Source organism: Pantoea phytobeneficialis (assembly GCF_009728735.1).
In the GTDB taxonomy this organism is placed as follows: Bacteria; Pseudomonadota; Gammaproteobacteria; order Enterobacterales; family Enterobacteriaceae; genus Pantoea; species Pantoea phytobeneficialis.
The window spans coordinates 4,134,854-4,182,553 of the sequence record NZ_CP024636.1 but is presented as its reverse complement, the minus strand read 5'-3'; the positions used below and the strand labels follow the sequence as shown (position 1 = coordinate 4,182,553).

Here is a 47,700-nt window from a genome sequence, read left to right as displayed (position 1 = left end):
GGCCGGATGTGTAAGTGCAGCGATGCATTGAGCTAACCGGTACTAATGACCCGTGAGGCTTAACCTTACAACGCCAGAGGCGTTTTGAGTTGAGAGACGCGAGAATTTTCAGCATTGTTCGAACGGATTGATTCGTATGGCCTGCGAGGGCGGTGCGGATAAACAGAATTTGCCTGGCGGCTGTAGCGCGGTGGTCCCACCTGACCCCATGCCGAACTCAGAAGTGAAACGCCGTAGCGCCGATGGTAGTGTGGGGTCTCCCCATGCGAGAGTAGGGAACTGCCAGGCATCAATTTAAGGTATTTACCTGAAAAGGTAACACCGGTTATCAGCGAGACCCCGCTGGTAATGCAGTATTCGGTGGTGCGGTAGTTCAGTCGGTTAGAATACCGGCCTGTCACGCCGGGGGTCGCGGGTTCGAGTCCCGTCCGCACCGCCACCCTCATTTAGGGGCGTAGTTCAATTGGTAGAGCACCGGTCTCCAAAACCGGGTGTTGGGGGTTCGAGTCCCTCCGCCCCTGCCAGAAAACAATCCTTTGCTTAGGCAAAGGATTTTTTTTGCCTAAAATAACCTGCATATTTTCACTACCCTCTCCTGGATACTTTTCTCCAGCACAAAATGCTCAGATCGTTTAGTGATGGAGGGAATTGAGCTTCACCAATATCCACTCAAATCCTTCTGATTTTATTACATCAATGTGTCAATACCGGATATTTGAGCAACTGGCGAATATGCGCCTGCTGATCACTATTTTGTAGCCAGACCGCATATAGTGGTCTGACAGCGACAGGCGTATCAGGAATAACCATCAGATCGCTGTAAATGCTATGCCAAAAATCAGGCAAAAACGCGCAAGCACCAGTCGTATGCAGCAATTCTCGGGTAACATGCGCCGATGTTGTCGTTAATACCGGAACGTCATCACTGGACAGATAGTTTTCATGTTGGTGAAAATCTGCTCCCCATTCCAGTTTGATGTAATCATATTTTTCACGCTTCTCAGTTTTACGCGCACGAAATAATGCGAGTGAAATGTGGCCAATTTGCTGGCTGGTCAATTCATCCATCTTTGGCGCTTCGGTGGTGATTAAAAGATCAAGCTGCCGCTCATGTAACTGCTTCACCAGCAAATGCCGTTGCGCGATACGCGCTTCAAGATGAAGGCTTTCTCTGTTCTCATAAAGCGATTGTAACCAGGGGGTTAGATAAGCCTCCCACAGCGATGCGCTGGCCCCGATAGAAAGCTCATGATGCTGCTGTGTATGGGAGACTTCCTTTTTTGCCATCAGCCAGGTACTCATCAGGCTTTCTGCGTAAGGTAATAAGCGCTCGCCCGCAGAAGTCAGCCGAATGTTATTACGATGGCGCGTAAAAAGGTTAACGCCCAGCTGGTTTTCCAGTTGGCGAATGCGAAAACTAACGGCAGATTGCGTGAGGTAAAGCGCTTCAGCAGCACGCCCGAAATGGCGAGTTCTGCTCACTTCGAGGAAAGTTTTCAGTAATTCCGTATCCACAGCATTCTCCCAAAAAATGTTTGTCGTATTGATTTAAATGTTTTGTTTTACACTCTGTCAAGCCTATCTAATACTCCGCGCCATAAATAGCACGGCCATATGAGAATCAGGAGCGTGTAAAATGGCGGATAGCTTCGCAACAACGAATCGTTTCTTTGATAACAAGCATTACCCTCGTGGTTTTTCGCGTCATGGTGATTTCACCATTAAAGAAGCTACGCTTCTTGAGCGCCACGGTTTTGCCTTTAATGAACTGGACCTGGCAAAGCGTGAGCCAGTGACGGAAGAAGAACGTTTATTTATTGAAGTATGTCGTGGTATTCGTGAGCCGCAAACGGAAGCGGAGCGTGTATGGTCGAAATATACCGCACGTATCAAGCGTCCTAAGCGTTTTCACACGCTCTCCGGCGGTAAGCCGCAAATGGACAGCGTCGAAGATTACAGCGACAGCGAAGACTAAGAAACGGGGCATTGGCCCCGTTTTTTTACTCCAGACTTTTGTGTAGAAAAATCATCAAGCGATCAATACTGCGATACCCTACCGCTTCCTGAATATGATGCCGGGTAATTCGCGCCTCTCCTGCCAAATCGGCTATCGTTCTCGCCACCTTCAGAATACGTTGCCAGGCACGCACTGACAGGCCAAGTGAATTCAGCACCTCTTCAAGCCACTTTGCATCTTCTTCAACCAGCTCACACCAGCGCTGTATTTCTGCATTCGAAAGATATGCGTTCACTTTCCCACTGCGGTTGATTTGACGTTGCCGTGCCGCAACCACACGTTGTAGCACCTCTGCGCTACTCTCACTGCGCTGCTGTTTCTGGCTAAGTGTACCGCTGGGTAACAGCGGCACTTCGAGGGAGAGATCAAAACGGTCAAGAAAAGGGCCGGAAAGACGGCTCAGATAGCGCAATACCTGCTGTGGAGTACATCGGTTATGGTTTCCCTGATAATGGCCAGTTGGGCTGGGGTTCATTGCGCCAATTAACTGAAAACGCGCTGGATAGGTAACTTTGGCGCGGGTGCGAGAGATGGCAATCTCACCGGACTCAATCGGCTCGCGTAGCGCATCCAGTACCCGACGTTCGAACTCAGGTAACTCATCCAGAAAAAGGACACCATTGTGCGCCAGCGAAATTTCACCCGGACGGGGTAAGGAACCGCCGCCAATCAATGCATACAGCGAAGCGCTATGATGTGGTGCGCGGAAGGGGCGTTTACGCCATTGTTGTTGAAGGTTGCCGCTACTGACCAGGCTGGCGATAGCCGCACACTCCAGTGCCTCCTGGTCATTCAACGGGGGCATAATGCCGGGCAAGCGTGTGGCCAGCATGGTTTTCCCGGTTCCCGGCGGACCCAGCAGCAGCAAATTGTGACCGCCTGCGGCGGTAATCTCCAATGCCCGTCGTCCTTGTTCCTGCCCAATAATATCGCTCAGATCCTGGCTGTCGTTGTCGATGCTGTCAGGCTGATAACGAGCAATGGGTAACTCCGTCTGATTATGCAGAAAGGCGCAAATCTCCAGCAGATGTTTACCAATCAGGGTTGTGCCTTGCTGAATTAAACCTACATCCTGTTGATTCTGTTCAGAGAGTACCATTTGTCTACCCGCCTGGAGGGCGGCCATAGCCGCAGGAATGGCAGCCTGAACGCCACACAGCGCCCCGTTCAGTGCTAATTCACCCAGGAATTCATATTGCCCGAGTTTCGCGTCAGGAAGCTGCTCTGAGGCGGCGAGAATCGCAATGGCGATCGGCAGGTCGTAGCGCCCACCTTCTTTAGGGAGATCTGCAGGGGCGAGATTGATGGTGATGCGCTTTGCCGGAAAGGTAAATCCGCTGTTGATGATAGCGCTGCGCACCCGCTCACGCGCTTCTTTTACCGTGGTTTCCGGTAAACCCACCAGCGTTAAGGCAGGCAGGCCGTTGCTAATATGCACTTCCACCGTTACCAGCGGTGCCTGCACACCCAGCGCCGCGCGTGTCAAAACCCTTGATAAAGACATAACCACTCCTTGTTGGTTCTATCTTGCAGGGCTTTATAAGGAAGGCCTAATCGGGATGATCAGAATTACGCGCAGGGTTCCATCATTTCGCTGCGAATTTCTGCCTGTTCACGTATTTTGGATGCTGGTTCTCAGAACGAAATTGAATGTTACGACGCGGTCGTAATGAATATTTATCACAAATACAAATAACCGTTTACTTACAAGGTGATAACCACTTTCGTGCCGTTGCGTCATAAAAATTTCTGATGAAAATTATTGTCAATGCCCGGATAACTATGGTAACTCTGTAGGTATTACTTCGAACAATCGAAAAAACGAACAACACATGAAAGCCCTTCTACAAGTGATTAGCCTAGTCGTGATTAGCGTGGTGGTGATTATTATCCCACCGTGCGGGGCTACGCTTGGAGAAAGAAAGGCTTAAAAATCAAGCCTGGAATTCGAAAAACCCCCGCACCGCAAGGTCCGGGGGTTTTTTTTCGACCAGGTAAAATATCAGCGAATCATCGAGGAACAGATAATGAACAGTAGCATAAAATTCTGTTGTTCCCGCAGGGATACAGGAGAATAACCATGACAGGTGCACAGTGGGTAGTTCAGGCTTTACGCGCGCAGGGTGTTGATACAGTGTTTGGTTATCCTGGCGGTGCCATCATGCCAGTGTACGATGCGCTCTACGATGGCGGCGTGGAACACCTACTGTGTCGGCATGAGCAAGGTGCAGTGATGGCGGCGATTGGTTATGCTCGCTCTACTGGCAAGACCGGCGTCTGTATTGCCACCTCTGGCCCTGGCGCAACTAATCTGATCACCGGCTTAGCCGATGCAATGATGGACTCCATCCCGGTGGTTGCCATTACCGGCCAGGTTGCTTCTCCGTTTATCGGCACCGATGCGTTCCAGGAAATTGACGTTCTCGGCTTGTCACTGGCCTGCACCAAGCATAGCTTCCTCGTTGAATCCCTTGATGATTTACCTTCAGTCATGGCTGAAGCCTTCGCCATCGCCCAGTCTGGCCGCCCAGGTCCGGTACTGGTTGATATCCCGAAAGACATCCAAATCGCTCATGGCGATCTCACGCCGCACCTGCTGCCGGTTGAAGAGGCGTTGAGCCATTCACCGCAGCATATCGCGGAAGCGCGCGCCCTGATGGCGCAGGCGAAAAAACCGATGCTTTATATCGGTGGTGGCGTGGGTATGGCGCAGGCAGTCCCTGCGTTACGTGCGATGGCGATCGATACCGGCATCCCGATGGTCGCCACGCTGAAAGGTTTGGGTAGCGCGGATGCCAACAGCGATCTTTATCTCGGCATGCTGGGGATGCACGGCACCAAAGCGGCTAACCTGGCGGTCCAGGAGTGCGATTTGCTGATCGCGGTTGGTGCGCGTTTTGACGACCGCGTTACCGGTAAGCTGGACACCTTCGCGCCACACGCCAGCGTTATCCATATTGATATCGACCCCGCCGAACTGAACAAGCTGCGCCGTGCGCACGTTTCGTTGCAGGGTGATTTGAATCAGGTGCTGCCCGCGCTGAGCATGCCGCTGCAAATCGATGCATGGCGCACCGAAGTTAAAGCGCTGAAGGCCGAATTCAACTGGCGTTACGATCATCCAGGCGAAGCAATCTATGCCCCGCTGCTGCTGAAGCAGTTGTCCGATCGTAAAGCCGACAGCGCAGTGGTGACCACTGACGTGGGTCAGCATCAGATGTGGGCAGCGCAGCATATGTCATTCAGCGCGCCGGAAAACTTTATTACCTCCAGCGGCCTTGGCACTATGGGCTTTGGCCTGCCGGCTGCGGTAGGTGCCCAGGTGGCCCGTCCGAACGATACCGTCATCTGCGTATCCGGTGATGGCTCAATCATGATGAACATTCAGGAGCTGGGTACCATTAAACGCGGCAAACTGCCGGTTAAAATCCTGCTGCTGGATAACCAGCGCCTCGGCATGGTACGCCAGTGGCAGCAGCTGTTCTTTGATGGTCGCTACAGCGAAACCATCCTTACTGATAACCCCGATTTCCTCACGCTGGCCAGCGCTTTTGATATCCCCGGCCAGCGCATTAGCCGTAAAGATCAGGTCGACGCCGCCCTTGATGCTCTGCTGAACAGTGAAGGTCCATACTTCCTGCATGTTGCGATTGATGAGCATGAAAACGTCTGGCCTTTGGTACCGCCTGGTGCCAGCAACGCAAACATGATGGAGAAAACCGTATGAACCAGCATCAATTGTCTATCGAAGCGCGCTTCCGCCCTGAAATATTGGAGCGCATTTTGCGCGTCGTGCGCCACCGTGGTTTCCAGGTGTGCACCATGAACATGGCATCAGCCGCGAATGCCGAAAATATTAATATCGAAATGACCGTTGCCAGCCAGCGCTCTGTCGATTTACTGTCTTCGCAGTTAAGCAAACTGATGGATGTCGCTTGCGTCCAGATCCAACAACAGACAACACAACAAATCCGTGCCTAGTCGCGAAAGGAAATAACAATGAGTACGAAGAAAGCAGACTTTATTTGGTTCAATGGGGAGATGGTTAAGTGGGAAGACGCCAAGGTCAGCGTCATGTCTCACGCGTTGCATTACGGTACTTCAGTGTTTGAAGGCGTGCGTTGCTACGACTCACACAAAGGCCCGGTGGTGTTCCGTCATCGTGAACACATGCAGCGTCTGCACGACTCCGCCAAAATCTACCGCTTCCCGATCAAAGCCAGCGTAGATGAGCTGATGGAAGCCTGCCGTGAAGTGCTGCGCGTCAACAAACTGAAAAGCGCTTACATCCGTCCTCTGGCCTTCGTAGGCGACGTGGGCCTGGGTGTGAACCCGCCAGATGGCTACACCACCGATGTGATCATCGCTGCGTTCCCTTGGGGTGCTTACCTGGGTGCTGAAGCGCTGGAGCAGGGCATCGACGCGATGGTTTCTTCATGGAACCGCGTAGCCCCGAACACCCTGCCGACCGCAGCGAAAGCCGGTGGTAACTACCTTTCTTCTCTGCTGGTGGGTAGCGAAGCTCGTCGCCACGGCTATCAGGAAGGTATCGCTCTCGACACCAACGGCTATATTTCAGAAGGTGCTGGTGAAAACTTGTTCGAAGTGAAAGATGGCATTCTGTTCACGCCGCCGTTCACTTCTTCTGCGTTGCCGGGCATCACCCGTGACGCCATCATCAAACTGGCAAAAGACATGGGTATCGAAGTTCGCGAGCAGGTGCTGTCACGCGAATCACTGTACCTGGCTGACGAAGTGTTCATGTCTGGTACTGCGGCGGAAATCACTCCGGTTCGCAGCGTTGACGGAATCCAGGTGGGCGCAGGCAAATGTGGTCCGGTGACCAAACGCATTCAGCAGGCATTCTTTGGCCTGTTCACTGGCGAAACTGAAGACAAATGGGGCTGGCTGGACCAGGTTAACCCATAACACGTTTTTTCGCGGACGCAGTAGCGTCCGCGACATTATCCTTACTGGAGTAAATAGAGCATGCCTAAGTACCGTTCCGCCACCACCACCCATGGCCGTAACATGGCGGGTGCCCGTGCCTTGTGGCGCGCGACAGGAATGACCGACGCCGATTTCGGTAAGCCGATTATCGCCGTGGTCAACTCATTCACCCAATTCGTGCCTGGCCACGTCCACCTGCGCGATCTCGGCAAACTGGTCGCTGAACAAATCGAAGCGGCTGGCGGTGTGGCTAAAGAGTTCAACACCATTGCGGTGGATGACGGTATCGCCATGGGTCATGGCGGCATGCTGTATTCACTGCCTTCGCGCGAGTTGATCGCTGACTCCGTCGAGTACATGGTCAACGCCCACTGTGCCGATGCGATGGTCTGCATCTCCAACTGCGACAAGATCACCCCGGGAATGCTGATGGCCTCGCTGCGCCTCAACATTCCGGTGATCTTCGTTTCCGGTGGCCCGATGGAAGCGGGTAAAACCAAGCTGTCTGACAAAATCATCAAGCTGGATCTGGTGGATGCGATGATTCAGGGTGCGAACCCGAACGTCAGCGATGCCGATAGCGAGCAGATTGAACGTTCCGCCTGCCCGACCTGTGGTTCCTGTTCTGGTATGTTCACCGCCAACTCGATGAACTGCCTGACCGAAGCGCTGGGTCTGTCACAGCCAGGTAACGGTTCGCTGTTGGCGACCCATGCTGATCGTAAGGACCTGTTTATCAATGCCGGTAAGCGCATCGTTAACCTGACCAAACAATATTACGAGCAGGATGATGCCCGCGTACTGCCGCGTAATATCGCGAGCAAAGCCGCGTTTGAGAACGCCATGACGCTGGATATCGCGATGGGCGGCTCCACCAACACCGTACTGCACCTGCTGGCCGCCGCGCAGGAAGGCGAAATCGACTTCAACATTTCTGATATCGACCGTCTGTCACGCAAAGTGCCGCATCTGTGTAAGGTGGCCCCGAGCACCCAGAAATATCATATGGAAGATGTGCACCGCGCGGGTGGCGTAATCGGCATCCTCGGTGAACTGGATCGCGCTGGCCTGTTGCACACTGACGTGCGCAACGTGCTGGGTCTGAACTTGCGTGAAACCCTGGATCAGTACGACATCATGCTGACCAAAGACGAAGCGGTGAAAAAGATGTTCCGCGCCGGTCCGGCCGGTATTCGCACCACTCAGGCGTTCTCGCAGGATTGCCGTTGGGACACGCTGGATGACGACCGTCAGGAAGGTTGTATCCGCACCCGTGAATTCGCTTTCTCGCAAGACGGTGGTCTGGCGGTGCTGTACGGCAACCTGGCGGAAGATGGCTGTATCGTGAAAACCGCTGGTGTGGACAAAGAGATCCTCACCTTCAAAGGCCCGGCCAAAGTTTACGAAAGCCAGGACGATGCGGTTGAAGCGATTCTCGGCGGTAAAGTGGTCGCGGGCGATGTCGTGGTGATTCGCTACGAAGGGCCGAAAGGTGGACCGGGCATGCAGGAAATGCTCTATCCGACCACCTACCTGAAATCGATGGGCCTCGGCAAAAGCTGTGCGCTGATCACCGATGGTCGTTTCTCAGGCGGTACCTCCGGTCTGTCTATCGGCCACGCTTCACCGGAAGCGGCCAACGGCGGCACCATCGCGCTGGTGAAAGACGGCGACATCATCGAAATCGACATCCCGAACCGTGGCATCAAGCTGGCGGTGCCGGAAAACGAACTGCACGCACGTCGTGAAGAGGAAGAAGCCCGTGGTGATGCAGCGTATACGCCGCATGGCCGTGAGCGTCAGGTTTCCTTCGCCCTGCGTGCTTATGCATCACTCGCGACCAGCGCTGACAAAGGCGCGGTGCGCGATAAGTCTAAGCTGGGAGGCTAACAGATGGCTGAGTCTCAACCGCTACCCGCGGCGCCTTGCGGCGCGGAGTATTTGCGCGCGGTATTGCGTTCACCGGTGTACGAAATTGCACAGGTCACGCCGTTACAGAAAATGGAAAAAATTTCATCGCGTCTTGGCAACACCATTCTGGTGAAGCGTGAAGATCGTCAGCCGGTGCACAGCTTCAAGCTGCGCGGGGCTTACGCGATGATTGCCGGGCTGACTGAGGAGCAGAAAGCGCGCGGCGTGGTGACGGCATCCGCTGGCAACCACGCGCAGGGCGTGGCCCTCTCAGCCAGTACCTTAGGCATCAAATCACTGATTGTGATGCCGCTGGCCACGGCAGATATCAAGGTTGATGCGGTGCGCGCATTTGGCGGTGAGGCTTACCTGTTTGGTGCCAACTTCGACGAGGCAAAAGCCAAGGCGATTGAGCTGGCGGAGCAGCAAGGTTACACCTTCGTTCACCCGTTTGATCATCCGGCGGTGATCGCCGGGCAGGGCACGCTGGCGATGGAACTGTTGCAGCAGGATGCGCATCTCGATCGCGTTTTCGTACCGGTCGGTGGCGGTGGTCTGGCGGCGGGTGTGGCGGTGCTGATCAAGCAACTGATGCCGCAGATTAAAGTGATTGCCGTTGAGTCAGAAGATTCAGCCTGCCTGAAAGCGGCGCTGGATGCCGGTCATCCGGTTGATCTGGCGCGTGTCGGTTTGTTTGCTGAAGGTGTGGCGGTGAAGCGTATCGGCGACGAAACCTTCCGCCTGTGCCAGGAGTATCTGGACGACATCATCACCGTGGACAGCGATGCTATTTGCGCCGCGATGAAAGATCTGTTCGAGGATGTGCGTGCGGTGGCGGAGCCTTCCGGGGCGCTGGCGCTGGCCGGGATGAAAAAATACATCCAGCAGCACAACATCAAGGGCGAACGTCTGGCGCATGTGCTGTCGGGGGCCAACGTCAACTTCCACGGTCTGCGCTACGTCTCCGAGCGCTGCGAACTGGGCGAGCAGCGTGAAGCGTTGCTGGCGGTCACCATCCCTGAGCAACAAGGCAGCTTCCTGAAGTTCTGCCAGACGCTGGGCGGTCGTTCCGTCACTGAGTTCAACTATCGTTACGCCGATGCCGACAACGCCTGCATCTTCGTTGGCGTGCGCTTGACGCGCGGGCTGGAGGAACGTAGCGAAATCATCAGCCAGCTCACGCAGGGTGGTTATAACGTGGTGGACCTCTCCGACGATGAGATGGCCAAGCTGCACGTCCGTTACATGGTCGGTGGTCGTCCATCCAAACCGTTGCGTGAGCGCCTGTTCAGCTTCGAGTTCCCGGAAGCACCCGGTGCGTTGCTGAAGTTCCTGCAAACGCTCGGTACGCACTGGAATATCTCGTTGTTCCACTATCGCAGCCACGGCACCGATTACGGTCGTGTGCTGGCGGCGTTTGAACTGGGTGATGATGAGCCGCGCTTTGAGGAGCATCTCACGGCGCTGGGTTATGACTTCCACGACGAAGCCAATAACCCGGCGTTCCGCTTCTTCCTCGCCGGTCAGTAACTACAGCAGGTTCCAGAAGGCATTGATAAGCGGCTCTCCGAGCCGCTTTTTTTGTACGCAAACGCCCAGCTCGAGCGGCGCGACCGACTCGACGTTCTCCAGCACCAACACGCGATTACGTACCGGTTCCGGGCTGTTTTCCAGTACCACGTCCGGCAGCAGCGCGATGCCACATCCCAGCGCCACCATCGACACAATCGCCTCATGGCCCGACACCGTGGCATAAATCAGCGGATTGGGAATGCGGCGGCGGCGAAACCACAGGTCGATCCCCCGGCGTGCAGGCCCTTGTTCCGGCAGGATAAACGGAATCAGCGACCAGTCAGGCTCGTCCTGGGTCGCCTGATTCCGCACCGGGCAGGGCAACGCCGGGGCGATCAGGACCAGCGGAATCAGCCCAAGTGGCGTAAAATCTATGCTGGCGGGCAGCGATTCAGGGCGACCGGCAATCGCCAGGTCGGCCTCACCAGACTGCACCATCTCAATCGCATCGGCGGCATCGCCGGTGGTGAGCTTGATCTCCACCTGCGGATGTTCGGCGCGAAAGCGGTCGAGAATCGGTGGCAAATGGCTATAGGCTGCCGTGACCGAACAAAACAGACGTAACTCGCCACTGAGCGAGGGGCCGTTCAGGTCCATCACATGACGCAGTTGTTGATATTGCAGCAGGGTTTGCTGGGCAAACTGACGCAACCGTTCACCGGCCTCGGTGAGTGTCACGGTCCGGTTATCACGCAGAAACAGCGCGTGGCCGACATCCTCCTCAAGGCGCTGGATTTGGCGCGACAGGGTAGATGGGCTGACATGCATGGCGCGTGCTGTGCGGCCAAAGTGGCAGCTCTCGGCCAGATGGAGGAAGAGTTTCAGGTCTCGTAAATCCATGCGCGGGTAACCTCAAAGTAATATTGCAAATCCTGCAATGTGACCTTGTAAATATATCAATTTAAGCAACAGATTTCCTGTCATATGATGGGGTCATTCGCGACACTGATAACAGCGTCGTTACTGAACAAAGCAAACACAACATCAAACCGGAGTACCCATGGCTAACTACTTCAACACTTTGAACCTGCGCAACCAGTTAGCGCAGTTAGGCAAATGTCGTTTCATGGCGCGCGATGAATTCGCGGATGGCGCCAGCTTCCTGAAAGGGAAAAAAGTCGTCATCGTTGGCTGTGGTGCTCAGGGCCTGAACCAGGGTCTGAACATGCGTGATTCCGGTCTGGATATTGCTTACGCCCTGCGTGCCGAAGCGATCGCTGAGAAGCGTGCTTCTTTCCGCAAAGCGACCGATAACGGCTTCAAAGTGGGTACTTACGAAGAGCTGATCCCGCAGGCTGACCTGGTGGTTAACCTGACGCCAGACAAGCAGCACTCTGCTGTAGTTCAGGCGGTACAGCCGCTGATGAAAGACGGCGCAGCGCTGGGCTACTCACACGGTTTCAACATCGTTGAAGTGGGCGAAACCATCCGTAAAGACATCACCGTGGTCATGGTGGCGCCGAAGTGCCCGGGTACTGAAGTGCGCGAAGAGTACAAGCGTGGCTTCGGTGTGCCGACCCTGATCGCAGTTCACCCGGAAAACGATCCGAAAGGCGAAGGCCTGGCGATTGCTAAAGCCTGGGCCTCTGCGACCGGTGGTGACCGTGCGGGCGTGCTGGAATCCTCTTTCGTTGCGGAAGTGAAATCTGACCTGATGGGTGAGCAGACCATCCTGTGCGGTATGTTGCAGGCCGGTTCTCTGCTGTGCTTCGACAAGCTGGTGGCAGAAGGCCACGATGCGGCTTACGTTGAAAAACTGATTCAGTTCGGCTGGGAAACCATCACCGAATCCCTGAAGTTCGGCGGCATCACCCTGATGATGGATCGTCTGTCTAACCCGGCTAAACTGCGTGCTTACGCGCTGTCTGAGCAGCTGAAAGGCATCATGGCTCCGCTGTTCCAGAAGCACATGGATGACATCATCTCTGGTGAATTCTCCTCCGGCATGATGGCTGACTGGGCCAACGACGACAAAAACCTGCTGACCTGGCGTGAAGAGACCGGTAAAACCGCGTTCGAAACCGCACCGCAGTTCGAAGGTAAAATCGAAGAGCAGGAATACTACGACAAAGGCGTTCTGATGGTTGCAATGGTGAAAGCGGGCGTTGAGCTGGCATTCGAAACCATGATCGACGCGGGCATCATTGAAGAGTCTGCTTACTATGAATCACTGCACGAGCTGCCGCTGATCGCTAACACCATTGCACGTAAGCGCCTGTATGAAATGAACGTGGTTATCTCGGATACCGCAGAATACGGTAACTACCTGTTCTCCTTCGCGGCTGTACCGCTGCTGAAAGAGTTCATGACCACCCTGCAACCGGGCGACCTGGGCAAAGCAGTGGAAGGCACTCAGGTAGACAACGCGCAGCTGCGTGACGTGAACGAAGCGATTCGTCAGCACCCGATCGAAGCGGTTGGCCGCAAACTGCGTGGCTACATGACCGACATGAAACGTATCGCCGTAGCGGGTTAATCCGTTCGCGACACAGTTTTCAGCAACGAAAAACCCCGGCTTGCCGGGGTTTTTTTTGGGTTAAGCTGCGCGTTGTTACCCTCACCCTCACCCTAACCCTCTCCCGCAAGCGGGAGAGGGAACTGATCGAGCATATGGCACACCTCCCTCTCCCTCATGGGAGAGGGCCGGGGTGAGGGTAACAGCACGCACCTAACCCCACCCAATAAAAAACCCGGCCTGAGCCGGGTTTCGCATTTAACACTTCAACGCATCACACTGCTTCATACAGCGTCTGATTACGTGTCTCTTTGCAGGCAATCAACGCAATCAAGGTCAATGCCGCCATCGAAGCCAGATAAAAACCCACCGCCTGCAAACCGTAGTTCGCGTTCAGCCAGGTCGCGATATAAGGTGCAACGGATGCCCCCAGAATCGACGACAGGTTATAGGAAAACGAAGCACCGGTATAACGCACTTCAGTCGGGAACAGCTCTGGCAGCAACGCACCCATCGGGCCAAACGTCAGGCCCATAATGCTCAGGCCGAGCAGCAGGAAGCCCATCACCAGCACCTGCGAACCCGAACCAAGCAGCGCCGGGAACATAAAGGCGAACGCGATAATCATCAGGGTAATGGTGATCATGGTTTTACGGCGACCGAAACGGTCAGCCAGCAGGCCAGCAATCGGCACCATCACACCAAAACCAATCACCGCCACCATCAGCATCCACAGGAAGCTGTTACGTGAATAACCCAGGCCGACCGGCGCTGGCGCCGTGCCGTAGCTCATGGAATAGACGGTCATGATGTAGAACAGCGTATAGGTGGCGAGCATGATAAAGGTGCCGAGAATGGTCGCCACAAGATGTTTGCTCAGCAGGGTGCCAATCGGTACGCGTACCTGCTTCTTCTCTTTCTGCACTTTTGCGAATACCGGGCTTTCATGCAGCGATACGCGAACATACAAACCGATAATCACCAGTACGGCGGAGAGGATAAAAGGTACACGCCAGCCCCATTGCATAAACTGCTCGTCAGTCAGCAGCCAGGAGAGCAGCAGGAAGGTACCGTTAGCGAAGAAGAAGCCAATCGGTGCGCCAAGCTGCGGGAACGATCCGTACAGCGCACGCTTTTTCGCCGGGGCATTTTCGGTTGCCAGCAACGCAGCACCTCCCCATTCGCCCCCGAGGCCCAGACCCTGACCAAAACGTGCCAGCGCCAGCAGCAGCGGTGCAGCCACACCAATGGTTTGATAACCAGGCAGCAGGCCGATCAGTACGGTCGATACCCCCATGGTCAACAGGGAAGCCACCAGGGTGGCTTTACGGCCCACGCGGTCACCAAAGTGACCAAACACCGCTGAACCAATTGGACGCGCGACGAAGGCGATGGCAAACGTCGCCAGCGACTGTAGCGTCGCGACTGTGGCATCACCCTGTGGGAAGAAGATATGCGGGAAAACAATCACCGCCGCAGTGGCGTAAATATAGAAATCGAAGAATTCAATCGCGGTGCCGACAAGAGACGCTACGACCACTTTGCCGCGTGAATTGACTGGCGCATCGTCGTGTTTTTTGTCGAGTGGTTCTGTGATGGAGGCTTGCATAACTGTTTCTTAATTGTAAATTGAAACAAAGAATCTTACGCACCTGTTTTGCGTCATTCAATGGCGAAAAACCGCGTCACAACAGGCTTTTTCGGCGAAAAAGAGGATAATTTCTGAGTTCATGCAATCGGCGGCGGATGGGAAGGGGAACGGCGGCTTTTTTGGCGGGAATCTCTGCAAAAGGGCCAAATAAAAGTGACCCTTTAGCGATTCCTGCTGGGTTTTGCCGCAAAAACAGCCAATGGGGAACATTTTTGGCTGTTGCGGCAAATGTAACTAATGTTGCTGGTGGGGTTGTGGCATCTCTTTATCATCTTTATATCTGGCGGTGGCGATCCAGGCGGCGCAGAACAGCGTGAGACGCGCAAAGAAGTAGAAAAATGCCATCAGACCTAATACCGAACCAAATGCCGCACCGGAGGGGGAGGTCGCCAGTTTCGGCAAGGTAATGGTCATGACAAACTTAATCACCTCAAAGCCAACAGCCGCCAGCAGCGTACCGCGAAACAGCGCTTTCTTACGCGGCTTGTGGCGCGGCAAAATCCAGAAAATCCACAGGAAGAGTAAATAGTTAGCAAAGATAGAGATACTCAGGGTAATGATGGTCATCGCCGGGCGTAACCACTCAATATGATCCAGCCCCAGCGCCTGCACAATCGCGGCCTGTGCCGCCCCGGCCACCGAGGTCAGCGACAAGGTGATGACCAGCGCCAGCATCAGACCGGTGAGTGAGATAAAATCACGAATGTATCGCTTCCAGAATTTTTCCTGATCATCAGGTTTCCGTTCCCACACATCACGCGATTGCGCGCGAATCGCTTCGCGCAGGTTACCCATCCAGTTAATGCCTGAATACAGCGCCAGCAGCAGGCCGGTCAGGCCGACGGTAGCACGCTGTTGAATCGCCGTATTGACGGTGTTTTTCAGGGTATTGGCAAGGTTAGGATCGCTGATACTGTTGACGATTTTGTTGATCAACTCCGTGAGTAAATCCTGATTCGACGCCAGCACAAAACCGACCGCCGCAAAGGAGACCATCAAAATCGGTATCAATGAGAGAAACGAGAAGTAGGTAATGGCGGCACCAAACTGGCTGCCGAGACGATCATTGAACCGCTCCAGCGCGCGCAAAAAATGGGCTACCGCCGGGATGGCCTGAAACCAGGTCGCGAAGCGTGAGACATGCACAATCGAGCGGTCCACATGCTGATTACCGGTTTTCAGATCAATGAGCGGCTTTTGCCCGGCCGCTTTTTCCTGATTTTTTTCGTCCGTCATAGACATTCATCATCCTGTTCACAGCGAAATTAAAATTATAGCCTGCTAAGTGACGTACTCCTGCAAGACCTGGCTTAACCACTCCATAAACACCCGCACCCGGCGTGCAACATTGCGTCGATGCGGATAGAGCAGCGAAATCGGCATCGGTTTAGCCGGAAAATGATGCAGCACTTCCACCAGTTGCCCGGACTCCAGCAATGGCTGCACGCCAATCGCCGGCACCTGAATAATCCCCAGCCCGGCAATACACGCCGCACGATAGGTTTCGGTGCTGTTGACGGTTACCACGCCGCCGGTTTGCACGAAATGCGTCTGCTTGCCATCAAAATATTCAAAGCCAGGCGATGGCTGGCCCAACTGCTGGGTATAGTGCACCATCGCATGTTGCGATAAATCTTCCAGGCGCACCGGCATACCGAAGCGGGAAAGGTAATCGGGGCTGGCGCAGTTAATCAAGGCATGGGTTCCGATTTTACGCGCGATCAGGCCGGAATCTTTCAGCTCCCCCACGCGTATCACGCAGTCAAATCCCTCACGGATCACATCCACCTGGCGATCGCTGCTGCTAAGCTCAATCTCAATGCCGGGATAGTGCTGCAAAAACTCCGGCAACCGCGGCAGGATAAAACCGGTCGCCATCGCTACCGACATATCCACGCGCAATTTGCCGCTCAGCGTCGCCGGATCGTGTTGAAACAGGCTGTCCATATCATCCAGCATCGACAACAAATCGAGGCAGCGATCGTAATAAACCAGCCCATCCTGGGTGAGATGGACACGGCGCGTAGTGCGATGCAGCAGCCGTGTACCCATTTGATTTTCCAGCGCCTGTAACTGGCGCGATACGCTGCCTTTTGGCAAACCAAGGCTCTCTGCCGCGCGGGTAAAACTGCCCATTTCTGCCACCCGCACAAAAACCTGCATTGCGTGAATTTTATCCATGTTGTTCACCGATTGTTGTTGTTAGTGAAACAGTGCAGCGCATTACAACGAGTTTATAGATCAAACCTCAGAGAATATCCTTGAAACGTGTTCAATTTTGCAACAGGAGCGAATCATGAGTCACAAAATTGCGTTGATTACTGGCGGCAATCGCGGTTTAGGCAAGAATGCCGCGCTAAAACTGGCCGCAAAAGGCACCGATATTATTTTTACTTACCGCAGCCATGCAGAAGAAGCTGAGGCGGTGGTGAAGGAAATTGAAGCGCTGGGTGCGCGTGCTGCCGCGCTGTTGCTGGATGTCGGCGATACGCGTCAGTTTGATGGCTTTGTCAGTCAGGTTAAAGAGACGCTGCAAAAGGTGTGGCAGCGAGACAACTTTGACTATTTAGTGAACAACGCCGGTCACGGTCACTACAAGCTGTTCAGCGAAACCACCGAGGACGAGTTTGATGCACTGGTCAACGTGCATTTCAAAGGGCCGTACTTCCTTACCCAGAAGCTGCTGCCGGTGATTATTGATGGTGGTCGTATCCTCAATATCTCCAGCGGCCTGACGCGTATCACTTATCCAGGGTCCAGCACCTATGCCTCCATGAAAGGGGCGATGGAAGTGTTGACGCGCTACCAGGCGAAGGAATTGGGCGAACGGCGTATCCGCGTCAACATCCTGGCACCAGGGGCGATTGAGACGGATTTTGGCGGTGGCCGCGTACGCGACACCAAAGAAATCAATGACACCATTGCCTCGCTGACGGCACTGGGCCGCGTGGGACTGCCGGATGATATCGGCGACGCGGTCAGCGCAATTCTGAGCGATGAAACTGGCTGGATCACCGCCCAGCGTATCGAAGCGTCCGGCGGGCAAGCACTGTAATCAATCGCGCAATAAATTGCGCCGCTACAAATATGTGCAGATACCGTAGCGGCGCGATTTATCGCGCAATGTGCATCGGTGCCTTATCGTTCGATGGTGCCGTCGATCACCGTCACTGTCTGGCCGCCAATCCAGATGGCCTCTGGCGTGAAACTGACCTGAATGCGTCCGTCACGCTGAACCACGCTGCCCTGACGGGCGCGGTAGTCGCGGGTATCGCCCTGTGACGCCAAATAGCGCGCCAGGCAGGCATTGGCGCTGCCGGTCACCGGATCTTCCACCAGGCTGCCGTTCTCTATAAACAGCGCGCGCAATTCATATTGTTCGCTTTCACCTTGTGGTAGCGGGCCAAATGGGGCGATGCCATTCACCTTGGCGTGTTTCTGCAAGCGCAGCAGATCACTGGCGTTGGCCTTAATCTCCCGCACTGCTGCGGCGCTGGTCATCGGTAACAGCAGCCAGCGGATCCCCATATCCACCACCGTAGGCGACTGGCTTTCATCCAGGGCGTCGCTATTAATGGCGCTGCCGATCAGCGCATCGCTGAAGGGAGTCAGGGTGGCTGCCGGGGCGGCGAAAGCCAGCGCTCCGTCAGTGCTGATCCTGACGTCCACCAGGCCAACGCCACACTCCTGCACGATTTTGCCCGGCATCTTCAGCGGCCAGCCCGCCTCAAGCAGCGCATGCGCGGTGCCAAGCGTCGGATGCCCGGCAAACGGCAGCTCACCACCGGGGGTAAAGATGCGCACCCGATAATCCGCTGCTGCATCCTCCGGTGGCAGCACAAAGGTGGTTTCCGACAAATTGGTCCAGCGCGCAATCGCAGCCAATTGCGCATCGCTCAATCCCTGTGCATCCATAATCACCGCCAGCGGATTGCCGCGAAAGGCTGATGAGGTAAAGACATCCACTTGTTTAAACGCGACCTTCATTGTCACTCCTTCCTCGTTGAGGTGGTCTGAAATCCTGATTTACATGATGTTGATTGCTAAAGGTAATCATTAGGGCTATGAATAGATTAACAATTATGCAACCGGAGTTCGCTATGTTAAAAATTCTTGGCCGCACATCATCAATTAACGTGCGCAAAGTTTTGTGGCTATGTGCCGAGCTGGATATTCCTTACGAGCACGAAGTCTGGGGCGATGAAAACAAATCCCTGCACTCTCCCGAATTTTTGGCGCTTAACCCCAATGCCATGATCCCGGTGATTATCGAAGACGATTTCGTCATGTGGGAGTCCAATGCCATTCTGCGCTATCTTGCCACCAGTTACGGCGGCGAGTGGCTCTACCCGGAAAACCCGCGCGCCCGTGCGCCGATCGATCAATGGACTGACTGGCAAGCCACTGAACTTAACACCTCATGGCGCTACGCGTTTATGTCGCTGGTGCGCAATTCACCCGCCCACCAGGATGAACGTCTGCTGGCGGCAGCCTGCAAAGGCTGGAATCACACTATGGGTATTCTCAACCAGCAGTTGGAAAAAACCGGGCGCTACGTAGCAGGTCGTAACTTCACTCTGGCGGATATCCCGGTCGGTCTGGCGGTGAACCGCTGGTTTGAAACTCCGCTGGAACATGCCGACCTGCCAGCGGTACGCACCTATTACGAACGCCTGACCGAGCGCGAGGGTTACACCACCTGGGGCCGTAACGGCACGCCTTGATCCTGTCCTGGCGGCAGGCCGCTTAATTCGCAGGCCAGTGCGCCAGTGCGCTCCAGTGCCCAGGTATAACGCGCATCGAACGGATAGCAGCAGGAGAGGCGCAGCGCATGGGTGTAGCGCTCACTCAGTGAGTACAGCGCACCCGGCGTGACGCAAATTTGCTCCTGCAACAACCGATGAAACATCTCCACGGTATCCACTTTTCCCGGCAGTTCGACCCAAAACACAAAGCCACCGCGCGGCAGGGTAGCGCGCGTTCCCTGCGGGAAATGGCGGGCGATAATGCCACGCGCTGCATCAAGATTGGCAGCATAGCGGCGACGCAGGGTGCGCAGGTGGTGATCGTAGCCACCGCTGGCGAGAAACTCCGCCAGCACTTCGCTCAGCAGGCGGGACTCCGACATCGACGACACCGCCTTCAGCCGCGCAATTTTTTCGTGAAAACGCCCGGCGGCGGTCCAGCCGATGCGAAAATCGGGTGCGACGGTTTTGGTAAAGCTGGTGCAGTAAATCACCCAGCCATCGTTGTCGAAGGCTTTAACCGGCGGTGACAACGGCCAGTCAAACTGCAATTCGTCGTACAGACCGTCTTCAATCAATGGAAGATGGTAAGTATTTACTAACTTCGCCAGACGTTTCTTATTCGCCAGCGGCATCACGTAGCCGAGTGGGTTCTGCGCGCCGGGCATGGCGATCAGCGCCTGAATACGCTGTTCCTGGAGCAGCATCTCCAGGGCATCCAGCGATAATCCCTGCTGTGGATCGGTGGGAATCTCCAGCGCTTTCAGCCCCAGTGAAGCCAGCAGTGGGAAGAGAAAGAAGTAGGTGGGGGATTCCAGCCCGACACAGTCTCCGGGTTTGGTGACCGCGCGCAGCGCCAGTTGTAGTGCTTCCATGCAGCCGTGAGTGAGGGTGATGTCCTGCGCGGTAAGGTTTATCCCGGTATGCAGACTGCGGCGTGCAATCTCCTCCCGTAAGCGCTCACTACCCGGCGGAAGCGCGTAACGACCAACTATTTGCGGGTTACGGCGTAAAACGCTGGCGGTTATCCGGCTCAGACGGGCTGACGGATACAATTCAGCATCTTGTGGGCAGGCCAGCGAGATATTGGTGTAGTCCGGGTTATTCTGCGCGGCAAACACCTGCTCAATCAGCTCCAGCTTTTGTGTACTCGGGTCATCCACCTTCGCGCGCATTTTCTGTACCGGACGTGTCAGCGCAGGTAACACGCTGCGTACATAATACCCGGACTGAGGACGTGCTTCGATCAGGCCGCGATCTTCCAGAATTTGCCAGGCATTGAGTACCGTATTGATACTCACCTGATGGGATTGCGCTACCCGACGTATGGCGGGCAGGCGTTTACCGGGCTTCAGTGTTCCCTGGTGGATAGATTCCGCAAAGCTGTCGGCGAGCTGCTGATATAGCGTCTGGCCGGATGAAAGAGGAAGGGACACAAAAGCCTCCGCATTTGATGGGTACAATTATCAATTTGGCAAACTGTAACCATAACAATAGTCATTTTGTGTCTCTGTTTCCATTGCGTTGTGACGATTAGCATGAAGTCATGTTGATCAATCAGGAACTGCATCATGCTCGATCCCTCTTTCTTCAGTTATGTCACCGTTATGTCGATCACCCCCGGCCCGAACAACCTGCTGCTTGCCACTTCCGGGGTGAATTTTGGCTTTAAGCGTACGTTGCCGATGGTGTTCGGCATTATGCTGGGCTGTGCGATGCAGGTGGTACTGGCGGGGGTAGCGCTGGAGGTGCTGCTGCACTGGATGAGCGCGATTCGCCTGCCGTTAACGCTGGTGGGATGTGGCTACCTGCTTTGGCTGTCGTGGAAGATTTTTCGTGCGGGAGCGCCCGAGGCACGAGACAGCGTTCAGCCGATGACCATCCTGAGTGGTGCCTTGTTTCAGGCGGTCAATCCCAAAGCCTGGTTAATGGCGAGTAACGTGGCGTTGATGTATGCCAACAGCAATGGGGTGGCGGCGATCGTGGTGGGATTTGCGCTGCTGAACCTGCCGTGCATTTTGATCTGGGCGGCGCTGGGAGATCGCTTGCGCAACCACCTGCAAATTGCGTGGAAGCGCCAGGCCTTCAACAGCCTGATGGCGTTGTCGCTGGTGGTGACGACCGGGTGGATGTTGTACGACGCGTTGCAGTTGGTGTAAGAATACGAAACGGCGCGATCAACCGCGCCGTTACAGGTATTTACTTGCCGACGACGTGCGCGGTTTCGCGGCCTTCGTCGTTCGCGGCCATCGGTGTCACCGGTGCGTAATCGAGTTGCAGCACGCGACTGGTTTCTGCCAATACTTTCTCGGTCAGTGCCACGTCACCGTTGAGTTTACGGCCCCAGGATGGAATAACCGTGCGGATTTTGGTCTGCCACTCAGGCGAACGCATCTGCTCCGGGAAGGCCTTCGCCATCAGCTCCAGCATAATCGGTGCGGCAGTCGATGCCCCCGGTGATGCGCCCAGCAGCGCCGAAATCGTGCCATCTTGTGAGGTGACCACTTCGGTGCCAAGACGCAACACGCCGCCGTCTTTCTCATCATTCTTGATGATCTGCACGCGTTGACCTGCCGTCACCAGACGCCAGTCTTCCTGCTTCGCCTGCGGTACATAGGCGCGCAGGGCGTCCATACGATCGCTGTCGCTTTGCAGCACCTGATCAACCAGATATTTCACCAGATCGAAGTTTTTCAGCCCAACCTGCATCATTGGCATCAGGTTGCTGCCATTCATCGCGCCGAACATATCCAGCAGCGAACCTTGCTTGAGGAATTTGGTGGAGAAGGTGGCGAAGGGACCAAACAGCAGCACCTGCTTGCCATCCAGCACGCGGGTATCAACGTGCGGCACGGACATCGGTGGTGCGCCGACAGAGGCTTTGCCATACACCTTCGCCATATGCTGCTGCACCACGTCCGGGTTCTCTGTCACCAGGAACGAGCCGCCCACCGGGAAACCGGCATAGCCTTTCACCTCCGGGATGCCCGATTTTTGCAGCAGCGGCAGTGCCGCGCCGCCTGCGCCGATAAACAGCTGACGGGCGTTGAGCACACGGCTTTCGCCACTGTCGGGATTAAACAGGCTAACCTGCCAGCGACCATCACTCAGGCGCTTGATATCACGCACTTCCTGGCGCATCCGCAGGCGGAAATTGGCTTTCTTCTCCAGGGCGGCGATCAGCTGGCGCGTCACTTCACCGAAGTTCACGTCGGTGCCCATTTCGGTCCAGGTGGCAGCCACTTTCTGTTTTTTGTCGCGACCATTCATCACCAGCGGAATCCACTGCGTGATTTGATCGCGTTCTTCTGAGTATTCCATGCCACGGAACAGGGTGCTTTTTTGCAGCGCCTGGAAACGTTTGCGCAGGAATTCGACGTTGTCGTCGCCCCAGACGAAGCTCATGTGCGGCGTACTGTGGATAAAGCTTTTCGGATTGCGCAGATTGCCTTTCTGAACGTGATACGCCCAGAACTGACGGGAAATCTGGAACGATTCGTTAATCGCCACCGCTTTAGAAATATCGATGCCGCCATCCGCCTTCTGCGGCGTGTAGTTCAGCTCCGCCAGCGCAGCGTGACCGGTACCGGCATTGTTCCAGCCATTGGATGACTCTTCCGCTACCGTTGCCAGGCGTTCGACCATCTCAATAGACCAATCCGGCTCCAGGTCTTGCAACCAGGTTCCTAAAGTAGCGCTCATGACGCCAGCGCCAATTAACAGCACATCAACGTCTTTTCGTTCCTGAAGGTTTGCGCTTTCCATGCCAGCGGCGCTTACTGCCAGCGCCAGATTTACCGCAGTTTTGCTCATGAGGCGACATCTCCTCTTCTGTTGACCTGAAGTTCAACAGGTTCGCAGGCGAAACAGCCACGCTTCTTTCGAGCGCGTCGCGCCGTTTCTCAAAGGTTAAGACTCAGGTTAAGTCGTGGGGGTGCTAACGGTTAACTGCACGTTATGCATAGTCATTCGAATATAACATTCTCGTATCGGAATTAAACGTTTGTTTATTTTTTAAAGGCAGAAATGATTCAGCATAAGAATTAATCGGCGGAACCCGCTTGTCATAAGGGATTTTTATCCCTTAATCAGACGGTTACGGCAATGTCTATGTTGCGACATTGTGATGCTTTTGTGCGGATTTTTACGGGGTTAACACCAAAGGGTTAATGTTAACATTATGATAATATTGAATTTAAAGAAAATTGATTTTTTATGCGATTTTTATGTTGCGCGATATTTCGCCTGGTTGTGTAAAAATAATGTTACATTTGTGTGATGACTTATTCAGGCGCGAGCTACCGCGCCCGTCAGAAGAAATTTCAATCACGCGGTGCACTATCAGGTAACTTTTTCAGACTGATCGCCAGCCGGTTATAGGTATTCATCAAACCGATTGCCACGTTGAGATCCACAATCTCCTTATCGCTGAACACTGCTTTCACTTGCGCAAACAACGCCTCGGGCGCACCCTGGCTGGCAATCAGCGTCAGGCTCTCGGCCCATGCCAGCGCTGCCTGTTCGCGGGCATCAAACAGCGTGCCTGATTCATGCCATACCTGGGTTAACACAATTTTGTGCCACGGCATGTCGGCTTTGTGCAGTGCCTGGGTGTGCATATCGATGCAGTAAGCACAGCCGTTAATCTGCGAAACGCGCAGAAATACCAGCTCCAGCAGGCTGTGCGACAGGTCGGTTTGTGTCAGATAGCTATAAACGCCACCCAGGGCTTTCATCGCACCGGGCGCGGCGCTGTAAAAATCGATACGTTGGCTCATCTTTCGTTCCTCAATCAGTTAAGGTTTTCATCTGCATTGTTCACTGCCGTATGGAGCAACAAAAGTGCCAAAAAATGACAAAAGCAGTGGCCCATTCGCCCTGACATTGGATCGCAGCGATACGCGGGGGTTGAGTGAACAGCTGCATCAGCAACTCAGCATGGCGATTGCCGAAGGGCAACTGGTGGCCGGTGCGCGCTTGCCATCATGCCGTGATCTGGCAGTGCAGCTGGGCGTGGCGCGCGGCACGGTGCGTCGCGCTTATGACATGTTGGTGGATAGCCAATTGTTGGTGGCAAAAGGGGCGGCAGGCACCTTTGTGGCGGCAGCGGCGTTAAGCCAGCCGCCGCGCGCGGCGGTGGCTGCGACAGGGTCCGCTCTGCTTGACATGGTGTATGACTTCGACACGGCGCCGCTGACTTTCCAAATGGGCGTCCCCGCCAGCGACGCTTTTCCGGCCAAAGTCTGGACGCGCGTAGTACAACGGCAGGCGCGCCAGCAGGCCAGCCAGTCACGCGGTTATCCCGATCCGCGCGGCAGCCTTGCGCTGCGCCAGGCGCTGGTGGGCTATCTGGCGGTGGCGCGCGGGATTCATTGCCAGGCAAGTCAGATCCTGGTAACCAATGGCTACGCGGGCGCGCTGGGTTTGATTGCGCTGGCGCTCGGTTTACACGGTCAACAGGCATGGATGGAAGAACCCGGTTTTATGCTGGCACGCGCGGCATTGCAGCACATGCATGTCACGCCAGTTGGCATTCCAGTCGATGTCGAGGGATTGCAGGTGGAGGAGGGGATTGCGCGCGCGCCTGATGCTGCATTTGCCCTGGTCACGGCCGGACAGCAGGCACCGCTTGGGGTAACGCTCTCGCTGGCGCGCCGCCAGGCGTTGCTGGCCTGGGCCAGCTCCCAACAGCGCTGGATCGTGGAAGATGACTATCTCGGCGAACTGCAACTCGGCAGCCGTGCCGCCCCGGCGCTGGCGGCGATGGATAACGACGGGCGAGTGATCCACGTCGGCACCTTCAGTAAAACCCTCAGCCCAAGCCTGCGGCTGGGATTTGTCGTGGTGCCGCCCGGTCTGGCGGCGCGCTTTGCCGACACCAGCGCACTGCTGGCACCCGCCTCCTCTGCGCTGCTGCATGACGCGGTAGCGGAATTCCTGCGTGAGGGCCATTTCCTGCGCCATTTGCGGCGTATGAAGCGGGTCTATCATGAGCGGCTGGAGGGGATTGTTGCGGCATTACGCCCGCATTTTACTGATGTTCAACGCGCCGGTCTGGCAGTGATTGTCCGTTTGCCCGCAGGCACGCCAGACCAGCAAATTGCCCGTGAGGCGCTGGCCTATGGCCTGGCACCTTCACCGCTCTCCATCTGGTTTCAACACGAAACCGGGCGACAATATGGTTTCCTGCTGGGGGTGACCCAGTTACCGCGCGAAGGGTTTGCGCGCTGTGCCGAACGGCTGAAATGGCTGGTGGATGCGCATCAACCACGCATGGACCAGTAAAAAACCGCATTCTTGTGCCTTTTACTGGTCCAATGGGAGGATTAAGGTACGCCTCATTGCAACGAATGAGGAATCTGAGTGATGAAACTGTTACATGTTGATGTCAGCCCAAAAGGTGCCAAATCCAACTCTCGCGCGTTAAGTCGTTATTTTGTTGAGCGTTTGCAGGCGCAGCTGCCTGCGTTGCAGGTGGAGTATCTCGATCTGGACCAGCATCCGGTGAGCCATGTCAGCGGGGAGTTTGCCCAGGCGACTTACACACCGGAGGACCAACGCACGCCACGTATGAAAGCGGTGCTGGCAGATTCCGATCGCCTGTGTGCGCAACTGCTCGATGCCGATGCCTTGCTGTTCGCTATGCCGATGTACAACTGGAGTATGCCATCGGCCTTCAAAGCCTATATTGATGCCATTATTCGCACCAATCTGACGTATCACTTTGATGAACAACAAAATGTGATTGGAAATCTGACGCGCCAGAAAGCGCTGTTTCTGACCACGCGTGGGGCAAGCCTGCAACCGGGTTCGCCCTATGCTGACATGGACGCCTTAACGCCCGCCCTGCGTGCTGCCTTTGGCTTTATCGGCATCCAGGCGCCGCAGTTTGTCAACGCAGAACCGCTGGCATTTGCGGACCAGGCCGCACGGGAAGCGGGCCTGGCGCAGGCGTATCGCGATCTGGATGCGGTGGTGACGCTATGGGCCGATGCTGCGGTTACTGCCTGAACCAGCGTCGCCAGACGAAGCGAATAACGAAAAATTCAATCGCGCCCAGCAGTAAAAACCACAGACAAAACACAATGGTGTAAAGCTGATTCAGATCCTGCAAATGAAAGCGGGTTTGCAGGCTCTTTGCCATCGCCAGGCTAAAGGCTGGCGCAGGCAGCAGCAGCGCGGAGAGAAAGCCCAGCAGTAAAATGCCGCCAGGGATAATCAGGGTTTCTAACGGGTTTTTCATCGCAAAATTCCACAACAAGTCGCGCATATAGCGTAGCGGCGCGATTTATCGCGCGGGTTTTAAATAACCGTGAAAATAGCGCGATAAATCGCGCCGCTACCCGAATTCGTGCAATAGCATCAAATCGAGCGGGCATTAGCGCACAAAGCCCCACACGGCGCAATCCCTGGGACGACAGGCTGAATAATTTTCTTCTATTCCATCGACTTAGCAGCAGAAATAGCGAGAGTTAAGAGTTATAGCCTTTGCTATACTTAAAGCCCTGATTTTACTGTCTTTTTTTTAGTGAGTTTGCGTGCTAGACTGCGCGCACTTTTTCATTACTGAACAATAGATGCGGACAAACTCCAGGCTTATACGCCTTTTGCTCCGCGTCGACTGAAAAATCATGACATTTATCGCAACCCTGATTCTGGCCTTAGGTATGTCAATGGACGCTTTCGCCGCAGCACTTGGCAAAGGCGCGTCCCTGCATCGTCCAGATTTTAAAGAGGCACTGCGCACCGGTCTGATTTTCGGTGTGATTGAAATGCTCACCCCGCTGATTGGTTGGGCAATTGGCCTGGCGGCCAGTCGTTATGTAATGGCATGGGATCACTGGCTGGCCTTTGGCCTGCTGACCCTGCTCGGTGGCCGTATGATGATGGCGGGCTTAAGTCAGACCGCCGGTGAACCCTGTGATCCGCCGCAGCGTCACGGTTTTATGGTGCTGGCGTTAACCGCGGTAGCCACCAGTCTGGATGCCCTGGCAGTGGGTGTTGGCCTGGCGTTTTTGCAGGTGAACATCGTGATGACCGCTATCACCATCGGCGCAGCCACCACCGTCATGGCGACCACCGGCGTGATGGTGGGACGCTTTATTGGCCCGGTATTGGGCAAATGGGCGGAAGTGCTGGGAGGCGTTGTCCTGATTTGTATCGGTTCCACCATTCTGGTGGAACATCTGGGTTGGTTCAGTTAAGGTCTTTCGTATCGGCAGATTGTGCAGATGCGAAAAAACCTGCAATTTTGTGATCTGGTTCAAAGTTTCTTGCTTAAAAAACAGGCTGGGGATATACTTTTTTTAGTATTTCTCAACTTATTTTTAATCAGGTGCTTTATGAAACGGTTCTTCAAATACGTGTTTCGTGCTTATGTTGAAACTTACAAACACGTACCGCCGGGTGCTTTAAACTAAGCGCTCCGCACGCAACCCTCGATAATCGCGGTCAGGGATCGACCGGTGATTATCAATGATTTTCTTATCTCTCCCGCGCATTCTCTCCCCAATTTCTCCCTGAAAACGTCGTTTTACCCCTTCAGTCATCAGATTTAGATCTGGCTATAGCCTGAGGTTATACCCCGCCACTAAACAAGCATTCGTCACCCTCGCCAGCAGCATGGAATAGTCAGCTCAGGTCCTTTTCACCTGTCTGATACGAGAAACATCATGCTGATCCCGCAACCTTATTTGCTTTTCCTTGGCGACGTAACCGATCCACTGGCGGCTAAAACCGCGCGCGGCATCCACGTCTGGCGTCCTGAGCAGTGCGTTGGCGAAATCAAACTGCCTGGCTGCACCGTGAGCCTTGGTCTGGAAGAGATCGACATCGCCACCGCCAAAGCGCGTGGCGCGAAAACCCTGGTGCTCGGCACCGCCAACGCCGGTGGTTACCTGCCGCAGCACTGGCTGGATACCGTGCGCAACGCCATCAAAGCCGGTATGAATGTTGCCAGCGGCCTGCACCATCGTTTGGTGGATGAGCCTGAGCTGGTGGCGCTGGCACAGGAATTCGGCGTTGAACTGTTTGATATCCGCCATATGCGTCCGAAGCTGGACGTTGGCAGCGGCAAAAAACGTACCGGTAAGCGTGTACTTACAGTCGGCACCGACTGCTCAGTAGGCAAGATGTACACCTCGCTGGCGCTGGAAGCCGCAATGCGTGATATCGGCCTGAAAGCAGATTTCCGCGCCACCGGTCAGACCGGTATCCTGGTTGCGGGTGCCGGTATCGCGATCGATGCGGTGATTGCTGACTTTATCGCGGGTGCGGTTGAAGCGTTGTCACCGGCTAACGAGGCCGATCACTGGGACATCGTTGAAGGCCAGGGTTCCTTGTTCCATCCGTCCTACGCCGGTGTTTCGATGGGTCTGATCCACGGTGCGCAGCCGCAGTGGCTGGTGATGTGTCATGAGATGGGCCGCCCACATATGCGCCATCTGCCGCATCAACCGATGGTCAGCCTGAAAGATTGCGTGGAAGCTAACCTGCGCGCCGCCACCGTCACCAGTGACTCGGTGCAACTGGCCGGTTTCGCTATCAACACCTCGAGCTACAGCGAAGAAGAAGCGCGCGCCTACTGCGCCGAGGTCAGTGCCGAGTTTGGCGTACCTGCCACCGACCCGGTGCGCTTTGGTATCAGTGACATCGCGGCGCTGCTGAAGGAGCGTGGCTAAGATGCGGCGCATGCAGATTGAAGTGCTGGAGCTGCCGCTGGCGCGCCCGTTTGCCATCTCGCGTGGCACGCGCACCGCAGTGACGGTGATTCGCGTCACCCTGGAGCAGAATGGCTTTATTGGTCGCGGCGAATGTACACCTACGCCGCGTTACGACGAAACGCCAGAAAGCGTCAACGCCGAGCTGGAAGCGATGCGCGCTGACATCGAAGCGGGCCTCAGCCGTGTCGATCTGCAAACCCGTCTGCATGCCGGTTCAGCGCGTAACGCGCTGGACTGCGCGCTGTGGCGGCTCGGCGCTGCGCTGGCGAAACAGTCAATCTGGCAGCTGACGCAGCAGGAGCAGCCAATTTCGGTGATCACCGCCGAAACTCTCAGCCTGGACAGCGTTGCCAATATGGCGGAAGCGGCAGCCGATGCGGTATCGCGTGGCGCGATCCTGCTGAAAATCAAACTTAATCGTGACGACATTCTGGAAAAAGTGGCGGCGATCCGCGCTGCGGCCCCGTACGCCACGCTGATTATTGATGCCAACGAAGCCTGGTCTGGTGTGGATCTGCACAGCCTGCTTAACGCGCTGCTGCCGTACAACATCGCGATGGTCGAGCAACCGCTACCGGCCGGTCAGGATCAGGATTTACAGCGTTTCACCCATCCGATTCCGGTGTGTGCTGACGAGAGTTGCCACACGCGGGAAGACATCGCGCAACTGCGCAATCGCTACGAAATGATCAACATCAAGCTGGATAAATGCGGCGGGTTAACCGAAGCGCTGGCGATGGTGGCCGAAGCACAAAAGCTGGATATGCGCCTGATGGTCGGCTGCATGCTGGGTTCATCGCTGGCGATGGAAGCGGCGCTGCCAGTGGCGATTGCGGCAGAACATGTCGATCTGGATGGCCCGATTTGGCTGGCGGCAGACAGCTCGCCATTCCTCTCCTATTCCCAGGGCCGAATCTGGCTATAACCCGCACGCGGAGCAACGATGACGGACACTTCACTTATGCACAACGCCGCCAGCGTTGCCGGTTCCGCGACTGCGCCGGTACTCGCTATTCAGGACCTCAGCGTCAGCTTTCGCGGCCGAAGCGGCGTTAGCCAGGCGCTGAAAGGCATCAATTTCGAAATACATCAGGGCGAAATCGTCGCCGTGGTTGGCGAGAGTGGATCGGGTAAATCGGTCACCTCGCTGGCGGTGATGGGGTTGCTGGCGGCGTCAGGCCGTATCGATCGCGGCAGCATCCAGTTCCGCGATCGTCGCGGTCAACTGCATCAGCTGGAAAAACTCAACGAAACCCAGCGCCGCACTTTGCGTGGCCGCGAAATGTCGATGATTTTTCAGGAGCCGATGACCTCACTGAACCCGGTGTTGCGCGTCGGCGATCAGCTGACGGAAGCGCTACGCGACCAGCAAATTTGTGGCAAAGCCGAGGCCGAAGCGCGTGCGCGCGAACTGCTGCGCCAGGTGCGTATTGCCGATGTCGATCGCGTGATGAAAAGCTACCCGCACTCGTTATCGGGTGGGATGCGGCAGCGAGTGATGATTGCGCAGGCGCTGGCCTGCGACCCGCAATTGTTGATCGCCGATGAGCCGACGACCGCGCTCGACGTTACGGTGCAGGCGCGCATTCTGCATATCCTGCGCGATCTGCAACGCGCCAAACAGATGGCGGTGCTGTTTATTACCCACGATATGGGCGTGGTGGCGGAAGTCGCCGACCGTGTGGTGGTGATGTATCGCGGCGATGTGGTGGAACAGGGCACGGTGGCGGAGATTTTCAATGCGCCGCAGCATCCTTACACCAAAGCCTTGTTGGCGGCGGTACCGAAACTCGGTGACATGCGTGAACACGCCTGGCCGCAACGCTTTCCGCTGCTCGGTGCCGTGCCAGCCGATAATGCCGAACAGCGCACCGCGCGTTATGACGACAAACCGCTGCTCGATGTCCGTGGCCTGAAAGTGTATTACCCGATTCGCAGCGGCATCTTCTCGGCGCTGACTCACCAGGTACATGCGGTGGAGCAGATCGATTTCACGCTGTGGCCGGGAGAAACCCTGGCGATTGTTGGCGAGAGCGGCTGTGGCAAATCCACCACCGGTCGCGCGTTGATGCGTTTAATCAACAGCGATGCCGACAGTATCCATTTCCAGGGTAACGAAATTGCCAACCTGAAAGAGGCACAGTTTCAGCCGCTCAGGCGTGAAATCCAGATGGTATTTCAGGACCCCTATGCCTCACTCAATCCGCGCTTAACCGTGGGGTTCACCATTGCCGAGCCGCTGCTGCTGCATGGCGTGGTGAAGTCACTGGAGGAGGCGACGCCGCAGGTGGAAGCGTTGCTGAAAAGTGTTGGCCTGCTGCCGGAACATGCGCGCCGTTATCCGCATGAGTTTTCCGGCGGCCAGCGTCAGCGCATTGCGATTGCCCGTGCAATGGCGCTGAAACCAAAAGTAATTATCGCTGACGAGGCGGTCTCTGCGCTGGATGTGTCGATTCAGGCACAGGTGGTGAACCTGATGATGGATCTGCAACAACAAACCGGTGTGTCGTGGATTTTTATCTCGCATGACATGGCGGTGGTGGAGCGTATCGCCAACCGCGTGGCGGTGATGTACCTCGGCCAGATTGTGGAGCTGGGGCCACGCCAGTCGGTGTTCAATAACCCGCAACATCCCTATACCCAACGGCTGCTGGCTTCGGTGCCGGTGGCAGATCCACAGAACCGTCCACAACGAACTTTCGAAGACAGCGAGATCCCCTCGCCGCTACGCAAGGTGGGAGAAACGGTCATTAAACCCCGTTATCGCCAGGTTGCTCCGCAGCACTGGGTCGCTGACGGCATTGTTTCGCGCTAACCCCAATACCAGGAGATTTTATGAACCCGTTTTTCCGTCGCACCTCGCTCGCTCTCGGACTTACCCTCTCCCTGGCGGCTGCCGCACAGGCGCAGGATCTGCACATCTCAATGTATGCCGATATCACTGGCCTTGATCCGCACGATACCTCGGACAACGTCAGCTATTCGGTGCAGAGCGGTATCTTTGAACGGCTGTTCCAGTTTGATGCCCAGATGAAGCTGCAACCCTGGCTGGCGACCGGCTACACCAGCAACGACAGTGCCACCGAATTCACCCTGACGCTGCGCAAAGGCGTGACCTTCCAGGACGGCACGCCGTTCGATGCGGAAGCGGTGAAAGCCAACCTTGAACGCCTCGCCGATCAGACCAAAGGCCTGAAGCGCAACAGCCTGTACAAGATGATCGCGAAAGTCACGGTACTGGCCCCGGATCAGGTCAAAGTTGAGCTGAACCAGTCGTTTGGTGCTTTTATCAACACCCTGGCGCATCCGTCGGCGGTGATGTGGAGCCCGGCAATCCTCAAGCAGTACCCGGACGAAGCGCAGCTGCGTCTGCATCCGGTGGGTACCGGTCCGTTTAAGTTTGTTGACTGGCAGCCGGGGAAAGCGGTCAACCTGACCAAATACGATGGCTACTGGCAGAAAGGTTGGCCGAAAGTCGATAACGTCACCTTCTCACCCAGCCCGGAAGATGCCACGCGCGTGGCCGCACTCAAGTCCGGTCAGGTGGATGCGATCTGGCCGTTGCCGTCCGATCTGATCAGCACCGTGCAGAACGACAGCAAGCTGGCGATCCAGCGCGATCCGAGCATTTACCTGTACTACATGGCGATCAACACCCAGCACAAACCGCTGGCGGATCTGCGCGTGCGTCAGGCGATCAACTACGCCATCGATCGCAATCTGTGGCTGAAAGTGGCGTTTGCCGGTATGGGCAAGCCAGCCAGCTCCGCCATCCCGGAAGGGGTGCAGTTCTGGCAGAAGCAGAGCGACCCGAACTACCGTTACGCACCGGATGAAGCCAAAGCGCTGCTGAAAGCGGCGGGTTATCCGAACGGTCTGGATCTGAAGCTGTGGACCACCAACGCCACTGCCAGCGTGCGTGCGGCGCAGTTCCTGAAAGCGCAGCTCGCGACCGCAGGCATTCGCGTCACCGTGACGCCAATGGATTCCGGGACGCGCAACGCCAAACTGTGGGGCGTGAAGGATCCGAAGCAGGCGGAATTTGACCTCTACTACGGCGGCTGGTCCACCTCTACCGGTGATGCGGATTGGGCACTGCGCCCGCTGTACGCCACCGAATCCTGGGTGCCGACCTCATACAACGTGTCGTACTACAGCAACCCGGCAGTGGATAAAGCGATTGCCGGTGGCCTGGCCACCGCTGACCCGGCGAAACGTGGTGTGGCGTATGCCGAAGCGCAGAAGCTGCTGTGGAAAGATGCCCCGGTCGCCTTCCTCGGTACGCCAGACAACCTGGTGGGTAAACGCAGCAACCTGAGCGGCGTGTCGATGCTGCCAGATGGCAACTTCCTGTATACCCAGGCGGCATTTAAGTAAGACATCGCTGTGACCCTCACCCCGGCCCTCTCCCGCAAGACGGGAGAGGGAGGTAGTGATGGTGCTCGATCAGTCCCCTCTCCCTCTGGCGGGAGAGGGTTAGGGTGAGGGCCCCACCGCTCGCACCATCACAAAAAGGAAACGCATGTTCGCATACATCATTCGTCGTCTGCTGGAGATGATCCCGGTACTGCTGGTGGTCTCGCTGCTGGTATTCGGCTTCATCAAACTGCTACCGGGCGATCCGGCACGTATCTACGCCGGGCCGGATGCACCGCTGGCGGCGGTGGAAGCCGCGCGTCAGCATCTTGGTCTGAATGACCCGCTGCCGCAGCAATATCTGCACTGGCTGGGCGGCCTGTTTCGCGGCGATCTCGGCGTCACCTATCGCACGCAACAACCGGTGCTGGAAGTGATCAAAAAAGGCTTTATGCCGACCATGTGGCTGGCGCTGGCGGGCTTTGCCTGGTCGGTGATTCTTGGTCTGTTTCTGGGTGTGCTGGCGGCACTGAAACGCGGTAAATGGCAGGACTGGACGCTGATGAGCGTCGCGGTGGGCGGTATCTCAATGCCGACTTTCTGGCTGGGCCTGCTGCTGATTCAGTTTGTTGCCATGCCGTTTGGTTTGTTCTCGGTCAGCGGTTTCAACAAGCCCACCGATATCATCCTGCCCGCCATTACCCTTGGCTCCTCGGTGGCGGCGGTGATGGCGCGCTTTACCCGATCTGCGTTCCTGGAAGTGGCACAGGAGGATTACGTGCGTACTGCCAAAGCGAAGGGGTTACGTAATCGGCTGGTCACCTGGAAACATGTGATGCGCAATGCGCTGATCCCGGTGATCACCATGCTTGGTTTGCAGTTTGGTTTTCTGCTGGGTGGATCGATCGTAGTGGAAAGCGTGTTCAACTGGCCGGGATTAGGCTGGCTGCTGATCGAATCGATCAAAGCGCAGGATCAGCCGGTAATTCAGGCGCTGGTTATGCTGTTTGTCTTTGAATTTATTGTGATTAACCTGCTGGTGGATCTGCTGTACGCAGTGGTTAACCCGGCAATTCGCCTGCGACAGGAGCCGTGATGAGTCTGCAATCTCTGCCTGCCAACACGCAGGAGGCGATCCGTTCGCCGTGGCGCGATTTTCTCCACGCCTTTGTGCACAATCCACTGGCGCTGGTATCGGGCGGTTTTGTGTTGCTGCTGGTACTGGTGGCGATTTTCGCCCCGTGGCTGGCCCCGTGGGACCCGATGGCACCAGACTGGATGGCGCTGTCGTCACCGCCGTCTGCCGCGCACTGGATGGGCACCGACGATCTCGGTCGTGACCTGTTCAGTCGCATTATCTTTGGCGCACGTATCTCGTTATATGTTGGCGTTGTGTCAGTCACGCTTGGCATGGTGGTGGGCGTGATGCTTGGCTTGCTGGCGGGCTACTATGGTCGCTGGATCGACATGCTGATCATGCGTGGTTCTGATGTGCTGTTCGCCTTCCCCGGTATGCTGCTGGCGATTGCGGTGGTGGCCATTCTCGGGCCAGGTCTGAATAACGTGATTATCGCGGTGGCGGTATTCAGCGTACCGGTGTTTGCCCGCATCGTACGTGCGTCGACCTTATCGCTGAAGCAGGCCGCCTATGTGGAAGCGGTACGCTGCGCCGGTGCGCCGGACCGGGTGATCCTGCTGCGCCATATCCTGCCGGGTACGCTGTCGAACGTGATTGTCTACTTCACCATGCGCATCGGCACCAGTATTCTCACCGCAGCCGGACTGAGTTTTATTGGTCTTGGCCCGGAGCCGGACGTCCCGGAGTGGGGCAACATCCTCGCGATGAGCCGCAACATGATGATGGCGGGCATGTGGCACGTTAGCGTCTTCCCTGGACTGGCGATTTTTATCACGGTGCTGGCGTTTAACCTGCTGGGCGATGCCCTGCGCGATACGCTTGATCCCAAACTGAAGAGTTAAACATGGATTTTCAACAGATGCAGCGCGACCTGCTGCTGCAACGCTGGCGTGAAACGCGCCAGCTCGGTCAGCCGCGCAGCGCCTGTGGGCCGACCAACCTGATCAGCGATGTTCCCGGCGTGCGCGTCGGCCATGCCACGTTGGCCGAGGGTGAGATCCAGACCGGCGTCACCGCGATTGTGCCGCCGGGCGACAATCTGTTCCAGCAACCGCTGCCCTGCGCGGCAGCGGTGTTTAACGGCTTTGCCAAGCCGGTTGGTCTGGTACAGGTGGAGGAGCTGGGCGAATTGCAGACACCAATCCTGCTCAGCAACACCCTGGCAGTCGGCACGCTGTTTACCACCCTGGTGCGTGATGCCATCAGCCGCAACCCGGAGCTGGGCCGCAGTTTGCCTACGGTTAATCCGCTGGCGCTGGAGTGCAACGACGGCTGGCTGAACGACATCCAGGCGCTGGCGGTGACGGAAGCGCTGGCGCAGCAAGCCCTGCACCAGGCGCAGCCCGATTTCCCCCGTGGCAGCGTGGGGGCCGGGCGCGGTATGAGCTGCTTCAGCCTGAAAGGCGGCATTGGCAGCGCCTCGCGTCTGATCCCTTCATTGAATGCCACGCTGGGCGTGCTGGTGCTGGCGAACTTTGGCGCACTGACGGCGTTAACGCTGGATGGCGTGCGCCTCGGCGAGATGATCTCCCCGTTGCTGCCGGAACTGACGCCACAGCGCGATGCGGGTTCCATCATCATCATTATGGCGACCGATGCGCCGCTGGATGCTCGTCAGTTGAAGCGCGTGGCAAAGCGCGCGGGTGCCGGCCTGGGACGTCTTGGCAGCTACTGGGGTCATGGTTCCGGCGATATCGCGGTAGCCTTTTCCACCCAGGGCCAACCACAGCCACCGGACGATGCGGCGCTGGAACCCTTGCTCGCTGCCGCCGCCGATGCCACTGAACACGCGGTGCTGGATGCGTTGCTGAGTGCCGAAGCCGTTACCGGCTTCCGCGGCCACCACCGCCCGGCATTGACGGATGTTTTAGACAAACTGGCGCAACCATAACTTCCCGGTATTCTTGCGCGATAAATCGCGCCGCTACGAATGAACGCACGTAATGTAGCGGCGCGATTTATCGCGCGGTTTTGGCTTGTAACATGATTAACGGAACAAACATCACCCTATGAAAATCTTTATCTCCGCCGATATCGAAGGCATCGCGGGCGTGATGCGCCCGGAACAATGTTCACCCGGCCATGCGGAATATCAGCTGGCGCGTGAATTGATGGAACAGGAAGTCAACGCCGCCATTGACGGGGCATTTGCCGGTGGTGCCACCGAGGTGGTAGTGGCTGACAGCCACGCGCAAATGACCAACCTGCGCGCAGAAAATATCGATGCGCGTGCCCGGCTGGTGCAGGGCAAACCTCGCGGTTTGTCGATGGTCGAAGGGCTGGAGCAGCAACCGTTCGATGGCCTGTTTTTTATCGGTTATCACAGCGCGGCAGGAGAGCCGGGCGTGCTGGCGCACACCATTAACGGTCGCGCGTTCTGGCGCATCCATATCAACGGCAAAGTGATGGGCGAGAGCGATATCTATGCCGCTGCGGCTGCCGAACAGGGCACACCGCTGTGGCTGGTGAGCGGCGACGATCAGCTCAAGGGTTGGATGGGCGAGCATTATCCATCGGTGGACTACGTCTGCGTAAAACGCGCGATTTCCCATACCTGCGCAGAATCCATCAGCCCGCAGGCGGCGCAAAACGCCATTCGCGCGGCGGCGACGGCGGCAGTGCAGCGTGCCAGTCAGGTCAGCACCACCCGCCTCAGCGCCCCTTATGAGATGCAGCTCCAGGCGAGCAAACCGGTGCTGGCCGATCTGTTCAGCCTGATCCCCGGTGTAACACGTATTGATGCGGTAACGGTGGGCTATCGTGCCGAGCAGATGGGGACACTGATCAGCCTGCTGAGTGCCTTCTCATATCTGGCGAGTACGCAAAATTAAGCCACATCGCGCGCAGGTCGTACCGCTTTCCTGTGCGGCTTTTGGTAACCTGCGCGCGATTTTTTTATTCCAACGAGGCAGTCATGCAGCTTTGCAGTTTTTATCTTATTGACCAGGCAACAAAAAGTTATGGAATCGTGCAGGAACAGGGTGTGGTGGATCTCGGCAAACGCCTCGGTGCCGAATGTCCCGACCTGAAAACCCTGCTGCAACGTGGTGCGCAGAGCGACCTGGCAGCGTTCCACGCGCTGCCTGCCGATTACCCCTTCAGTGCTATCCGTTTTCTGCCGGTGATTGAGAATCCGGGTAAGGTGTTTTGCGTTGGGATGAATTACGCCGACAAACGCAAAGAGTTTGCTGAAACGCTTGAAGCGCCGACCTTATTTGTGCGCTTTGCTGATTCGTTGGCGGCTCATGAGCAGCCGCTGCTGAAACCGGTCACTACCCAGGAGTTCGACTATGAAGGCGAGCTGGCGGTGATCATCGGCAAACCGACGTATCAGGTCAAAGCGGATGAAGCGTTGGCCCACGTCGCCGGTTACAGCTGCTTTATGGATGCCACCGTGCGTGACATGCAGTTCACCTGGTTCACTGCCGGGAAAAACTGGCCGCAAACCGGGGGTTTTGGCCCGTGGATGACCACCGCGGATGAGATCCCCGATCCACAGCAGTTGGCGATTAAAACCTGGCTGAATCAGCGTGAAGTACAGAACGACACCACCGCCAGCATGGTGCATCCGGTAGCGAAGATCATCGAATACATCTCGGCATTCAGCCCGCTGGCGGCAGGGGATGTGATCATCACCGGTTCACCAGGCGGCGTGGGTAAGAAGCGCACGCCACCGCTGTTTATGTTCCCCGGCGATGAGATTGAAGTGGAGATCGAAAAAATCGGACGCCTGCGTCACCCTATTGCGTGATAAATCACGCCGCTACTGATGGGTGCAATCATTTGTAGCGGCGCGATTCATCGCGCGGGTTTTGGTGCTTAGCGCGTAAACGTCACCACACGGCTGCGGTTCAGCAGCAGCCGCACGCTATCGCCGCTGCGCGCCAACACAAAACGTTTTTCCCACGGACCATCCAGCGCGGTAGCCAGCACGCGATCGCCGCCCAGCGATTGCAGCGTGGCACGAATCGCCGCCGGGCCGATGCCCATCGTCAGCGCATCCCCTTCAATCACCATTTCACTGCGCCACTGCGGCGCAAACCAGCGTCCTTGCAGGTTATCGAGGCTGGCGCTATCGGGCTGCACCGGCACAAAACGGCGCGCGGCATGGCCGATTTCACCAACAATCGCCGCACCGTCGTGGCGTAACTGCATGGGGAAGGTACTGGAAAGGGAGACGGCGTCGCCGTGACGCTCGTCGCGCCACAGGGTTTCACCGGCACCGAGCCAGGTGGCGGTAACGCCGTTAATCTCCAGCCAGTCGGCGGCATCCGGTGCCACATACAAACCGGGTGTCAGATCGTGCCCCTTCTCCGGCAACGTGCGGCCCAATGCCGCCGCCAGGATACGCAGTGCGCTTTCGGAGGTGGTGATATCTTCGCGGTTGGCGACCAGAGCTACCCCAATCTTCAGTTCCGGGTGCAGCAGGAAGTAACTTTTATAACCGGCATGGGAACCGCCATGACCAAACAGCGTCTGGCTACCGAGCGTCGAGCTGGTGATGCCAAGGCCATAACCGCTGGTGCGTCCATCGTTGAGATTGCGCGGCGCACTCAGCCGTTGCAGCACGCCTGCACCGGGACCGGTGTCTGCCAACAGCGTTTGCAGCCAGCGCGTCAAATCATGCAGGCTGCCGGTCACGCTGCCGGATGCCGACAGATGCAGACCGGCGCTGGAAAGCTGCCACTGCTGCCCATTATTCCAGTAACCCGGCACCAGGCCGGGGACGATATCAAACCAGCTTTCCGGGGCGAACAGGTTGATATCCAACGGTTCGCAGACGTATTGCTGCAACAGTTCGTTGAACAACACGCCTTTGGCTTTCAGCGCTTCTTCCACCAGACGATAACCGGTGTTGGTGTAGGAAATCTCGCTACCGGGCGGATAACTGAGATCGCCTTCGCGCGCCACGAAAGCCAACAGGTCGGCGGCGGTGGTGGCGTTGTAGACCGACAAACCGAGCAGCGACAGGGTTTCACGCACATCCGGCAAACCGCTGCTCATATCCAGCGCCTGGCCGACGGTTACTGAACCATTAGCGCCGGTCAATTGCGGCAGATGCTGGGCCAGGGTGTCTTCCAGTCGCAGATAGCGGCGGCCTGGCCCGGTCACCAGTGCGGCAAACAGATGTTTGGTGATGGAGGCAAAGCGCACCACGCTGTCGGCGGTGAACGGCGTTTGTTGGGCCAGATCGGCCAAACCGGCACAGTGGGTAGAGTGAATATGGTGAGCATCGAACAGCACGATGGCCCCGCCGGGTGCGCCGGGTTGTTGCCAGCTTTGCACAATTGAGTTTGCAACATCTGCGGCCTGTTGCCAGTGGGCTGTCATGCCGGTTCCTCCAGCGTCATGCTGAGATCAAAAAGTTGCGCGGTGTGCGGATGCTGGATGCGGCGGGCGCGCAGGTCATCGGCGCTTAGTTGCTCCACCATCTCGCCATGTTGCATCACGCCAATGCGCTGACACAGGTGCGTCACCACCGCGAGGTTGTGTGTCACCATAATGTAGGTCAGTTTGCGTTCGCTGCGAAGATCACTAAGTAAATTAAGGATTTCCGCCTGCACCGACACATCAAGTGCGGAGGTCGGTTCATCCAGCAGCAGCACTTCCGGCTCGGCAATCAACGCGCGGGCAATCGCCACACGCTGACGCTGCCCACCGGAGAGCTGGTGGGGATAACGGAACCGCACCGCCGCAGGCAGGCCCACTTCGCTCAGAGCCTGGCTGATGCGTTGCTCGGCGCGATCGAGCTGATGTACCAGCAACGGTTCGTGCAGGATACGGTCAATGGTCTGGCGTGGATGCAGCGAACCGAACGGGTCCTGAAACACCATTTGCACCTGACGAAAAAAGGCCCGGCTGCGTTTGGCACTCAGCGCCTGACCACCGAAGGTCATGCTGCCTTGCCAGTGTTCATTCAGGCCCGCCAGCGCCCGCAGGATGGTGGATTTGCCGGAACCGCTTTCGCCGACCAGACCAAAACTTTCGCCGTTACCAACGGCAAAGCTGACGCCTTTCACCACGGTGTGCGCACCAAAGGCGATGCGCAGATTATCGATTTGAATCATGTGTTTTGCTCGTTTAGCTAATCATCCGATCCAACTCGCGCGATAAATCGCGCCGCTACAGGCCGCTACAGGCCGCTACAGGCCGCTACAGGCCGCACCAGACCGTGGCGGCGCGATTCATCGCGCAATTTCGGAAACGCTTATTAATCCCGCCACGCCGCATCGCGCTGCAACACCGGCAACCGCTCGCGCGGATGGCGCAACGATGGCAGGCAGGCCAGCAATCCGCGGGTATAAGGATGCTGCGCCTGTTGTAGCTGCCCGGCTTCCAGCAATTCGACGATCCGTCCGGCGTACATCACCGCCACGCGATCGCAGAAATGCGACACCAGCGGCAGATCGTGGCTGATCAGGATCAACCCCATGCCGCGCGCAGAAACCAGATCGTCAATCAGTTTCAGGATCTCGGCCTGCACCGTGGCATCCAGCGCGCTGGTGGGTTCGTCAGCAATCAGCAGCTCCGGGTCCGGTGCCAGCATCATGGCGATCATCACGCGCTGGCCCATGCCGCCAGAAACTTCATGCGGATAGCGTTTTGCCACCGTCTCGGGATCGCGGATTTTGACCTGTTCCAGCAACTCAATCGCCGCCTGCATCGCCGCTTTTCTGCTGCCGCCTTTGTGCTCGCGCCAGGCTTCGGCAATCTGCTGGCCGATGGTCATCACCGGATTCAGCGAATATTTCGGGTCCTGCAAAATAAAACCAACGCGTTTGCCGCGAATCTGGCGCAGCACTTTTTCGCTGGCGCCGCGCAGATCGATACCATCAAAACGCAGCACATCTGCCGTGACTTCGGCATTGCCCGGCAGCAATTGCATCAGGCTGCGCGCTGTCAGCGATTTGCCGGAGCCGCTCTCGCCAACAATGGCGAACTTCTCGCGGCCAACGCTAAAGCTGACGCCACGCACTGCTTCAAAAGTCTCAGCACGATTGCGGAAGGCAATGCGCAGATTTTCAATTTCCACCAACATTTAGCGCTCCTTCGGGTCCAGCACGTCGCGCAGACCGTCGCCAAGAAAGTTGAACGCCAGCGACGTCAGAAAAATAGCGATACACGGCATCAGCGGCACCCACCATTCGCTGAACAGGAAACGGCGCGCGGTCGCGATCATCGTGCCCCATTCCGGTGAAGGTGGCTGTGCCCCCATACCGAGAAAGCCAAGGCTGGCAGCGGTGATGATGATCGAACTCATGTCGAGGGTGACGCGCACAATCAGGCTTGGCACGCACAACGGCATGATATGGCGCAGAATAATGCGTAATGGCGCTGCCCCGGTCAGACGACTGGCTGCGATAAAATCGCTGTTGCGGAACTGCAACGTCTCCGCACGCGCCAGGCGCGCATAGGGCGGCCACGCGGTGAGGGCGATGGCCAGCACCGCACTTTCGACACCCGGTTTCAGTGCGGCGACAAATGCCAGCGCGAGAATCAGGCGCGGGAAGGCGAGGAAGATATCGGTCAGACGCATCAGCGCCTTGTCGACAAATCCACCGGCATACCCGGCGATACAGCCAATTAACAGGCCGAGCGGGGCGGTCAGCAACACCACGGCGATCACCATGCCAAGCGTGGTGCGCCCGCCATAAATGATGCGCGTCCAGACATCGCGCCCCAGTTCATCGGTGCCGAGCCAGTGTGCCCAGGACGGTAACGCAAGGCGGTTATCCAGATGCTGCGCGCCAGGATCGAACGGTGTCAGCAGCGGGGCAAACAGCGCCAGCAGCAACATCAGGAAAATGACCAGCAGCCCCGCCATCGCCAGCGGGTTACTGCGCAGGCTGAGCCACAGACGATAGCGACGGCCCCACACCGCCTGACGGCGGTTAGCTGGCGTGTCATCAAGTAGCCAGTCACGAGAGAAAAAGATCATTTTACGCGCGGGTCCCAAAGTCGATAGAGAAGGTCAGCCAACTGGTTTAGCAGCACATACACGGTGCCGACCAGCAAGGTTGCGCCCACCACCGGGTTCATGTCGGCATTCATCAGCGAGGTGGTGAGATACTGCCCGAGGCCCGGCCAGGCAAAGACGTTTTCCGTTACCACCGCGCCTTCCAGCAGTCCGGCATAGGTCAGCGCCAGCACCGTCACCAGTTGCACCGCCACGGTGGGGAAGGCGTGACGCCAGATCACCCGAGCCGCAGATAAGCCCTTGGCGCGTGCCGTAATCACGAACTCGCCGCTCAGGGCGTTGAGCATAAAGGTACGCGTCATACGCGTGATGTAGGCCATGCTGAAATAAGCGAGGATCAACACCGGTTGCGCCATATGCGCCAGCGCATCGCGGAAAGCGTCATATTCACCTGCCAGCAGCGAGTCGATGGTGAGGAAACCGGTGACCTGCGGCACCATATCCTGCCAGATGATGTCCTGACGTCCCGGTCCTGGCGCGATACCCAGCACCGCGTAGAACACCAGCAAACTGAGTAACGCCAGCACGAACACCGGCAGCGAGTGGCCGGCGAGGCACACTACGCGGATGGTTTGATCCACCCAGGTGCTTTGCCGCACCGCCGCCCACACGCCCAGCGGGATACCGATCAACGCGGCGATAATAATCGCCGCCGTTGCCAGCTCCATAGTGGCAGGGAAGAAACGTGCGATATCGGTGGTGACCGGATTGGAGGTCAGAATCGATTTGCCGAGATCGCCATGTAACAGCTGATTGAGGTAATGACCAAACTGGATGTAAAGGGGCTGATCCAGCCCCATCTCCGCACGTACGCGCTCCACAACGGACTGAGGCGCGTTATCACCGACCGCTGCCAGCACCGGATCGGTGGGCATCACGCGGCCAATGAAAAAGGTCAAAACCGACAGGCCAAACAGCGTCAGCACCAGGCTGCTCAGGGTGCTGACGATTTTCTTCAGTAACGGCATCAGGCTTTTTTCACCTGCTCATACGGCCATTGTTCCAGCACCGTCATATGGACATCGCTGATATTTTTGCCGACGGCGACGTTTTTGGTTTTCTGCATCATGTAGATAAACGGACTCTTCTCGCGACCCAACTGCTGAATCTGGTGATACAACGCAATACGTTTGGCCGGATCGGCTTCGTGCAGCGCCTGCTCGGTCAGCTTGTTGAACTCATCATCAGACCAGCTACAACGCCAGGCCAGCGTGCGGTTGCGCGCGTTGTCGCTGTTGTCGGTGTTAACGCAGAAGGCTTCGGTATTGGAGTTCGGGTCGAAGTAATCCGCACCCCATACGGTCAGCGCCAGTTGATGCTGACGGGCGCGCATTTTGGTCAGTACCTGACGGTTTTCCGCCGCAATCAGCGACACTTTGATGCCAATCGCGCCCAGTTGGGTCTGAATCGCCTGGGCGATATCCGGGTAGGGCTGCATCGAGTAGTGGTCGAGGGTGATTTCAAACCCGTCCGGATAACCCGCTTCCGCCAGCAACGCTTTGGCTTTGGCGACATCTTTATGGAATGGGTTGTCGTCCAGCGCTGCCGGGAAACCACTCGGCAGGAAACTCTGATGGGTGGTGAAGCTCATCGACAGAATGTTTTTCTGGATGCTGTCGTAATCCAGCGCCCATTTCAGGGCCTGCCATATCTGCGGTTTTTTCAGGTATTCGTTATTGGTGTTGCACGACATCAACATCACGGACGAGAGGGACTGATTGACCAGATTGACCGCAGGATCGTTTTTTACCTGCAACAGTTGTTCGGTGGTCAGGTCATAAGCGGCATCGACATCGCCTTTTTTCAGCATCAGTGCCTGGGCCGCCGGGTCGGCAATATGCTTCAGGATCACGCGTTTAATTTTGCTTTGGTTGGCAAATTGCGGGCTGAGTTCCAGAATAACGGTTTCGCTGGCTTTCCAGGTGCGCAGGGTAAAGGCACCGGAACCGGCGCTGTGCTGTTTCAGCCAGGCGTTACCGAAGTCGTTGTTCTGCTGGTTCGCCAGGCACGCTTTCTTCGATACGATGCTGCCGACGGTGGCTGACAGGCAATACAACAGGAAGCTTTCAGCGGCCGGTGCGCCCAGTTTCATCTCCAGCGTATGGGTGTCTTTCGCTGTCACCAACTGGGTGACGTTATCTTTGGTAAAGCCAAATTGGTTAATGATAAACGCCGGGCTTTTATCCAGTTTCACGATACGTTCGATGGAGAACGCTGCATCTTCGGCAGTAACGGGCGTGCCGTCGGCGAATTTAGCCGCCGGATCGATGTGAAAGGTATAAACGCTGTTGTCGGCGTTCACTTCCCAGCTTTTTGCCAGCGCGCCAATCACTTTGTCGGCCTGCTGAGGGTCCGGCATGACCAGCTTCTGATACAGGTTGCCGCAGATCTGGCCGCCGATAGCTTCAAAGCTTTCATGCGGGTCGAGGCTGGTCATGTTATCCAGCTGCATCGCCATCACCAGCATGCTGGGGGGCGTGGCAGCAAAGGCAGAATTGAGGCTGAGATACGAAAGGAAGGGCACTGCGGTGCATCCTGCAAGAAAACGTCTTCTGGTTACCATGACAACTCCAACTTATTGATTATTAAAATAAAAAAATTATTATTTGCTGTTTTTTGTCTTGACATTCCCGCCGGGCAGGAGGATTAATAACAGGCATTAAGCCTTTTGTTTCATACGCAGCCGCTTGCCCTGTTTCGGTGCATTGTGCCCCGTCAACTGGCAGCGTTTGCGCTTTCCCCTGAACAAGAAACGGATACAACATGTCTGACTCGCCGAACGCCAACCGGATTGCCATCCCGGTTTTTGATGGTCACAACGATGTCCTCAACAAACTGTGGCAACACCATCAGCCCGATGCCGTGAATGTTTTTTTCAACGGCACTGAATCAGGCCAGATGGACTTTCCCCGCATCCGGCACGGAAATATGGTAGGTGGGATTTTTGCCACCTGGGTGCCATCACACCCGCTAGTTGCAAGAAGTGCGCCAGACCTCTCAGATTTTCCTCATGAAATTATCAGCACTGCGCGCGATGCCACCTTCTCCATGCTGGCGTTATTGCTGCGGATTGAGCAGGCGTCGCAGGGCCAGGTAAAAATCTGCCGCAGCGTGCGTGATATTCGTGAATGCATGAGTAAAGGGGTTCTGGCGGTGGTGATGCATGTTGAAGGGGCGGAAGCGCTGGATACGCATGGCGAGCTGCTGGACATCCTCTACGCCAGCGGGTTACGTACCCTGGGGCCGCTATGGAGCCGTCCGAACCAGTTTGGCGACGGCGTCCCCTTCCGTTATCCCTCCTCGCCTGATATCGGCAATGGTCTGACGGCGGCAGGTAAACAACTGGTGCGTGACTGTAACCAGCGCCGCATCATGGTGGATCTGTCACATATGGATGAAAAAGGTTTCTGGCACACCGCTGAGATCAGCGATGCGCCGCTGGTGGCGAGCCACTCCAATGCGCATGCGCTGAGTGCCCAGTCACGCAATCTCACCGATCGTCAACTGGCAGCGATTGCGGAAACTCAGGGTTTTGTCGGCGTGAACTTTGCGGTGCCGTTCCTGCGTGAAGACGGCGATCGTCACGCGCCCACCACGGTGGACGCCATCGTGCGGCATGTGGAATATCTGCTGGAAAAAGTGGGTGAAGATGGCGTCGGCTTTGGTTCCGATCTGGATGGCGCGACCATGCCGGGCGATATGAAAGACGTGGCCGGTTTCCCGCTGGTGGTGGATGCGCTGGCGGCGCGCGGTTATTCGCAAGAGTTGCTGGAGAAAATTTGCTACGGCAATTGGCTGCGTGTGCTTGAAGCCACCTGGGGCGAATAATCGTGCGATTGCGACATATTGAGGTGTTTCAGGCGATTGTGCAGACCGGCAGCATCAGCGGTGCGGCGCGCCTGCTTAATGTGTCGCAGCCGAATGTCAGCCGGGTGTTGAACCACGCCGAGCAGCAGCTTGGTTTTGCGCTGTTTGAACGGCGCGCCCAGGGGATGATTGTGACGGCGGAAGGGCGGCGTTTGCTGCCGGAAGTGGAAGAACTGTATCAACGCTTACAGTCCATCACCGAGCTGACGGAGCAACTGCGGCGTGGCGAAGGACAGACGGTGCGCGTTGGTGCGGCGCATGCTTTTGGTCAGATGGTGCTGGCCCCGGCGCTGGTCACCTGGCGACAACAGGCGGCATCGGTCAGCGTGGAGTTGGTCACCGAACATTTCAGCACCCTGTGTCGCAGCATTCTCGATAATCAGCTCGATTTCGCGCTGGTATTTGGTCAGCAGGTGGATGCTGACCTGCTGGCGGAACCTTTGTTTCAATCCTCAATGGTGGCGCTGCTGCCGCTGCATCATACCCACAATGAACCGGTCACCCTTGAATGGCTGTGCGCCAATAACCTGCTGATGATGCAAAGCCAGGACCCGTTGGGCCGTGTGCTGCATCGCGCGCTGCGGGATAAGGGGTTAAATCCGGGGGTGTCGTTGTCGATTAAAACCTACTCGGTGATTGCCGACATGGTGCTGGCGGGCGGCGGCGTGGGGATCGTGGATCTGTTTACCGCCTGTCGTTATGCCGATCAGCTGAAGCTGCTGCCAGTGGCACAGCCGTTGCCGTTTGAGGTGATGCTGATTAGCCGCCGTGACCGGCCTCAGTCGCAATCGACCCTGCAACTGAAACAGGTGATTCGTAATAAGTTGTGGGAGATTGCGCGGCAATGTGAATCACGGTTTTTTACGGTGAAGCTGTAGGGGAGCGTTCGCCTTGGCGATGTTTTGGCTCCGGGGCGGTTTCGTTCGCCGCAGGCTGATGCAGTTTCAGTTCGCCGGTGCGGCGACCGAGCAAAGGGTGCCTGGCCGCACCCTTTGCAATCCCGGGCCTTGCGCCAGCCTCCCTCGCCGCTACGCGGTGCTTTTTGCGCGATAAATCGCGCCGCTTGTATCTTGAAGTTGTAACTGGTTAGCTACCCGTTACACGAAACGGAGGCAGCTTGTCGCGCCGCTTAAGACCCGATCTTGTGCCGTAGCTTAAAGCCCTCCGTTTCTCCTTTCACGCCAGCATCTACTCTGAACGGTAACCAGAAGCTCTGACTTCGTATGTACAAGGCAAGATGGCGTGATGGTTCATGTGAAAGGGAGCTGTCTTATGATTTATCTCGGTATTGATGTCAGTAAAAACAAACTCGACCTCTGCCTGTTGCCCGGCAACGGG

At 56.6% G+C, this 47,700-nt stretch carries 43 protein-coding genes, 2 tRNA genes and 1 rRNA gene; 29 read left to right on the top strand and 17 right to left on the bottom strand.

The window, feature by feature from the left end; translation table 11 throughout:
• Positions 1-172: 172 nt before the first annotated feature.
• The 3 genes from rrf to CTZ24_RS19470 all read left to right on the top strand — a co-directional run bounded on the left by rrf (position 173) and on the right by CTZ24_RS19470 (position 524).
• Positions 173-288, top strand: a 5S ribosomal RNA gene (gene rrf / locus CTZ24_RS19480).
• 74 nt (positions 289-362) lie between these two features.
• Positions 363-439, top strand: a tRNA-Asp gene (locus CTZ24_RS19475).
• A 9-nt stretch (positions 440-448) separates the two neighbouring features.
• Positions 449-524: transfer RNA gene (locus CTZ24_RS19470), tRNA-Trp, on the top strand.
• Between the two features lie 169 nt (positions 525-693).
• Here CTZ24_RS19470 and hdfR read toward each other — a convergent pair.
• Positions 694-1,515 carry an HTH-type transcriptional regulator HdfR gene (hdfR, locus tag CTZ24_RS19465; RefSeq protein WP_021184985.1) on the bottom strand — a complete coding sequence of 274 codons (822 nt, stop codon included), beginning with the start codon at positions 1,513-1,515 and terminating at the stop codon, positions 694-696.
• A gap of 121 nt (positions 1,516-1,636) precedes the next feature.
• Here hdfR and CTZ24_RS19460 point away from each other — a divergent pair, with 121 nt between their 5' ends.
• Positions 1,637-1,975, top strand: a complete 339-nt coding sequence (locus tag CTZ24_RS19460) for a MaoP family protein (protein ID WP_013510966.1) — start codon at positions 1,637-1,639, stop codon at positions 1,973-1,975.
• A 25-nt stretch (positions 1,976-2,000) separates the two neighbouring features.
• Here CTZ24_RS19460 and CTZ24_RS19455 read toward each other — a convergent pair whose 3' ends face one another.
• Positions 2,001-3,521 (bottom strand): YifB family Mg chelatase-like AAA ATPase, encoded by a 1,521-nt coding sequence (locus CTZ24_RS19455; RefSeq protein WP_208724386.1) that lies wholly within the window; start codon positions 3,519-3,521, stop codon positions 2,001-2,003.
• 328 nt (positions 3,522-3,849) lie between these two features.
• On the opposite strand from CTZ24_RS19455, the gene ilvL reads away from it, so the two are divergent.
• The 6 genes from ilvL to ilvA all read left to right on the top strand — a co-directional run bounded on the left by ilvL (position 3,850) and on the right by ilvA (position 10,408).
• On the top strand, positions 3,850-3,948 hold the full coding sequence (gene ilvL, locus CTZ24_RS19450; RefSeq protein WP_071783595.1) for an ilv operon leader peptide: 99 nt from the start codon (positions 3,850-3,852) through the stop codon (positions 3,946-3,948).
• 149 nt (positions 3,949-4,097) lie between these two features.
• The gene (gene ilvG / locus CTZ24_RS19445) at positions 4,098-5,744 is read left to right on the top strand and encodes an acetolactate synthase 2 catalytic subunit (protein WP_208724385.1); all 1,647 of its coding nucleotides are present in this window, start codon (positions 4,098-4,100) and stop codon (positions 5,742-5,744) included.
• Positions 5,741-5,998 (top strand): acetolactate synthase 2 small subunit, encoded by a 258-nt coding sequence (gene ilvM, locus CTZ24_RS19440; RefSeq protein ID WP_013510963.1) that lies wholly within the window; start codon positions 5,741-5,743, stop codon positions 5,996-5,998. The genes ilvG and ilvM overlap by 4 nt, the downstream gene beginning before the upstream one ends.
• 18 nt (positions 5,999-6,016) lie before the next feature.
• Positions 6,017-6,946 carry a branched-chain-amino-acid transaminase gene (ilvE, locus tag CTZ24_RS19435; RefSeq protein WP_013510962.1) on the top strand — a complete coding sequence of 310 codons (930 nt, stop codon included), beginning with the start codon at positions 6,017-6,019 and terminating at the stop codon, positions 6,944-6,946.
• Between the two features lie 60 nt (positions 6,947-7,006).
• Positions 7,007-8,857: a dihydroxy-acid dehydratase gene (gene ilvD / locus CTZ24_RS19430; protein ID WP_021184982.1), complete on the top strand. Its 1,851-nt coding sequence runs from the start codon at positions 7,007-7,009 to the stop codon at positions 8,855-8,857.
• A 3-nt stretch (positions 8,858-8,860) separates the two neighbouring features.
• Positions 8,861-10,408: a threonine ammonia-lyase, biosynthetic gene (gene ilvA / locus CTZ24_RS19425; protein ID WP_021184981.1), complete on the top strand. Its 1,548-nt coding sequence runs from the start codon at positions 8,861-8,863 to the stop codon at positions 10,406-10,408.
• Here ilvA and ilvY read toward each other — a convergent pair whose 3' ends face one another.
• Positions 10,409-11,290 carry an HTH-type transcriptional activator IlvY gene (ilvY, locus tag CTZ24_RS19420; RefSeq protein ID WP_013510959.1) on the bottom strand — a complete coding sequence of 294 codons (882 nt, stop codon included), beginning with the start codon at positions 11,288-11,290 and terminating at the stop codon, positions 10,409-10,411.
• 160 nt (positions 11,291-11,450) lie between these two features.
• Here ilvY and ilvC point away from each other — a divergent pair, with 160 nt between their 5' ends.
• Positions 11,451-12,926, top strand: a complete 1,476-nt coding sequence (gene ilvC / locus CTZ24_RS19415) for a ketol-acid reductoisomerase (RefSeq protein WP_021184980.1) — start codon at positions 11,451-11,453, stop codon at positions 12,924-12,926.
• Positions 12,927-13,179: 253 nt separating this feature from the next.
• Here the strand turns inward: ilvC and CTZ24_RS19410 are convergent, their stop codons facing one another.
• The 3 genes from CTZ24_RS19410 to CTZ24_RS19400 all read right to left on the bottom strand — a co-directional run bounded on the left by CTZ24_RS19410 (position 13,180) and on the right by CTZ24_RS19400 (position 16,737).
• On the bottom strand, positions 13,180-14,514 hold the full coding sequence (locus CTZ24_RS19410) for an MFS transporter (protein WP_021184979.1): 1,335 nt from the start codon (positions 14,512-14,514) through the stop codon (positions 13,180-13,182).
• Positions 14,515-14,790: 276 nt separating this feature from the next.
• Positions 14,791-15,798 carry an inner membrane protein YhjD gene (gene yhjD, locus CTZ24_RS19405; protein WP_021184978.1) on the bottom strand — a complete coding sequence of 336 codons (1,008 nt, stop codon included), beginning with the start codon at positions 15,796-15,798 and terminating at the stop codon, positions 14,791-14,793.
• 39 nt (positions 15,799-15,837) lie between these two features.
• Positions 15,838-16,737: a LysR family transcriptional regulator gene (locus CTZ24_RS19400; RefSeq protein WP_208724384.1), complete on the bottom strand. Its 900-nt coding sequence runs from the start codon at positions 16,735-16,737 to the stop codon at positions 15,838-15,840.
• A gap of 115 nt (positions 16,738-16,852) precedes the next feature.
• Between CTZ24_RS19400 and CTZ24_RS19395 the strand changes: the two genes are divergently transcribed.
• Positions 16,853-17,611, top strand: coding sequence for an SDR family NAD(P)-dependent oxidoreductase (locus CTZ24_RS19395; protein WP_208724383.1), 759 nt, complete (start codon positions 16,853-16,855; stop codon positions 17,609-17,611).
• Positions 17,612-17,694: 83 nt separating this feature from the next.
• Here CTZ24_RS19395 and CTZ24_RS19390 read toward each other — a convergent pair whose 3' ends face one another.
• The gene (locus CTZ24_RS19390) at positions 17,695-18,543 is read right to left on the bottom strand and encodes a PhzF family phenazine biosynthesis protein (protein WP_208724382.1); all 849 of its coding nucleotides are present in this window, start codon (positions 18,541-18,543) and stop codon (positions 17,695-17,697) included.
• Between the two features lie 113 nt (positions 18,544-18,656).
• Here CTZ24_RS19390 and CTZ24_RS19385 point away from each other — a divergent pair, with 113 nt between their 5' ends.
• Positions 18,657-19,280, top strand: coding sequence for a glutathione S-transferase family protein (locus CTZ24_RS19385; RefSeq protein WP_021184975.1), 624 nt, complete (start codon positions 18,657-18,659; stop codon positions 19,278-19,280).
• On the opposite strand, the gene CTZ24_RS19380 is transcribed toward CTZ24_RS19385, so the two are convergent.
• The gene (locus CTZ24_RS19380; RefSeq protein ID WP_021184974.1) at positions 19,247-20,737 is read right to left on the bottom strand and encodes an aminotransferase-like domain-containing protein; all 1,491 of its coding nucleotides are present in this window, start codon (positions 20,735-20,737) and stop codon (positions 19,247-19,249) included. The genes CTZ24_RS19385 and CTZ24_RS19380 overlap by 34 nt on opposite strands.
• A 135-nt stretch (positions 20,738-20,872) precedes the next feature.
• Between CTZ24_RS19380 and CTZ24_RS19375 the strand changes: the two genes are divergently transcribed.
• Entirely contained in the window at positions 20,873-21,460 is a 588-nt protein-coding gene (locus CTZ24_RS19375) for a LysE family translocator (RefSeq protein WP_208724381.1), read from the top strand.
• 40 nt (positions 21,461-21,500) lie between these two features.
• Here the strand turns inward: CTZ24_RS19375 and mqo are convergent, their stop codons facing one another.
• On the bottom strand, positions 21,501-23,114 hold the full coding sequence (gene mqo, locus CTZ24_RS19370; protein WP_021184973.1) for a malate dehydrogenase (quinone): 1,614 nt from the start codon (positions 23,112-23,114) through the stop codon (positions 21,501-21,503).
• Between the two features lie 509 nt (positions 23,115-23,623).
• A complete protein-coding gene (locus tag CTZ24_RS19365) occupies positions 23,624-24,079 on the bottom strand; it encodes a carboxymuconolactone decarboxylase family protein (protein ID WP_021184972.1) in 456 nt (151 codons plus the stop codon).
• A gap of 64 nt (positions 24,080-24,143) precedes the next feature.
• On the opposite strand from CTZ24_RS19365, the gene pdxR reads away from it, so the two are divergent.
• Entirely contained in the window at positions 24,144-25,586 is a 1,443-nt protein-coding gene (gene pdxR, locus CTZ24_RS19360; RefSeq protein ID WP_208724380.1) for a MocR-like pyridoxine biosynthesis transcription factor PdxR, read from the top strand.
• An 81-nt stretch (positions 25,587-25,667) separates the two neighbouring features.
• A complete protein-coding gene (locus tag CTZ24_RS19355) occupies positions 25,668-26,312 on the top strand; it encodes an FMN-dependent NADH-azoreductase (RefSeq protein WP_208724379.1) in 645 nt (214 codons plus the stop codon).
• On the opposite strand, the gene CTZ24_RS19350 is transcribed toward CTZ24_RS19355, so the two are convergent.
• Entirely contained in the window at positions 26,302-26,544 is a 243-nt protein-coding gene (locus CTZ24_RS19350) for a DUF1158 domain-containing protein (protein WP_084877774.1), read from the bottom strand. The two genes, CTZ24_RS19355 and CTZ24_RS19350, sit on opposite strands and share 11 nt — an antisense overlap.
• 388 nt (positions 26,545-26,932) lie before the next feature.
• Here CTZ24_RS19350 and mntP point away from each other — a divergent pair, with 388 nt between their 5' ends.
• The 11 genes from mntP (at position 26,933) to CTZ24_RS19300 (ending at position 38,268) form a co-directional block, all read left to right on the top strand.
• Positions 26,933-27,505: a manganese efflux pump MntP gene (gene mntP, locus CTZ24_RS19345; protein WP_208724378.1), complete on the top strand. Its 573-nt coding sequence runs from the start codon at positions 26,933-26,935 to the stop codon at positions 27,503-27,505.
• A gap of 27 nt (positions 27,506-27,532) precedes the next feature.
• A complete protein-coding gene (locus tag CTZ24_RS26990; RefSeq protein ID WP_496198562.1) occupies positions 27,533-27,721 on the top strand; it encodes a hypothetical protein in 189 nt (62 codons plus the stop codon).
• 252 nt (positions 27,722-27,973) lie between these two features.
• Positions 27,974-28,981 carry an N-acetyltransferase DgcN gene (gene dgcN / locus CTZ24_RS19340; RefSeq protein ID WP_208724377.1) on the top strand — a complete coding sequence of 336 codons (1,008 nt, stop codon included), beginning with the start codon at positions 27,974-27,976 and terminating at the stop codon, positions 28,979-28,981.
• Position 28,982: 1 nt separating this feature from the next.
• A complete protein-coding gene (dgcA, locus tag CTZ24_RS19335; protein WP_208724376.1) occupies positions 28,983-29,948 on the top strand; it encodes an N-acetyl-D-Glu racemase DgcA in 966 nt (321 codons plus the stop codon).
• Positions 29,949-29,966: 18 nt separating this feature from the next.
• The gene (locus tag CTZ24_RS19330; RefSeq protein ID WP_208724375.1) at positions 29,967-31,838 is read left to right on the top strand and encodes an ABC transporter ATP-binding protein; all 1,872 of its coding nucleotides are present in this window, start codon (positions 29,967-29,969) and stop codon (positions 31,836-31,838) included.
• Between the two features lie 20 nt (positions 31,839-31,858).
• Positions 31,859-33,400 (top strand): glutathione ABC transporter substrate-binding protein, encoded by a 1,542-nt coding sequence (locus CTZ24_RS19325; RefSeq protein WP_021184964.1) that lies wholly within the window; start codon positions 31,859-31,861, stop codon positions 33,398-33,400.
• 145 nt (positions 33,401-33,545) lie between these two features.
• Positions 33,546-34,475 (top strand): ABC transporter permease, encoded by a 930-nt coding sequence (locus tag CTZ24_RS19320; protein WP_021184963.1) that lies wholly within the window; start codon positions 33,546-33,548, stop codon positions 34,473-34,475.
• Positions 34,475-35,359, top strand: coding sequence for an ABC transporter permease subunit (locus tag CTZ24_RS19315; RefSeq protein ID WP_208724374.1), 885 nt, complete (start codon positions 34,475-34,477; stop codon positions 35,357-35,359). Before CTZ24_RS19320 ends, CTZ24_RS19315 begins: the two co-directional genes overlap by 1 nt.
• A 2-nt stretch (positions 35,360-35,361) precedes the next feature.
• Positions 35,362-36,408 (top strand): DmpA family aminopeptidase, encoded by a 1,047-nt coding sequence (locus tag CTZ24_RS19310; RefSeq protein ID WP_208724373.1) that lies wholly within the window; start codon positions 35,362-35,364, stop codon positions 36,406-36,408.
• Positions 36,409-36,526: 118 nt separating this feature from the next.
• Positions 36,527-37,348 carry a M55 family metallopeptidase gene (locus CTZ24_RS19305; protein WP_208724372.1) on the top strand — a complete coding sequence of 274 codons (822 nt, stop codon included), beginning with the start codon at positions 36,527-36,529 and terminating at the stop codon, positions 37,346-37,348.
• A gap of 83 nt (positions 37,349-37,431) precedes the next feature.
• Complete coding sequence (locus CTZ24_RS19300; protein WP_021184959.1) at positions 37,432-38,268, top strand: fumarylacetoacetate hydrolase family protein; 837 nt, start codon at positions 37,432-37,434, stop codon at positions 38,266-38,268.
• A 68-nt stretch (positions 38,269-38,336) separates the two neighbouring features.
• Here the strand turns inward: CTZ24_RS19300 and CTZ24_RS19295 are convergent, their stop codons facing one another.
• From CTZ24_RS19295 to CTZ24_RS19270, 6 genes are all read right to left on the bottom strand, one after another.
• Entirely contained in the window at positions 38,337-39,848 is a 1,512-nt protein-coding gene (locus CTZ24_RS19295; protein WP_208724371.1) for a serine hydrolase domain-containing protein, read from the bottom strand.
• Positions 39,845-40,585 (bottom strand): ABC transporter ATP-binding protein, encoded by a 741-nt coding sequence (locus CTZ24_RS19290; protein WP_021184957.1) that lies wholly within the window; start codon positions 40,583-40,585, stop codon positions 39,845-39,847. The genes CTZ24_RS19295 and CTZ24_RS19290 overlap by 4 nt, the downstream gene beginning before the upstream one ends.
• A gap of 143 nt (positions 40,586-40,728) precedes the next feature.
• Positions 40,729-41,556, bottom strand: coding sequence for an ABC transporter ATP-binding protein (locus CTZ24_RS19285; protein ID WP_021184956.1), 828 nt, complete (start codon positions 41,554-41,556; stop codon positions 40,729-40,731).
• Entirely contained in the window at positions 41,557-42,456 is a 900-nt protein-coding gene (locus CTZ24_RS19280; RefSeq protein ID WP_021184955.1) for an ABC transporter permease, read from the bottom strand.
• Positions 42,453-43,463 (bottom strand): ABC transporter permease, encoded by a 1,011-nt coding sequence (locus tag CTZ24_RS19275; RefSeq protein WP_021184954.1) that lies wholly within the window; start codon positions 43,461-43,463, stop codon positions 42,453-42,455. Before CTZ24_RS19275 ends, CTZ24_RS19280 begins: the two co-directional genes overlap by 4 nt.
• Positions 43,463-45,058, bottom strand: coding sequence for an ABC transporter substrate-binding protein (locus CTZ24_RS19270; RefSeq protein ID WP_208724370.1), 1,596 nt, complete (start codon positions 45,056-45,058; stop codon positions 43,463-43,465). Before CTZ24_RS19270 ends, CTZ24_RS19275 begins: the two co-directional genes overlap by 1 nt.
• 200 nt (positions 45,059-45,258) lie before the next feature.
• Here CTZ24_RS19270 and CTZ24_RS19265 point away from each other — a divergent pair, with 200 nt between their 5' ends.
• Entirely contained in the window at positions 45,259-46,323 is a 1,065-nt protein-coding gene (locus CTZ24_RS19265; protein ID WP_021184952.1) for a dipeptidase, read from the top strand.
• Between the two features lie 2 nt (positions 46,324-46,325).
• Entirely contained in the window at positions 46,326-47,240 is a 915-nt protein-coding gene (locus CTZ24_RS19260) for a LysR family transcriptional regulator (RefSeq protein WP_208724369.1), read from the top strand.
• The last annotated feature ends 460 nt before the right edge of the window (positions 47,241-47,700 follow it).

Coding starts and splice junctions, on each gene's coding strand:
- CTZ24_RS19325 (WP_021184964.1), top strand. CDS start 31,859: ATGAACCCGTTTTTCCGTCGCACCTCGCTCGCTCTCGGACTTACCCTC.
- mntP (WP_208724378.1), top strand. CDS start 26,933: ATGACATTTATCGCAACCCTGATTCTGGCCTTAGGTATGTCAATGGAC.
- CTZ24_RS19410 (WP_021184979.1), bottom strand. CDS start 14,514: ATGCAAGCCTCCATCACAGAACCACTCGACAAAAAACACGACGATGCG.
- CTZ24_RS19390 (WP_208724382.1), bottom strand. CDS start 18,543: ATGAAGGTCGCGTTTAAACAAGTGGATGTCTTTACCTCATCAGCCTTT.
- CTZ24_RS19280 (WP_021184955.1), bottom strand. CDS start 42,456: ATGATCTTTTTCTCTCGTGACTGGCTACTTGATGACACGCCAGCTAAC.
- ilvM (WP_013510963.1), top strand. CDS start 5,741: ATGAACCAGCATCAATTGTCTATCGAAGCGCGCTTCCGCCCTGAAATA.
- CTZ24_RS19270 (WP_208724370.1), bottom strand. CDS start 45,058: ATGGTAACCAGAAGACGTTTTCTTGCAGGATGCACCGCAGTGCCCTTC.
- mqo (WP_021184973.1), bottom strand. CDS start 23,114: ATGAGCAAAACTGCGGTAAATCTGGCGCTGGCAGTAAGCGCCGCTGGC.
- CTZ24_RS19395 (WP_208724383.1), top strand. CDS start 16,853: ATGAGTCACAAAATTGCGTTGATTACTGGCGGCAATCGCGGTTTAGGC.
- CTZ24_RS19365 (WP_021184972.1), bottom strand. CDS start 24,079: ATGAGCCAACGTATCGATTTTTACAGCGCCGCGCCCGGTGCGATGAAA.
- CTZ24_RS19320 (WP_021184963.1), top strand. CDS start 33,546: ATGTTCGCATACATCATTCGTCGTCTGCTGGAGATGATCCCGGTACTG.
- CTZ24_RS19310 (WP_208724373.1), top strand. CDS start 35,362: ATGGATTTTCAACAGATGCAGCGCGACCTGCTGCTGCAACGCTGGCGT.
- dgcN (WP_208724377.1), top strand. CDS start 27,974: ATGCTGATCCCGCAACCTTATTTGCTTTTCCTTGGCGACGTAACCGAT.
- CTZ24_RS19315 (WP_208724374.1), top strand. CDS start 34,475: ATGAGTCTGCAATCTCTGCCTGCCAACACGCAGGAGGCGATCCGTTCG.
- CTZ24_RS19330 (WP_208724375.1), top strand. CDS start 29,967: ATGACGGACACTTCACTTATGCACAACGCCGCCAGCGTTGCCGGTTCC.
- CTZ24_RS19350 (WP_084877774.1), bottom strand. CDS start 26,544: ATGAAAAACCCGTTAGAAACCCTGATTATCCCTGGCGGCATTTTACTG.
- ilvA (WP_021184981.1), top strand. CDS start 8,861: ATGGCTGAGTCTCAACCGCTACCCGCGGCGCCTTGCGGCGCGGAGTAT.
- CTZ24_RS19455 (WP_208724386.1), bottom strand. CDS start 3,521: ATGTCTTTATCAAGGGTTTTGACACGCGCGGCGCTGGGTGTGCAGGCA.
- CTZ24_RS19265 (WP_021184952.1), top strand. CDS start 45,259: ATGTCTGACTCGCCGAACGCCAACCGGATTGCCATCCCGGTTTTTGAT.
- ilvE (WP_013510962.1), top strand. CDS start 6,017: ATGAGTACGAAGAAAGCAGACTTTATTTGGTTCAATGGGGAGATGGTT.
- dgcA (WP_208724376.1), top strand. CDS start 28,983: ATGCGGCGCATGCAGATTGAAGTGCTGGAGCTGCCGCTGGCGCGCCCG.
- ilvL (WP_071783595.1), top strand. CDS start 3,850: ATGAAAGCCCTTCTACAAGTGATTAGCCTAGTCGTGATTAGCGTGGTG.
- CTZ24_RS19285 (WP_021184956.1), bottom strand. CDS start 41,556: ATGTTGGTGGAAATTGAAAATCTGCGCATTGCCTTCCGCAATCGTGCT.
- CTZ24_RS19300 (WP_021184959.1), top strand. CDS start 37,432: ATGCAGCTTTGCAGTTTTTATCTTATTGACCAGGCAACAAAAAGTTAT.
- ilvC (WP_021184980.1), top strand. CDS start 11,451: ATGGCTAACTACTTCAACACTTTGAACCTGCGCAACCAGTTAGCGCAG.
- CTZ24_RS19290 (WP_021184957.1), bottom strand. CDS start 40,585: ATGATTCAAATCGATAATCTGCGCATCGCCTTTGGTGCGCACACCGTG.
- CTZ24_RS19400 (WP_208724384.1), bottom strand. CDS start 16,737: ATGGATAAAATTCACGCAATGCAGGTTTTTGTGCGGGTGGCAGAAATG.
- CTZ24_RS19355 (WP_208724379.1), top strand. CDS start 25,668: ATGAAACTGTTACATGTTGATGTCAGCCCAAAAGGTGCCAAATCCAAC.
- CTZ24_RS19375 (WP_208724381.1), top strand. CDS start 20,873: ATGCTCGATCCCTCTTTCTTCAGTTATGTCACCGTTATGTCGATCACC.
- ilvD (WP_021184982.1), top strand. CDS start 7,007: ATGCCTAAGTACCGTTCCGCCACCACCACCCATGGCCGTAACATGGCG.
- CTZ24_RS19385 (WP_021184975.1), top strand. CDS start 18,657: ATGTTAAAAATTCTTGGCCGCACATCATCAATTAACGTGCGCAAAGTT.
- yhjD (WP_021184978.1), bottom strand. CDS start 15,798: ATGTCTATGACGGACGAAAAAAATCAGGAAAAAGCGGCCGGGCAAAAG.
- ilvG (WP_208724385.1), top strand. CDS start 4,098: ATGACAGGTGCACAGTGGGTAGTTCAGGCTTTACGCGCGCAGGGTGTT.
- CTZ24_RS19275 (WP_021184954.1), bottom strand. CDS start 43,463: ATGCCGTTACTGAAGAAAATCGTCAGCACCCTGAGCAGCCTGGTGCTG.
- CTZ24_RS19295 (WP_208724371.1), bottom strand. CDS start 39,848: ATGACAGCCCACTGGCAACAGGCCGCAGATGTTGCAAACTCAATTGTG.
- CTZ24_RS19305 (WP_208724372.1), top strand. CDS start 36,527: ATGAAAATCTTTATCTCCGCCGATATCGAAGGCATCGCGGGCGTGATG.
- CTZ24_RS19460 (WP_013510966.1), top strand. CDS start 1,637: ATGGCGGATAGCTTCGCAACAACGAATCGTTTCTTTGATAACAAGCAT.
- ilvY (WP_013510959.1), bottom strand. CDS start 11,290: ATGGATTTACGAGACCTGAAACTCTTCCTCCATCTGGCCGAGAGCTGC.
- CTZ24_RS26990 (WP_496198562.1), top strand. CDS start 27,533: ATGCGAAAAAACCTGCAATTTTGTGATCTGGTTCAAAGTTTCTTGCTT.